General features: G+C 66.1%; 39 protein-coding genes (1 of these 39 running past the window's edge). 16 read left to right on the top strand and 23 right to left on the bottom strand.

The annotated features are described in order from the left end of the window. The 3 genes in view from LCI23_RS17510 to LCI23_RS17500 are tightly spaced (at most 11 nt apart) and all read right to left on the bottom strand, a layout consistent with a single transcriptional unit that may run on beyond the window. Positions 1-971 carry the 5' portion of a quinone oxidoreductase gene (locus LCI23_RS17510; protein ID WP_224947737.1) on the bottom strand. The gene continues 4 nt to the left of window position 1, outside the view, so 971 of the gene's 975 nt are visible here — the first part of the coding sequence; the start codon lies at positions 969-971; its stop codon lies beyond the left edge, outside the window. A gap of 11 nt (positions 972-982) precedes the next feature. Next, entirely contained in the window at positions 983-1,381 is a 399-nt protein-coding gene (locus LCI23_RS17505) for a methylglyoxal synthase (protein ID WP_224947736.1), read from the bottom strand. After that, entirely contained in the window at positions 1,378-2,298 is a 921-nt protein-coding gene (locus LCI23_RS17500; protein ID WP_224947735.1) for a DMT family transporter, read from the bottom strand. The genes LCI23_RS17505 and LCI23_RS17500 overlap by 4 nt, the downstream gene beginning before the upstream one ends. Before the next feature lie 160 nt (positions 2,299-2,458). On the opposite strand from LCI23_RS17500, the gene LCI23_RS17495 reads away from it, so the two are divergent. The 10 genes from LCI23_RS17495 (at position 2,459) to LCI23_RS17450 (ending at position 13,354) form a co-directional block, all read left to right on the top strand. Then, positions 2,459-3,184 (top strand): YebC/PmpR family DNA-binding transcriptional regulator, encoded by a 726-nt coding sequence (locus tag LCI23_RS17495; RefSeq protein WP_224947734.1) that lies wholly within the window; start codon positions 2,459-2,461, stop codon positions 3,182-3,184. A 13-nt stretch (positions 3,185-3,197) separates the two neighbouring features. After that, positions 3,198-4,463, top strand: a complete 1,266-nt coding sequence (gene purD / locus LCI23_RS17490; RefSeq protein WP_224947733.1) for a phosphoribosylamine--glycine ligase — start codon at positions 3,198-3,200, stop codon at positions 4,461-4,463. A 90-nt stretch (positions 4,464-4,553) separates the two neighbouring features. After that, positions 4,554-5,465 carry an oxygen-dependent coproporphyrinogen oxidase gene (hemF, locus tag LCI23_RS17485; protein ID WP_224947732.1) on the top strand — a complete coding sequence of 304 codons (912 nt, stop codon included), beginning with the start codon at positions 4,554-4,556 and terminating at the stop codon, positions 5,463-5,465. Beyond that, complete coding sequence (locus LCI23_RS17480) at positions 5,462-6,133, top strand: nicotinate-nucleotide adenylyltransferase (RefSeq protein ID WP_224947731.1); 672 nt, start codon at positions 5,462-5,464, stop codon at positions 6,131-6,133. Before hemF ends, LCI23_RS17480 begins: the two co-directional genes overlap by 4 nt. After that, a complete protein-coding gene (rsfS, locus tag LCI23_RS17475; RefSeq protein WP_224947730.1) occupies positions 6,133-6,819 on the top strand; it encodes a ribosome silencing factor in 687 nt (228 codons plus the stop codon). Before LCI23_RS17480 ends, rsfS begins: the two co-directional genes overlap by 1 nt. A gap of 16 nt (positions 6,820-6,835) precedes the next feature. Further along, positions 6,836-7,306, top strand: coding sequence for a 23S rRNA (pseudouridine(1915)-N(3))-methyltransferase RlmH (gene rlmH, locus LCI23_RS17470; protein WP_224947729.1), 471 nt, complete (start codon positions 6,836-6,838; stop codon positions 7,304-7,306). Positions 7,307-7,316: 10 nt separating this feature from the next. After that, a complete protein-coding gene (locus LCI23_RS17465; protein ID WP_224947728.1) occupies positions 7,317-7,934 on the top strand; it encodes a nucleoside triphosphate pyrophosphatase in 618 nt (205 codons plus the stop codon). A 170-nt stretch (positions 7,935-8,104) separates the two neighbouring features. Then, positions 8,105-9,577 (top strand): ribonuclease G, encoded by a 1,473-nt coding sequence (gene rng, locus LCI23_RS17460; protein ID WP_224947727.1) that lies wholly within the window; start codon positions 8,105-8,107, stop codon positions 9,575-9,577. A 131-nt stretch (positions 9,578-9,708) separates the two neighbouring features. Further along, the gene (locus LCI23_RS17455; RefSeq protein WP_224947726.1) at positions 9,709-10,872 is read left to right on the top strand and encodes an acyl-CoA dehydrogenase family protein; all 1,164 of its coding nucleotides are present in this window, start codon (positions 9,709-9,711) and stop codon (positions 10,870-10,872) included. Positions 10,873-10,879: 7 nt separating this feature from the next. Continuing rightward, the gene (locus tag LCI23_RS17450) at positions 10,880-13,354 is read left to right on the top strand and encodes a response regulator (protein ID WP_224947725.1); all 2,475 of its coding nucleotides are present in this window, start codon (positions 10,880-10,882) and stop codon (positions 13,352-13,354) included. A gap of 20 nt (positions 13,355-13,374) precedes the next feature. Here LCI23_RS17450 and LCI23_RS17445 read toward each other — a convergent pair whose 3' ends face one another. The 8 genes from LCI23_RS17445 to LCI23_RS17410 all read right to left on the bottom strand — a co-directional run bounded on the left by LCI23_RS17445 (position 13,375) and on the right by LCI23_RS17410 (position 27,802). Next, on the bottom strand, positions 13,375-17,049 hold the full coding sequence (locus LCI23_RS17445) for a PAS domain-containing protein (RefSeq protein ID WP_224947724.1): 3,675 nt from the start codon (positions 17,047-17,049) through the stop codon (positions 13,375-13,377). A gap of 87 nt (positions 17,050-17,136) precedes the next feature. Continuing rightward, positions 17,137-19,227 (bottom strand): bifunctional diguanylate cyclase/phosphodiesterase, encoded by a 2,091-nt coding sequence (locus LCI23_RS17440; protein ID WP_224947723.1) that lies wholly within the window; start codon positions 19,225-19,227, stop codon positions 17,137-17,139. Positions 19,228-19,324: 97 nt separating this feature from the next. Next, complete coding sequence (locus LCI23_RS17435) at positions 19,325-19,951, bottom strand: energy-coupling factor ABC transporter ATP-binding protein (RefSeq protein ID WP_224947742.1); 627 nt, start codon at positions 19,949-19,951, stop codon at positions 19,325-19,327. A gap of 35 nt (positions 19,952-19,986) precedes the next feature. Next, the gene (locus tag LCI23_RS17430) at positions 19,987-20,694 is read right to left on the bottom strand and encodes an ABC transporter permease (protein ID WP_224947722.1); all 708 of its coding nucleotides are present in this window, start codon (positions 20,692-20,694) and stop codon (positions 19,987-19,989) included. After that, complete coding sequence (locus LCI23_RS17425) at positions 20,694-21,575, bottom strand: formate dehydrogenase accessory sulfurtransferase FdhD (RefSeq protein WP_224947721.1); 882 nt, start codon at positions 21,573-21,575, stop codon at positions 20,694-20,696. The genes LCI23_RS17430 and LCI23_RS17425 overlap by 1 nt, the downstream gene beginning before the upstream one ends. After that, positions 21,572-24,364, bottom strand: a complete 2,793-nt coding sequence (gene fdhF / locus LCI23_RS17420) for a formate dehydrogenase subunit alpha (RefSeq protein ID WP_224947741.1) — start codon at positions 24,362-24,364, stop codon at positions 21,572-21,574. Before fdhF ends, LCI23_RS17425 begins: the two co-directional genes overlap by 4 nt. 5 nt (positions 24,365-24,369) lie before the next feature. Further along, complete coding sequence (locus LCI23_RS17415) at positions 24,370-26,085, bottom strand: NAD(P)H-dependent oxidoreductase subunit E (RefSeq protein WP_224947720.1); 1,716 nt, start codon at positions 26,083-26,085, stop codon at positions 24,370-24,372. 73 nt (positions 26,086-26,158) lie between these two features. Next, entirely contained in the window at positions 26,159-27,802 is a 1,644-nt protein-coding gene (locus LCI23_RS17410; protein WP_224947719.1) for an OFA family MFS transporter, read from the bottom strand. A gap of 154 nt (positions 27,803-27,956) precedes the next feature. Between LCI23_RS17410 and LCI23_RS17405 the strand changes: the two genes are divergently transcribed. After that, positions 27,957-29,411, top strand: coding sequence for a class I adenylate-forming enzyme family protein (locus LCI23_RS17405; protein WP_224947718.1), 1,455 nt, complete (start codon positions 27,957-27,959; stop codon positions 29,409-29,411). 9 nt (positions 29,412-29,420) lie between these two features. On the opposite strand, the gene LCI23_RS17400 is transcribed toward LCI23_RS17405, so the two are convergent. Further along, positions 29,421-29,660 carry a hypothetical protein gene (locus LCI23_RS17400; protein ID WP_224947717.1) on the bottom strand — a complete coding sequence of 80 codons (240 nt, stop codon included), beginning with the start codon at positions 29,658-29,660 and terminating at the stop codon, positions 29,421-29,423. A 243-nt stretch (positions 29,661-29,903) separates the two neighbouring features. Here LCI23_RS17400 and LCI23_RS17395 point away from each other — a divergent pair, with 243 nt between their 5' ends. Next, positions 29,904-32,156, top strand: coding sequence for a family 1 glycosylhydrolase (locus LCI23_RS17395; RefSeq protein ID WP_224947716.1), 2,253 nt, complete (start codon positions 29,904-29,906; stop codon positions 32,154-32,156). A gap of 122 nt (positions 32,157-32,278) precedes the next feature. Here the strand turns inward: LCI23_RS17395 and msbA are convergent, their stop codons facing one another. Together msbA and LCI23_RS17385 are read right to left on the bottom strand one after the other, a co-directional pair. Next, positions 32,279-34,009, bottom strand: coding sequence for a lipid A export permease/ATP-binding protein MsbA (gene msbA / locus LCI23_RS17390; protein WP_224947715.1), 1,731 nt, complete (start codon positions 34,007-34,009; stop codon positions 32,279-32,281). Beyond that, positions 33,999-35,243, bottom strand: coding sequence for an O-antigen ligase (locus tag LCI23_RS17385; RefSeq protein ID WP_224947714.1), 1,245 nt, complete (start codon positions 35,241-35,243; stop codon positions 33,999-34,001). Before LCI23_RS17385 ends, msbA begins: the two co-directional genes overlap by 11 nt. A gap of 84 nt (positions 35,244-35,327) precedes the next feature. On the opposite strand from LCI23_RS17385, the gene LCI23_RS17380 reads away from it, so the two are divergent. Beyond that, a complete protein-coding gene (locus tag LCI23_RS17380) occupies positions 35,328-36,191 on the top strand; it encodes a glycosyltransferase family 2 protein (RefSeq protein WP_224947713.1) in 864 nt (287 codons plus the stop codon). A gap of 15 nt (positions 36,192-36,206) precedes the next feature. Here LCI23_RS17380 and LCI23_RS17375 read toward each other — a convergent pair whose 3' ends face one another. Then, complete coding sequence (locus LCI23_RS17375) at positions 36,207-36,779, bottom strand: hypothetical protein (RefSeq protein WP_224947712.1); 573 nt, start codon at positions 36,777-36,779, stop codon at positions 36,207-36,209. 174 nt (positions 36,780-36,953) lie between these two features. On the opposite strand from LCI23_RS17375, the gene LCI23_RS17370 reads away from it, so the two are divergent. Further along, entirely contained in the window at positions 36,954-38,027 is a 1,074-nt protein-coding gene (locus LCI23_RS17370; protein WP_224947711.1) for a DUF5694 domain-containing protein, read from the top strand. A 96-nt stretch (positions 38,028-38,123) separates the two neighbouring features. Further along, positions 38,124-39,389 carry an amidohydrolase family protein gene (locus LCI23_RS17365; RefSeq protein ID WP_224947710.1) on the top strand — a complete coding sequence of 422 codons (1,266 nt, stop codon included), beginning with the start codon at positions 38,124-38,126 and terminating at the stop codon, positions 39,387-39,389. On the opposite strand, the gene dnaE is transcribed toward LCI23_RS17365, so the two are convergent. The 3 genes from dnaE to LCI23_RS17350 form a co-directional block, all read right to left on the bottom strand. Further along, positions 39,386-42,883, bottom strand: coding sequence for a DNA polymerase III subunit alpha (dnaE, locus tag LCI23_RS17360; protein ID WP_224947709.1), 3,498 nt, complete (start codon positions 42,881-42,883; stop codon positions 39,386-39,388). The genes LCI23_RS17365 and dnaE overlap by 4 nt on opposite strands. Positions 42,884-42,947: 64 nt before the next feature. Next, a complete protein-coding gene (locus LCI23_RS17355; RefSeq protein WP_224947708.1) occupies positions 42,948-43,769 on the bottom strand; it encodes a sterol desaturase family protein in 822 nt (273 codons plus the stop codon). A 146-nt stretch (positions 43,770-43,915) separates the two neighbouring features. Beyond that, positions 43,916-45,037, bottom strand: a complete 1,122-nt coding sequence (locus LCI23_RS17350) for an acyltransferase (protein ID WP_224947707.1) — start codon at positions 45,035-45,037, stop codon at positions 43,916-43,918. A gap of 101 nt (positions 45,038-45,138) precedes the next feature. Between LCI23_RS17350 and LCI23_RS17345 the strand changes: the two genes are divergently transcribed. Then, the gene (locus tag LCI23_RS17345; RefSeq protein WP_224947706.1) at positions 45,139-46,071 is read left to right on the top strand and encodes a sulfurtransferase; all 933 of its coding nucleotides are present in this window, start codon (positions 45,139-45,141) and stop codon (positions 46,069-46,071) included. A 120-nt stretch (positions 46,072-46,191) separates the two neighbouring features. On the opposite strand, the gene LCI23_RS17340 is transcribed toward LCI23_RS17345, so the two are convergent. From LCI23_RS17340 to LCI23_RS17320, 5 genes are all read right to left on the bottom strand, one after another. Next, positions 46,192-46,767: a DUF4214 domain-containing protein gene (locus LCI23_RS17340; protein WP_224947705.1), complete on the bottom strand. Its 576-nt coding sequence runs from the start codon at positions 46,765-46,767 to the stop codon at positions 46,192-46,194. A gap of 196 nt (positions 46,768-46,963) precedes the next feature. Next, positions 46,964-48,334 (bottom strand): TolC family outer membrane protein, encoded by a 1,371-nt coding sequence (locus LCI23_RS17335; RefSeq protein ID WP_224947704.1) that lies wholly within the window; start codon positions 48,332-48,334, stop codon positions 46,964-46,966. 2 nt (positions 48,335-48,336) lie between these two features. Continuing rightward, complete coding sequence (locus tag LCI23_RS17330; protein ID WP_224947703.1) at positions 48,337-49,689, bottom strand: HlyD family type I secretion periplasmic adaptor subunit; 1,353 nt, start codon at positions 49,687-49,689, stop codon at positions 48,337-48,339. Then, on the bottom strand, positions 49,689-51,497 hold the full coding sequence (locus LCI23_RS17325) for a type I secretion system permease/ATPase (RefSeq protein ID WP_224947702.1): 1,809 nt from the start codon (positions 51,495-51,497) through the stop codon (positions 49,689-49,691). The genes LCI23_RS17330 and LCI23_RS17325 overlap by 1 nt, the downstream gene beginning before the upstream one ends. A gap of 294 nt (positions 51,498-51,791) precedes the next feature. After that, positions 51,792-57,581, bottom strand: coding sequence for a DUF4214 domain-containing protein (locus tag LCI23_RS17320; protein ID WP_224947701.1), 5,790 nt, complete (start codon positions 57,579-57,581; stop codon positions 51,792-51,794). Positions 57,582-57,671 lie beyond the last annotated feature (90 nt).

The raw sequence follows: 57,671 nt of genomic DNA, 5'->3' as shown, positions 1-57,671 counted from the left end.
GGCAGCAGCACCGTCGAACCGGTGGTGCGGCGGCCTTCGAGCGCGCGGTGCGCTTCGGCGGCGTCGCGCAGGGCGAAGCGTTGCTTGACCTCGATCTTCACCTTGCCGCTTTCCACCATCTCGAACAGTTCGGCCGCCATCGCTTCCAGCGCCGGGCGCGTGGCCGCATACGAGAACAGGGTCGGCCGCGTGATGTAGAGCGAGCCGCGCGAAGCCAGCTCGCTCAGCGCGAACGGCGGCACCGCGCCGGAGGCATTGCCGAAGCTGACCATCAGCCCGCGCGGCTGCAGGCAGTCGAGCGAGCGGATGAAGGTATCCTTGCCAACCGAGTCGTAGACCACCGGCACCTTGGCGCCACCCGTGATCTCCAGCACGCGCTGCACCACGTCTTCGGTGTTGTAGTTGATGACGTGGGCTGCGCCATGCGCCCGCGCCAGTGCCGCCTTTTCTTCCGAACCGACCGTGCCGATCAGGTTCACGCCCAGCGCCCTGGCCCATTGGCAGGCGATCAGCCCGACGCCGCCCGCGGCCGCATGGAACAGGATGGTCTGGCCGGGCTGCAGGGCATAGGTCTGGCGGAACAGGTACTGCACCGTCAGGCCCTGCAGCATCATCGCGGCCCCGGTTTCGAAGGAAACCGATTCCGGCAGGCGCACCAGGTAATGGGCCGGCATCACGCGCGCCTCGCTGTAGGCGCCGGACGGGCCGCCGGCATAGGCGACGCGGTCGCCGGGCGCGACGTGGGTCACGCCCTCGCCCACCGCTTCCACCACGCCCGCGCCTTCCTGGCCCAGGCCGGAGGGCAGGTCCAGCTTGTATAGGCCGCTGCGGAAATAGGTGTCGATGTAGTTCACGCCGATCGCGTGGTGGCGCACGCGCGCCTCGCCGGGCCCGGGCGTGCCGGGCTCGGTGTCCACGTAGTCGAGTACCTCGGGGCCGCCGGTGGCGGCGATGCGGATTGCCTTGACCATGCGGTCCTCCTTCAGGCCTGGGTGCCGCTGCGCATCAGCTGCGACAGTACCAGGCGCGCGGTCGAGACGTTGGTGGCGCAGGCGATGTCGTGCACGTCGCAGGCGCGCACCAGCGCGTTGATGTCGGGTTCATGGGGCTGCGGGGTCATCGGATCGCGCAGGAACACGACGCAATCGATCCCGCCACTGACCAGGCGGGCGCCGATCTGCAGGTCACCGCCCACCGGGCCGGAATGCATGCGTTCGACCGCCAGCCCCAGTTCCTTCGCCAGGCGCCCGCCGGTGGTGCCGGTGGCGCACAGGCTGCACGCCTGCAGGAAGCCCAGGTATTCGCGGGCCAGGGCGATCATCTCGTCTTTTTTCTTGTCGTGCGCGATCAGCGCGATCCTTGGTCTGGCAGTCATGGTCATTGTTTTATCGAGAGCGTATAAATACCCAGCAGGACCAGGCCGGTGCCGGCCAGCTGCACGCCGGTGACCGGTTCGCCCAGGATCAGCGCGCCGAGGAAGAGCGTGGATACCGGCCCGATCATCCCGGCCTGCGAGGCGGTGGCGGCGCCGATGCGCTGTACCGCGGCCATGGTCATGAACACGGGGAAGATCGTACAGAATACCCCATTCACCAGCGACAGCCAGTAAACGCCGGCCGGCTGCACCAGCATGCCCGCCGGACGCAGCAGGAAGAACTGGCCGATGCAGGCCACGCTCGAGACGCACATGGCATAGGCCACCAGGCGCAGCGAGCCGATGCGGCGCACCATCTCGCCGGTGCCGATCAGGTAGACGGCATAGGCCAGGGCCGAGCCCAGCACCAGCAGCGCGCCCAGCGCCGTATTGCCGGCGCCACCCGCCAGGTCGTGCACGAACACCAGCACGATGCCGGCATAGGCCAGGCCCAGCGCCGCCCAGGCGGCCGCGCCGATACGGCGCTTGAAGACCAGCATGTTGGCCAGCAGGACGAAGGTCGGGGTCAGGAACAGGATCAGGCGCTCCAGCCCGACCGAGATGTGCTGCAGGCCGAGGAAGTCCAGGTAGCTCGACAGGTAGTAGCCGAGCAGGCCCAGCCCGACGATGCGCCAGCGGTCGCGCACTGCCAGCGGCGGCTGGGTGCGCATCTTCCACAGCGCCACGGCGGCAAACACCGGCAGCGAAAACAGCATCCGGAACGCGATCAGCGTCACCGCATCGATCTGGTAGCGGTACAGCAGCTTGGCCACGATGGCCTTGGTGGAAAACAGGACGGCGCCGGCGACGGCGATCGCCAGGCCGGACACCAGGGCGGCGCGCGGCAGGGGCGCGCTGGTATTGACGGGAGTGCTTCGCTTCATCCATGGATTGTACGGGCGATCGGCCGGCTTCGCTGGCGCCAGGCCGGCTTCGCTTCCGGCCGCCATGCTGTTGTTTCCGCGACTGCCGGCGCCGATTTGGCGGGTAGGGCCTATGCTAGAATGTCGCCCACTCTTGCATACCGTCTAAGGAATTCTCGACATGGCTGGACACAGCAAATGGGCCAACATCAAGCATAAGAAAGCCGCCACCGACGCCAAGCGCGGCAAGATCTGGACGCGCCTGATCAAGGAGATCACCGTGGCCGCGCGCATGGGCGGCAGCGACATCAACTCGAACCCGCGCCTGCGTCTGGCGGTCGAGAAGGCGGCCGACGCGAACATGCCGAAGGATAACGTCACGCGCGCGATCCAGCGCGGCGCGGGCGAACTCGAAGGCGTGAACTACGAAGAGATCCGCTACGAAGGCTACGGCATCGGCGGCGCGGCGATCATCGTCGACTGCCTGACCGACAACCGCGTGCGGACCGTGGCCGAAGTGCGCCACGCCTTCAACAAGTACGGCGGTAACATGGGCACCGAGGGTTCGGTGGCCTTCATGTTCAAGCACGTCGGCCAGTTCCAGTTCGCGCCGGGCGTCGATGAAGACAAGCTGATGGAAGCCGCGCTGGAAGCCGGCGCCGACGACGTGGTGCAGGACGAGGAAGGCGGCTTCGAAGTGCTGTGCGCCCCGTTCTCCTACGCCGGCGTGAAGGAAGCGCTGGAAAAGGCCGGCTTCAAGGCCGAGGTGTCGGAAGTGATCATGAAGCCGGACAACGAGACCGTGCTGACTGGCGACGACGCCGCCAGGATGCAGAAGATCCTCGACGCGCTGGAGAACCTGGACGACGTCCAGGATGTCTACACCAACGCGGTCATCGAAGAGTAACGAAAGACATCGTATGAAAATCCTCGTCGTCGGCTCCGGTGGCCGTGAACATGCCCTGTCCTGGAAACTGGCGCAGTCCGAGCGCGTCCAGGCTGTCTTCGTCGCCCCCGGCAACGGCGGCACCGCGCGCGACGCGCGCCTGGTGAACGTCGAGATCACCGATCCGGCGGCGCTGGCCGACTTCGTGGTGGCCGAAAACATCGCCCTGACCCTGGTGGGCCCGGAGGCGCCGCTGGCCGCCGGCATCGTCAACCTGTTCCGCGCGCGCGGCCTGAAGATCTTCGGCCCGACGAAGGAAGCGGCGCAGCTGGAGAGCTCGAAGGACTTCGCCAAGGCCTTCATGCAGCGCCATGGCATCCCGACCGCGAAGTACCAGAGCTTCTCGGATGCGGCCGCGGCCCACGCCTACGTGGACGCCAACGGCGCCCCGATCGTCATCAAGGCTGACGGCCTGGCGGCCGGCAAGGGCGTGGTGGTCGCGATGACACCGGACGAAGCGCACGCCGCGGTCGACCACATGCTGTCCGATAACGCCTTCGGCGACGCCGGCGCCCGCATCGTGGTCGAGGAATTCCTGCTAGGGGAGGAAGCCAGCTTCATCGTCATGTGCGACGGCAGGAACGTGCTGCCGCTGGCCACCAGCCAGGACCACAAGCGCCTGAAGGACAAGGACGAAGGCCCGAACACCGGCGGCATGGGCGCCTACTCCCCGGCCCCGATCGTGACCCCGTCGATGCACGCGCGCGTAATGCGCGAAATCATCAACCCGACCATCCAGGGCATGGCCAGGGACGGCATCGTGTTCACCGGCTTCCTGTACGCCGGCCTGATGATCGATAGCGAAGGCAATCCGCGCACGCTGGAATTCAACTGCCGCATGGGCGACCCGGAAACCCAGCCGATCATGGCGCGCCTGAAGAGCGATTTCCTGAACGTGCTGGAACACGCCTGCAACGGCACGCTGGACGCGGTCGAACTGGAATGGGACCGCCGTACCGCGGTCGGTGTCGTGATGGCGGCCGCCGGCTACCCGGACAGCCCGCGCAAGGGCGATGTCATCGACGGCATCCCCGCCGAGACGGCGGAATGCGTCACCTTCCACGCCGGCACCCAGCTGGTGGGCGGCAGCCTGCAGACCAGCGGCGGACGCGTGCTGTGCGTGGTCGGCCTGGGCGATAGCGTCAAGATGGCCCAGAAGCAGGCCTACGAGACGGTGGAACGCATCCACTTCAACGGCGCCCAGTACCGCCGCGACATCGGCTGGCGCGGCCTGAAGTAAGCCGCGCAAGCATACGAGTACCAGACCGCCACCTGGGCAGGTGTACAATCTGCCCACTTTCAGCCATCCCGCCCAGTACGTCCAGCCTACATGTCCAGCCCCGACCCATCCGCCATCAAGACCTGGCTGCTCGCCCTGCAGTCGCGCATCGTCGCGGCCCTGGAAGACATCGACGGCAAGCCCTTCCTGGCCGACAGCTGGGAGCGTCCGGAAGGCGGCGGCGGCTTGTCGCGCCTGATCGAGGAAGGCAATGTGTTCGAGCGCGGCGGCGTGAACTTCTCGCACGTGACAGGTTCAAGCCTGCCGCCTTCGGCCATGGCCGCGCGTCCGGAACTGGCGGGCCGCGCGTGGGAGGCGATGGGCGTGTCGCTGGTGCTGCATCCACGTAATCCCCATGTGCCGACGGTGCACATGAACGTGCGCTTCTTCGAAGCGACGGCCGAAGGAAAAGATCCGGTATGGTGGTTCGGCGGCGGCATGGACCTGACGCCCTACTACGGCAACATGATTGATGCTCGCCACTTCCACCAGGTCTGCCACGACGCGCTGGCGCCGTATGGAGACGACCTGCACCCGCGCTTCAAGAAGTGGTGCGACGACTACTTCTACCTGAAGCACCGCAAGGAAGCGCGCGGCGTGGGCGGCATCTTCTTCGACGACTTCAACGAGACCGGCTTCGACGCCGCCTTCGCCATGGTGCGCGAGGTGGGCGACGGCTTCCTCGACGCCTACCTGCCGATCGTGAAGGCGCGCATGGACACGCCCTACGGCGAGCGTGAACGCGGCTTCCAGGCCTACCGGCGCGGACGCTACGTCGAATTCAACCTGGTGTGGGACCGCGGCACCCTGTTCGGCCTGCAGTCGGGCGGACGCACCGAGGCGATCCTGATGTCGATGCCGCCGATCGTGACATGGCGCTACGACTGGCACCCGGAACCGGGTTCGCCTGAAGCGGCGCTGTACACCGATTTCCTCCCGCACCGGGACTGGCTCGCCCCGTGACGGCCTGCGTTGCCCTGCTGGGTGGCAGCTTCGACCCGGTGCACCACGGCCACGTCGCGCTGGCCGCCCTGTTTGCCGACCTGCTCCAGCCCGACCAGCTGCGTATCCTGCCGGCCCGGCCGTGGCAGAAGAGCGCCCTGCAGGCCAGCGATGCGCAGCGCATCGCGATGCTGGAACTGGCCTTCGCCGGGCAGCCCTACCCGGTGGCGATCGACCCGCGCGAAATCGAACGGGCCAGCCCGACCTATACGGTCGAGACCCTGCGCGGCCTGCGCGCCGAGCTGGGCGAGGCCGCCTCGATCGTGTTCCTGATGGGCGCCGACCAGCTGATGAAGCTCGACAGCTGGCGCGACTGGCAGGACCTGTTCGCGCTTGCCAACCTGGGCGTGGCGGCGCGCCCGGGTTACACGCTGTCCCAGGACGGACTGCCGCCGGCCGTGGCGCAGGCACTCGCGGGACGGCTGGCGACGCCCGCGCAGGTGCGTGCCACGCCGTTTGGCAAAGTATGCCTGGCGCATACACTGGCGGTGGATATTTCCGCCACTCAAATTAGAAACGCCTTGCATGCGGGCGCCGGCAGCGCCGCCAACACCGGGCTTGACCTACGCGCGCTCGTTCCGCAGCAAGTGCTAGACTATATTCAACAACACAACTTATACAAAAACTAATGGATATCAAGAAACTGCAGACCCTCGTCGTGGACGCCCTCGAAGACGTCAAGGGCCAGGAAATCGTCCTGTTCGACACGACGCACCTGACCAGCCTGTTCGACCGCATCGCCGTCGTCTCGGGCACCTCGAACCGCCAGACCAAGGCGCTGGCCGCGTCGGTGCGCGACAAGGTCAAGGCCGCCGGCGGCGACGTGGTCGGCATGGAAGGCGAGGACACCGGCGAATGGGTGCTGGTCGACCTGGGCGACATGATCGTGCACATCATGCAGCCGGCCATCCGCCAGTACTACCGCCTGGAAGAGATCTGGGGCGAGAAGCCGGTGAAGCTGGGCGCGGCCAAGCGCAAGTCGACGCCGGAAGCGGCGGAGGCGGCCGAATCGAAGGTCAAGTCGAAGCACCTGGCCGCCAACAAGGACGAGCCGGAAGCCCAGCCGGTCAAGGAACGCAAGCCGGCCGCGCGCAAGACCACCGCCAAGACCGCCACCGGCACCGCCGCCGCCAAGAAGCCGGCCGCCAAGAAGGTCCCGACCGGCAAGACCGTGAAGGTTGGCCCGAGCAAGACCGAGATCGCCGCCGTCGAAGCGACCAAGGCCAAGCCGCCGAAGCGCACGCCGAAGGCGGCAGCGGCCGATGCCGAGCCGGTGAAAAAAGTCATCCGCCGCGTGAAGAAGGCCGCCGAGTAAGCGTCGTCCCTGATTTATGCAGCTGATCATTGCCGCTGTCGGGCACAAGATGCCGGCCTGGATCGAATCCGGGTTCGGCGAGTACACGAAGCGCATGCCGCCCGAGCTGCGCATCGTGCTCAAGGAAATCAAGCCGGTCGAGCGCTCCGGCAGCAAGACCGCCGCCACCGCGATGGCGCTCGAGCGCGAGCGCATCGAAGCCGTGCTGCCGAAAGGCGTGCGCATCATCGCGCTCGACGAGCGCGGCAAGGACCTGACCAGCGTCGGATTGTCGCGCATGCTGGAACAATGGCAGCAGGACGGGCGCGACACCGCCTTCCTGATCGGCGGCGCCGACGGGCTCGACCCTGAACTCAAGGCGCGCGCCGAAGGCCTGATCCGCATCTCCAGCATGACCCTGCCGCACGGCATCGTGCGCGTGATGCTGGCGGAACAGCTGTACCGTGCCTGGTCGATCACCCAGAACCATCCGTATCACCGCGTCTGACGCCTGCCCCATGAAATACACCGACAAGAAGATCTACCTCGCCTCGAAGAGCCCGCGCAGGCGCGAACTGCTGCGCCAGGTGGGCGTGGAATTCGAGCTGCTGATGCTGCGCAGCGACCCGGCACGCGGGATCGACGTCAGCGAAGAGGTGCTGCCGGGCGAAGACCCGCAGGCCTACGTGGCGCGGGTGGCGCGCGAAAAGGGCGCGTTCGCGTGGAAGGTGCTGCAGATGCGGCGCCAGCCGCTGCGCCCGGTGCTCACCGCCGACACCACCGTCACCATCGACGGCGAGATCCTCGGCAAGCCGGCCAACCGCGAGGAGGCGCTCGCCATGCTCGGGCGCCTGTCCGGCCGCACCCACCAGGTGCTGACCTCGGTGGCGATCCACGCCGAGCGGGTGGCCGAGCAGGTTACCCAGGTGTCGGACGTGCGCTTCGCGACCTTGACCCCGGCCCAGATCCAGGCCTATTGCGCCACCACCGAGCCCTATGACAAGGCGGGCGGCTACGGCATCCAGGGACTGGCCGCGCTGTTCGTCGAGCACATCGAAGGCAGCCATTCGGGAATCATGGGCCTGCCGCTGTTCGAGACGGCCCGGCTCCTGCGCAAGGCCGGTTATCCCGTGTAGGGTGGGCGGGTATCCCGCCCACGCGGTGATCGTTTGCAGCAAGATCATCCGGCAAGAACGCGGAGCGGATAGCAATCACCGCGTGGGCGAGGAACTCGCCCGCCCTGCGTCAGCCCCGCCGTGCAAGCACCGTGTATCATGTCGCTCTGAACAATACTGCACGGCCGGCCATGAACGAAGACATCCTCATCAACATCACCCCGCAGGAAACGCGCGTGGCGCTGATCCTGCAGGGCGCTGTGCAGGAGCTGCACATCGAGCGCACCCTCACGCGCGGGTTGGCAGGGAACATCTATCTCGGCAAGGTCGTGCGCGTGCTGCCGGGCATGCAGTCGGCCTTCATCGACATCGGCCTGGAGCGCGCCGCGTTCCTGCACGTGGCCGACATCTGGGAAGCGCGCAACCACGAGGGCGCCAACGGCGCGCTGGCGGCGCCCACGCCCATCGAAAAGCTGCTGTTCGACGGCCAGGTACTGACCGTGCAGGTCATCAAGGACCCGATCGGCACCAAGGGTGCGCGCCTGTCGACCCAGATCTCGATCGCCGGCCGCATGCTGGTCTACCTGCCGCAGGACCAGCACATCGGCATTTCGCAAAAAATCGAAAAGGAGGCCGACCGCGAGCACCTGCGCGCGCGCCTGCAGAACCTGCTGCCGAAGGAAGAAAAAGGCGGCTACATCGTGCGCACCCAGGCCGAGGAAGCCCTTGATTCCGACCTCGCCGCCGACGTCGACTACCTCCGCAAGACCTGGAGCACCATCGTCCAGGGCGCGCGCACCAGGCCGCCCACCACCCTGCTCTACCAGGACCTGAACCTGGCCCAGCGCGTGCTGCGCGACTTCGTGCACGAGGAGACCGCCACCATCCAGGTCGACTCGCGCGAGAACTACAACATGCTGGTCGAGTTCGCGCAGGTCTATACCCCGAGCGTGCTGGCGCGCCTGACCCACTACACCGGCGAGCGTCCGCTGTTCGACCTGTACGGCGTCGAGGAAGAGATCCTGCGCGCGCTGGGCCGGCGCGTGGACCTGAAAAGCGGCGGCTACCTGATCGTCGACCAGACCGAGGCGATGACCACCATCGACGTCAACACCGGCGGCTATGTCGGCGGGCGCAACTTCGCCGATACCATCTTCAAGACCAACCTGGAAGCGGCGCATGCCATCGCGCGCCAGCTGCGCCTGCGCAACCTGGGCGGCATCATCATCCTCGACTTCATCGACATGGAGAACAACGAGCACCGCAACGCCGTGCTCGCGGAACTGAAAAAGACCCTGGCGCGCGACCGCACCAAGGTCTCGGTGAGCGGCTTCTCGGCGCTCGGCCTGGTCGAGATGACCCGCAAGCGCACGCGCGAATCGCTGGCCCACATCCTGTGCGAGCCCTGCCCCGCCTGCTCCGGCAAGGGTCAGGTGAAAACCTCGCGCACGATCTGCTACGAGATCCTGCGCGAACTGCTGCGTGAAGCCAAGCAGTTCAACCCGCGCGAGTTCCGCATCGTCGCCTCGCAGGAGGTGATCGACCTGTTCCTGGAGGAGGAATCGCAGCACCTGGCCATGCTGGGCGACTTCATCGGCAAGCGCATTTCGCTGCAGGTCGAAAAGGGCTATCACCAGGAACAGTACGATGTGATCCTGATGTAAGGTGCCCGGTAAGCTCGGCCAGGCCGACAAGTGCGCGGCCAATCCATATCGATAGTTATAATGGGCATGTTTGCCCTTATTCATCCTTTGTTTCGCCCCTGCCAGGCTGACTACGCAGCGCCTCTTCGACTATGGATCATTTCCTTTCCCCCAAGTTAGTTTCGCTGAGGAGCACAGTCGAGGAACTGACTGCGCGCGTGATCATGCCGAATGCCGACCGGGTCGACCGTGAATACATCTGGCCTGCGCACTCGATGCAGGCCCTGGCCAAGGCTGGCTTGATGGGTTTGCAGGTACCGGAGCATCTTGGTGGCCATGGGCAGGGCTTGCTTGCACTGAGCGTCATTGCCGAGACGATCGGCAATGCCTGTCCCTCCTCCGCGCTTTGCTTCGGCATGCATTGCGTCGGCAGCGCCGTGATTGCGGCAAAGGCCACGGTCGACCAGCAGGAAAAGTACCTGCGCGCCATTGCCCGAGGCGAACACATCACCACGCTGGCTCTGTCGGAAAGTGGGTCGGGTTCCCATTTTTACCTGCCGGAAACCACCGTGACCCTGGATGGCGACCACTACCGGATCAATGGAACCAAGCACTTCATCACGAATGGCGGCTTCGCCGATTCGTACGTGGTTTCCGCGGTAGCCGACGATGGCATGGCGCAGACAGGCGACTTCAGTTGCGTTGTGGTGGACAAGGACACGCGTGGCATGGAATGGCTCCAGCCATGGCGAGGCTTCGGCATGCACGGCAACTCGTCGCGTGGCTTGCGGCTGCAGGATGCAGCCGTACCCCGCACCCAGCTGCTCGGAGAAGAAGGCGACCAGGTATGGTATGTGTTCGAGGTCGTCGCGCCATTCTTCCTGATGGCCATGGCCGGCACCTATCTGGGGATCGCGCAGGCTGCGCTCGATGCGGCCGGCGAACACCTGCGTTCACGAAAATTCAGCCACTCCGGCGAAGCGCTACGCGACGTCGAGACCCTTCAGACACGCTATGCGGAAATGTGGACCAGTGTCGAGAAGACCCGCAGCCTGGTACGCGAGGCCGCGCGCCGCGGCGACATGGGCGACCCCGAGGCACTACCGTTCATTCTGGCTTGCAAGGCCGATGCGGGGGACACCGCCGTGAAGCTGGCAAACGATGCGATGACGATCTGTGGCGGCATGGCGTACGGCGAAAACAGCCGTGTGAGCCAGATGCTGCGCGATGCGCGCGCCAGCCACGTCATGTCGCCGACCACGGACCTCCTCAAGGTCTGGACCGGGCGTTCCCTGCTCGGCCTTCCTCTCCTGTGAACGCATTGTGAACCGCCCCATCCTGCTGGTGAGCGGCGGCGAGGCGTGCGCTACCTACCTCCTCGCGCTCGGCGATCGCCTCCGCTCGGCCGGCTTCCCCGTCGAGCCGGCGACGCCAGCCGACGCCGTCGATATCGTGCGCGGGAAGGCGCAAGCGGGCGAAGCGCCGGAGCTCGTCCTGATCGACGCCGCCACGGGCCACGTGGGCGTACTGGCGCGCATGCTGCGTGCCGCATGCGCCAGCGCCCACCTGATGTTCGTGTGCAGGGACGCGCAGATTTCTTCGCTGCGCCTCGAACTGCAGCGCACGCCCATGATCGGCGCGTACTGGTCGATCGGCGCCGTTGGCGATCCGGCGCTGGAACGGCTGATCCGCGAGGCCGTGCACGGCACGCGGCGGCGCCTGAAGCTGCGCACGACGCTGGACAAGGCGAATTCCCTGCTCCAGGCGCCCCGGCCTGCCGATGGCCTCGCATACCGGCGTCTCTTGATGTCCGAGCACTACCTCGAGAGCTTCCTGTCCCAGAGCAGCGACGCCATCGTGGCGCTCGACCACCGGTCCACCATTCTGTATTCCAACGCCAGCGCCGCAGCGCTGTTCGCCATGGAAGGGGCGGCCATGCCGGGGCTGCATGCCTCGGCGCTTCCATGCTGGACACCCGGGTTCGCACAGTACCTGGACCAGGTGGCAGGCGGCGCGCGCTTCCAGAGCGCCGAATTCGACTGCGACATCGGCGGGCGCACGCTGCCCATCGAGATCGTGTTCTCGCGCGTTGCTGACGAAACCGGCAGTTTCCTTGGAACTACACTTGTCGTCAGAGATATTACCACCCGACGCATTGCGCAGAACCGCCTCATCGCTCACCAGGCCGACCTGGAACAACTCGTCACCGAGCGTACCGAGGCACTGCGCGCAACCGAGGTGGCGTTGCGCCAGTCCCAGAAACTGGAAGCGATCGGCAAGCTGACCGGCGGCGTGGCGCACGATTTTAATAACATCTTGCAAGTAATAGCGAGTAATCTCGAAATGCTGCAAGCAGAGTCGCGCGATAATCCTCTTACCTTGTCCAGGCTGCAGAAGGCCATCGCCTCCGTTGACCGGGGAGCAAAACTGTCTTCGCAACTCCTGTCCTTCGCCCGGCGCCAGCCATTGCAGCCCGTGCCCACCAATCTGGGACGGATCGTGCGCGACATGGACGACCTGCTCAGGCGGGCGCTGGGCGAATCGATCGATGTCGAGACCATCGTGGGTGGTGGCTTGTGGATCACCATGGTCGACCGCAACCAGCTCGAGAATGTCATCCTGAACATGGCCATCAATGCGCGCGATGCCATGCAATCCGAGGGACGCCTGACGATCGAACTCGGGAACGCGATGCTCGACGATGCGTATGTCGATGCACTGGCCGATGTGCCGGCCGGGCAATATGTGCTGCTGGCGATTTCCGACACCGGTTCCGGAATGACCTCCGAAACGATGGAACGGGTATTCGAGCCCTTCTTCACGACCAAACCCGAAGGCGAAGGTACCGGGCTTGGCCTGAGCATGGTGTACGGTTTTGTCAAGCAGAGTGGCGGGCATATCCGTATCTACAGCGAAGTCGGCCATGGCACGACCTTCAAGATCTACCTGCCCCGGGTCCACGCGAATGAGGCGCTCATCGACGATGTGCGGCGCGCTCCGGTCAGCGGCGGAAGCGAAACGGTTCTGGTCGTCGAAGACGATCTGACGCTGCAGGGCACCGTGGTCGAGATGCTGAACGGGCTTGGATACAAGACGCTGAAAGCCAGCGATGGCGAAAGCGCCCTGACGATCCTGAACAGCGGACTGCACATCGACCTGCTGTTCACCGACGTGGTCATGCCCGGCAAGGTAAAAAGCACCGAGCTGGCGCGCCAGGCGAAACTGATTCAGCCTGGCATCGAGATATTATTCACGTCAGGGTATACGCAAAATGCGATTGTCCACGGCGGGCGGCTCGACCCCGGAGTCGAGCTGATCAGCAAACCCTACCGCCGCGACGACCTTGCACGCAAGATCGGGCACCTGCTGGCGAACAAGCGGCAGGCCGCCACACTCCAGCGCGTCCTGGAAGGCAAGCCTGTCCTGTCCGTGGAAGCGCATGCCGCCCCGGCGCGCCGCATCCTGGTGGTCGAGGACAATCCCGATGCGCTCGACATGCTCTGCGAATTGCTCAGGATGCTCGGACAGGATGTGCATGGCGCTTCCAGCGGAGAACAAGCCATCCGCTTGCTGGCGACCGAGACCTTCCACGTGTTGCTGACGGATGTCGGTTTGCCGGGGATGTCCGGCATCGACCTGGCAATCCAGGCCAGGCACAGCCAGCCGGCCCTGAAAGTGATTTTCGCTTCTGGATATGGCGCCATCGACGAGCTCGACTTCGAGACGGCCTCCCTGCCCAAGCCCTACGATCTGGCAGACCTCCAGCGCGTGCTGGAGATCGGCGAACGCCCGACGTAGCGAAAGGCATGCAGGAGGCGCTACCCTGCCCGCCGACGCCGTGAAGCAGGAAGCGAACGAATGATCGCCTCGAGATGCGCCAGATTGACCGGCTTGACCAGGTGATGATCGAAGCCGGCGCTGAGCGAAAGCACCTTGTCGTGTGCCTGGCCGTAGCCCGTCAGCGCAACGAACACTCCCCCCGCATTTTCAGCCCGGCTCCGCAGTCGGCGCACCAGTTCATAGCCATCGAAATCGGGCAGGCCGATATCAAGTATGTACAGATCGCTCGGAACCTCGCCAGCTACCTTCATGGCGGCCTGCGAGGTGTATTCCACCCGCACGGAATGACCTTGAACGCGTAGCACCCCGGCCAGCATGTCGGCCGCATCCGAATTGTCATCGACGATCAGGATCGACAAGCTGCTCGCATAGTCCGAAGGAAACGCCCAATTGGCCGTGGACCGATCGTTTGCCGCGTTGTCCTTGGTGACCACCAGGGGCAGGGTGACGGAAAACCTGCTTCCCTTGCCTGTCCCGGCACTGAAGGCGCGAACGCTGCCGCCATGCATGCCGACCAGGCTGTGAACGAGCGATAAACCGAGGCCGAGTCCGCCCTGGCTACGGTCCGGTGTGCGGGTTGCCTGCGTGAACAACTCGAAGACATGCGGCAGCAACGCACGGTCGATGCCGATTCCATTGTCTTCGATGACGATGTGCACATGCCCCGCATCGACTGCGATATCGAGTCCGATCTTGCCGCCTTGAGGCGTGTACTTGGCCGCATTGTTCAGGAGGTTGACCAGGATCTGGCACAGCCGCACCCGGTCGCCGAGCACGACCGCCGGCCGGGAATCGACGTGCAGCGAGAGCTGGTGCTTGCGCACTTCGATAAGCGGCCGCGCCTGCTCGATCGCATTGCTGACAACATCCTTGATGGGAACGGGCGCCATTTCCAGTTCCACCAGACCGCGGGTGACCCGGGACACATCCAGCAAATCATCGATGAGTCGGGTCATGTGGCCTACCTGGCGCGCGATGATTTCCGAGCTGCTGCGCACGCGCTGCGCGTCCGCATTGCTGATCGTCAGCAACTGGGCCGCAGTGGCAATCGGTGCCAGCGGATTGCGCAGCTCGTGCGCCAGCATGGCCAGGAATTCGTCCTTGCGGTTGTTCGCTTCTTCAAGGGAATGCTCGCGCAGAACCTGCTCGGTGATGTCAACCAGAATACCCCGGATACCAACGGCATCGCCGCTCTGGTCGGCGAATACGCTGCCTTTCATCCGGACCCATATCGTCGCGCCATTGTCCGGACGAATCCTGCGGGTGACCTGGTCGACCGTGCCGACATCCGAGACGGCGCGCTCGATTGCCGTGACATGGGCCGCACGGTCGGCGTCGACAATGGTGTCGAGCTCGCGCGCATACGTTCCGGGACCATGTCCCAATACGATGGCAACGTTGTCGGAGTAGCGTACTTCACCACGACGGCAGTCGCACTCCCACGCCACCATGCTGCCGGCGTCCAGCCCTTCCTGCAGCCACGCCTGCGTCTTCTTGAGGTCTTCCTGCACCTGCTGCAGTGCCGAGACGTCGGTGCAGGTACCAAACCATTGCTGTACATGTCCTTCGAGGTCCTTCAGGGGCTCGGCCAGCACGTAGAAAGGCCGGAAGCGCCCGTCCTTGCCCTTGATGGGAAAGGTCATTTCGAAGGCCTCGCCGGTCGCGAGCGAGCGCTTCCAGCGTTCGACGACCTGCGGAAGCACGGCGGGATCATGTACGCAAGCCCAATTCCAGCCAGTCATTTCACTTTCGTCCAGGCCGGTATAGTTGAGCCAGCGCTCGTTATACCAATGCACCAGACCTTCCTGGTCCGCCATCCAGGCCAGCTGCGGGATGGTGTTCGCCAGTTGCTGGATCCGGTGATGTCCCTCGACAACGGCCCGCTTGACCTGGACAAAATCAGTCAGGTCCATCATGGCGGTGACTGCTCCCAGCATAGCGCCTTCGTCGTTCTGGACCGGTACGGATCGATGCAGGACCGTGCGGCGCGTGCCGCGCATGTCGAACGGCTCGATCTCGATCACGGTGTCGTGGACACGCTCGCCACGCAATGCCCTCGCTGTCGGCCATTCGTGCACGGTGACAGGGCGGCCGTGGCGTTCGGACTGGTCCGCCCACCAGCCCGAGTAGGCCGCATACGCGTCCACGTTCTCGGTCGCGGGAGGATTTCCCCAGATACGCTTGCACTCGTTGTTCATCACCAGGATTTCCCCGCCGGCATTTGCATACGTAAGACCGACCGGCGTGGCTTCGAGGAGCGCCTTGATGCGGCGCTCGTTCTCGGCGGCGGCATCCTGTGCATGGCGCCGGTCCGTCACGTCGCGAAAATAGACGGACAAGCCCTCCGATGAAGGATAACAGTGACATTCGAGCCATACGTTCAGCGGCGCGGGGTAGTATTCCTCGAAATGGGTCGCGACACCCATGTCGACTGCGCGCCGATACTCCCGCCCGAACAACAGGTGTTCTGCATGTGGAAACAGATCCCATAGACAGCGGCCGATGAGGTCTTCGCTGCGCACGCCGAGCATCCTGGCACCCGTTTCGCTGAAATAGGTGTAGCGCCAGTCCTTGTCCAGAATGGCAAGACCGTCCGTGATGCTGTCGAGCACCCGCTGCAATGAATCGTGCGCAGCCTGGATCTTGTCCGCGGCGTCCTTGCGCTCGGTGATATCCCTGGATACGCCGAGCAGACCGGTAACTTTCCCGTCCTGGTCGCGGAAAGGGCGTTTCTGCGACAGCCAGATGCGCCGTGTCCCATCAGGCATGGGCACGGTTTCTTCGACTTCCTCGGCCTTTCCGGTGTCCATGATGCGCCGGTCGTTTTCCATGACCAGTCGGGCCACATCTTTGTTAACAAGGAGTTCGATGTCCGTCTTCCCTTGCACCTCATGAAAGGGCTTGCCGATCAGGGCAAGTGCTGCCGGATTGGCGTAGCGCATCCGCCCATCGCGGTCCTTGGCAAACATGACGTCCGCCGAGTTGTCGCCAATGGCCCGCAGCAGCGCGAGTTCGGTACGCAGCGACGACTCGACATGCGCGGAGGCCGTGACGTCCCGGATCCAGATGACGACTGCGGGAAGCGTCGCCGAAGTCAATGGCAAGCGCTCGATCCGCCCCTCCCACACCGTCTCGCCGAGACCCGCTACCTGCGCGTGGAAATTCTTGACCTCCCACGATTCGCCGGTCTGCAGCACCCGCAATATGCCGCTCTCCATGCCATCGCCGGCCGCTTGGGGAAACACCTCGCGCAGCCGCATTCCGACGATATCGCGGTCGCCCGTCAAACTCCGGTGCGATGCATTCGCATAGCGGTAGCGCAGCGTTTCCCCCTCCAGGACGGCAATGCAGACTTCCATCTGTTCGAGCACTGTGACACGCAGATCAGCGGCCGCGTTCGCCGCAGGCGGGGAGTAGAGCGAGCTTGCCTTCCGTTCCAGCTCCCTGCGCCAGGCTTCTACTTCGCTCGCTACAACGCAATAACGATGCGCGATGCCCTCTACATCATGCGGATGCGCACAAGCCTCTAACGCGACCTTGGCAATGAATTCGGCAGTATAGGGAAAAGGGAAAACAGTCGTCGGCATGAATTGGGCAATGACATGAAAACCCGATTTTGCCGTGTTTTTGCATCCGACGCCTGAATTCTGCAATCAAATCGCCACGTTGCTGTGCGCGGCCCCGGCTGTCTAGCGGACACTGACATCGTCTTCAGCGGCGGCGTCGCGATTCAGGGGTGGTCATCCGCGCGCCAGCGCCATGGCCTCGAATTCCTCCACCGGCATCGGTACGCCGAGCAGGTAGCCCTGGAAGGCGCGGCAGCCGAGCGCCTTCAGCTGTTCCAGCTGCGCGGCCGTCTCCACCCCTTCCGCGATGTGCCCGAGCCCCAGCCTGTCCGCCAGGCCAATGACGATCTCGACGATGCCGGCCGAGCGCGGATTGTCCACGCAGGTCGCCACGAACGACTGGTCGATCTTCAGGCTGCTCAGCGGGAAGCGCTGGATGTAGCTGAGCGAGGAAAACCCGGTACCGAAATCGTCGACCGAGAAGCGTATCCCTTCCCGCCGCAGGCTGTGCATCTTCTCGATGGTGGCCTCGATGTCGGTGGCCAGCAGGGATTCGGTCAGTTCCATCGACAGCCGGGACGGATCGGCCCCTGCGACGCGCATGATCCCCAGTGAGCGCGCGACGAAATCCTCGTCGTGCATCTGGCGCGCGCTGACGTTGACCGCGATGCCGAGCCTGGCCAGCGCCGGCACCCTGGACCAGGCCGCGAGGCGTTCGCTCGCCTGGCGCAGCACGATGTCGCCCAGCCTGACGATCAGGTCCGAGGTTTCCGCCAGCGGGATGAAACTGCCCGGCGCCAGGAGGCCGCGTAGCGGATGCTGCCAGCGCAGCAGCGCTTCGGCGCCGACGATCTTCTGTTCGGCATCGAACTGGGGCTGGTAGTACAGGACGAATTCGCCGCGCTCCACCGCGTGCGCCAGCTCGTCCTGGAGCCGGGCGCGCTCGTCGATCATGCGCTGCATGGCGGGATCGAAGAAGCGGATGGCGTTGCGCCCGGCCGACTTGGCCGCATACAGGGCGATGTCGGCCTGCTGCAGCAGCAGGTCGGCACTGCCCTCGCCGCGCTCGACCAGCACGGCGCCGATGCTGGGAGTGATCGAGAAGTGGCGCTCGCCGATCGGAAACGGACGGCCCAGCAGATGGCACAGGTCGCGGGCGCGCTGCTGCGCCAGCACGGCGCATGAGACCTCGGTGTGCGCCCCACAGTCGAGCAGCACGACGAATTCGTCGCCACCGAGCCTGCCGACGAAATCGCCCCGCTCCAGTGCTCCCAGCAGGCGCCGGCCAACTTCCTGCAACAGGCGGTCGCCGAAGGGGTGTCCCTCGGTGTCGTTGAGCAGCTTGAAGTTGTCGAGGTCGATCAGCAGGACCGCGCTGGCCTGGCCGTCCGCCACGGCGCGCATGCGCCGGCGCTCGAGTTCGCGCAGCAGGTAGCGCCGGTTCGGCAGGCCGGTGAGGTAGTCATGGTCGGCGCTCAGCTGCAGCTGGCGTTCCAGCTGCTTGCGCTCGGTGAGGTCGGTGTTGGCGCCGGAGATGCGCACCGCGCGTCCGGTGGCCTCGCGCAGCACGAAGCCGCGGCTGAGCACCGGGACCGCATGGCCATCGCGGTGCCAGAGCCGGAATTCGATCGCATAGCTCACCTCCGCTCCAGCCAGCAGCTCGGCCAGGAAGCGGTTGACGCGCTCGCGGTCTTCCGGATGCAGCAGCCGCTGCCAGGCCTCGATGTCGGTCGGGTGGGTCCCGGGCGCATAACCGAGCATGTCCCACCAGCGCTCGGAATAGAACAGCGTCTGCTGGTCCAGGTCCCAGTCCCAGTAACCCTCGTTCAGCGCGCGCAGGACCAGCTGCAGGCGCTGCTGCGAATGCTCCAGCGCCTGCTGGGTGGCCACCAGTTCGCTGCAATCGGTGAAGCAGACCACCGCCGATGCGATCTGGCCGCCGCTGTCGAAGACCGGATAGGCGTTGCAGATCAACCAGATGATGTGCGCTCCCGGACGCCGCACCCCCACCACCACGTCGGTGACCGGCAGCTTCTCGCGCAATACCCGGCTGGCCGGCAGGTCGTCGACGTCGATCGCGCTGCCGTCCGGCGCGACGAAGGACCAGCCGGGATGGTCCGCCGGGCGTCCCCGGATGTCGGGCAGGTCCTCGCCGAGCAGGCGCTGGGCCATGGCATTGGCGGCGATCACCGCCGACTGGGAGTCGTGGATGACGATGCCCGCCGGTACCTTGTCGATCAGATTTTTATCGAGATGAAATCCCATAGCAAGCTTCAGCCTATCATAGGGTCGTCAATACGTCACGGGATCACTCTAGCAAGCCAGCGGAACGCGCGGCGCAGGCATGCGCGCCGGCGCACCCTCAGCGTACTTCCAGCCGGCCCTCGCGCAGCTTCAGGCGCTGGATACCGGGCAGGCCGATCAGGTCGCGGTCGTGGCAGGCCATCACGACACTGCCGCCGCGTTCGAGCAAGGTGGGAATCAGGGCGATCACCTGTTCGCGCGCCGGGCCGTCCAGGTTGGCCGTGGGCTCGTCCAGCAGGAGCAGGCGCGGCTGCAGCACGCGGGCGCGTGCCAGCGCCACGCGCTGCTTCTCGCCGCCGGAAAGGCGCGCGGGATGGGTATCGCGCAGGTGCGCCACGCCGGCCCAGCACATTGCTTCTTCCACGGCCGGCGCCACCGTCTGCCGCCGCTCGCCGCGCGCCAGCAAGCCGTAGGCGATGTTGTGGGCCACGCTGGTGGAAAACATGATCGGGTGCTGGTGCACGAAGCCGATCGCGCGCCGCAGCGCCGCCGGATACGGATGCAGCGGCATGCTGCGTCCCTCGAATGCGATGCGGCAGGCATCGCAGCGTTCCAGCCCGGCCAGCATGCGCAGCAAGGTGGACTTGCCGGCCCCGTTCACGCCGGTCAGCACATAGGCGCTGGCGGCCGCGATGTCGAGCCGCTCGATCTCGAACAGCAGGCGCTCGCCGTGGCGCTTGCGCATGCCTTGCACGCTGAGCAGGGGCGTGGCCGGCGGTGTCACCAGCGCCCTCCCGCCGTATGGGCCTCGCCCTGCAGCAGCACCAGGGCGCCGTTCATCACGAGCGCCAGCGACACCAGCACGATGCCCAGCGCGATGCCCTGTGCGAACTCGCCCTTGCTGGTCTCCAGCGCGATGGCGGTGGTGATGGTGCGGGTCTGGCCTTCGATGTTCCCGCCCACCATCAGCGCGCAGCCTACTTCCGAGATCACCCGGCCGAAGCCGCTGATGACCGCCGCCATCACACCGTAGCGCGCTTCGTGCAGGACGGTGCGCATCACGCGCCAGCGCGAGGCGCCCAGCGAGAGCGCCGTTTCCGCGTAACGGGGATCGGCCGCCTGCACCGCTGCCAGGGTGAAGGCCAGCAGCACCGGCAGGCCGATCACCATCTGGCCGAGGATCACGCCTTCCTGGGTGAACAGCCATTCCAGCCCGCCCATCGGCCCGCGCCGCGACAGCAGCAGGTACAGCAGCAGGCCGATCAGCACGGTCGGCAGCGACAATGCCGCCTGGGCCAGCCAGATGGCCAGGCGCCGCCCCGGGAAGCGGTGCATGGCGATGGCGTAGCCGAGGAAGATGGCCGGCGGCGCCGCCAGCAGCAGTCCGAGGATGCTGGTCTTGAGCGACACCCAGACGATGCGCCACAACGCCTCGTCGCCGCTGAACAGCAGCGCGAAGGCGTGCGTCGTTGCATCCAGCAGGGACATCAGGCCGGCCGTGCAGTATGGAAGGGCGCGTTCAAGGGTTCCAGCAGATCCGGCTCGAACAGCAGGCGCTCGTGCCCGGCCAGCAGCAGGAAATGCTTGCCAGAGCAGCGCGCCAGCAGCGACATGCCGACTTTCTCCGCCACCATGTGCCCCATCTGGGTGGTGCCGGAACGCGACAGCAGGAAGGGAATGCCCATCTGCGCGCCTTTGATGACCATCTCGGACGTCAGGCGGCCGGTGGTATAGAACACCTTGTCGCTGCCCTCCAGGCCGTCGAGCCACATCAACCCGGCGATGGCGTCCACCGCGTTGTGGCGGCCGACGTCCTCGACGAAATACAACAGCTCGCCCTCGTGCGAGAACAGCGCGCAGCCATGCACCGAGCCAGCCAGCTTGTAGATCGACTGCTGGGTGCGGATGGTCTCGACGATGCGGTACACGACCGACTGCGGCAGGCGCGCGTCGGCGGGCAGGGTGATCTGGTCGACCTCGTCCATCAGCCCGCCGAACACCGAGCCCTGCCCGCAGCCGGTGGTGACCACCTTCTTCGCGGTGCGCTCCTCGACGTCGGCAATGCCGCTGCGGGTGACGACAGCCACCGCATCGACCGACCAGTCGACCTGGATCGAGACGATATCGTCGATCGCGCGCACCAGGCGCTGGTTGCGCAGGTAGCCGAGCGTCAGCGCCTCGGGCGCGCCGCCCAGCGTCATCAGGGTAACGATCTCGCGCTTGTCCACGTAGACGGTAAGCGGACGCTCGGCGGGGATCGCGATGCTCGCGCGGCGGCCGCGCTCGTCCACGGCCGTGACTTCGTGCGTCAGGCCGGCGTGCGCCTCGGACAGCAAGGGACGGTAACGGGCTAGATCAGGGCAGTTCATGTTGCCAATTGTGCCATGCCTTCCAGGATTTGGCCGCCACCGTAGCTGCCGGGCGCCGCCACCTCCCCACCCGGCGTGACGTTGACGGCGCAATACTTGAACTCCGGAATCTTCGCGAAGGGGTCGAGCGCCGCATTGGTCAGGCGGTTGATCGCCGCCTCGTAGCAGCAGAAAGGCGCGAACACCGCCCCCACCGGCGAGCTGTCGTCGGCCCGGGCGTAGAGCACGACCTCGCCGCGGCGCGAGGCGAGCGTGATGGCCTCGCCCGGTTTCACGCCCAGCCGCTGCAGGTCGAGCGGGTGCAGCAGCGCCACCGGATCGGGCTCGATCGCGTCCAGCACCGCGGTGCGCCGCGTCATGCTGCCGGTATGCCAGTGCTCGAGCTGGCGGCCGGTGATCAGGACCATCGGATAGTCGGCATCGGGCCGCTCGGCGGCCGGGATGATGTCGGCCGGGACGAAGCGCGCCCTGCCCCCTTCTCGTGGGAAGCGCTCGGTGAACACCACCGGCTGCCCGGCGTCGCCCTCGTGCAGGCACGGGTAGACGGCGGCGCCGTCGCGCTCCAGGCGTTCCCAGGTAATGCCGCCGATGCTCGCCATCAGGCGGCGCATCTCGTCGAACACTTCCGACACGTGGCCGTAGCGCCAGGGAAGGCCGAGGCGGTTCGCCATCTGCTGGATGATCCACAGGTCCTGCTTCGCCTCGCCCGGCGGATCGATCGCCTGGCGGCCCATCTGCACCAGGCGGTCGGTATTGGTGAAGGTGCCGGTCTTTTCCGGGAAGCTTGACGCCGGCAGGATCACGTCGGCCAGGTAGGCCGTCTCGGTCAGGAAGATGTCCTGCACCACCAGGTGCTCGAGCCGGGCCAGCGCGGCGCGCGCATGGTTGGCGTCCGGATCCGACATGGCCGGGTTCTCGCCCATGATGTACATGCCGCGAATCTGTCCGGCGTCGATCGCGTCCATGATCTCGACCACCGTCAGGCCCGGCTCCGGATCGAGGGTGGCGCCCCAGGCCGCCTCGAAACGGGCGCGCGCCTCCGGGTTGTCGACGCGCTGGTAGTCGGGCAGCATCATCGGGATCAGGCCGGCGTCGGAGGCGCCCTGCACGTTGTTCTGGCCGCGCAGCGGATGCAGGCCGGTGCCGGGACGGCCGATCTGGCCGGTCATCAGGGACAGGGCGATCAGGCAGCGCGCATTGTCGGTGCCGTGCACGTGCTGCGAGATGCCCATGCCCCACAGGATCATCGATGCCCTGGAAGTTGCATACAGGCGCGCCACCGCGCGGATGGTGTCGGCATCGATGCCGCAAATCGGCGCCATCGCTTCCGGGCTGTAGCCGGAGACGTTCTTTTCCAGCTCCGCGTAGCCGACCGTGCGGCTGGCGATGAAGCCTGCGTCGACCAGGCCTTCGCTGACGATCACGTGCATCATGGCGTTGAGCAGGGCGACGTCGGTGTCCGGCTTGAACTGCAGGTAGTGGTGCGCGTGGCGCGCCAGCTCGGAGCGGCGCGGGTCCATCACGACCAGCCTGGCCCCGTCCTTGACCGCGTTCTTGATCCAGGTCGCGGCGACCGGATGGTTGACGGTCGGGTTGGCGCCGATGACGACGATCACCTCGGCGCGCGTGACGTCCATGACCGGGTTCGACACCGCGCCCGACCCGATCCCTTCCAGCAGGGCCGTCACCGAGGAGGCATGGCACAGCCGGGTGCAGTGGTCGACGTTGTTGGTCCCGAAACCGGTGCGCACCAGCTTCTGGAACAGGTAGGCTTCCTCGTTGCTGCCCTTGGCCGAGCCGAAGCCGGCCAGGGCCGCCCCGCCGTGGGCGTCGCGGATCTGCGCCAGCGTGCCGCCGGCCAGCGCCAGCGCCTCGTCCCAGCTCGCTTCGCGGAAGACCTCGAGCACGCGCCCCGGGTCCATGCTGAAATCGCCGCTCTTGGGCATGCCCGCGCGGCGGATCAGGGGCCTGGTCAGGCGCTGCGGATGGTGCGCGTAGTCGAAGCCGTAGCGCCCCTTGACGCACAGGCGCCCGTGGTTGGCCGGGCCGTCGCGTCCCTCGACGAACAGGATGGTGTTGTCCTTGACGTGATACGTGAGCTGGCAGCCGACGCCGCAATAGGGACAGACCGAATCGACCTGCCTGTCGGGGATCTGCAGCGCCGCCCCGCGCGCCGGCATCAGGGCGCCGGTCGGGCAGGCCTGCACGCATTCGCCGCAGGCCACGCAGGTGGAAGCCCCCATCGGGTCGTCCTGGTCGAACACGATCTTCGTCTCCTGCCCGCGGAAGGCCAGGCCGATCACGTCGTTGACCTGCACGTCGCGGCAGGCACGTACGCAGCGCGTGCACTGGATGCAGGCGTCGAGGTTGACGGTGATCGCGGCGTGGCTGGCGTCGCGCCGCGGCTGGGCGCGGGTCGGCGCGAAACGGGGCTTGCCCAGGCCGAGCTTTCCTGCCCAGAGCCCGAGCTCGTTCACGCGGGTGTAGGCGGCTGCGGGCATGTCGGCCATCAGCAGCTCGAGCACCATCTTTTGTGCGGCGACCGCGCGCGCGCCGTCGGTCCTGACCTTCATGCCGGGCACGGGATAGCGGCAGCACGACGGCGCCAGCACGCGCTCGCCCTCGATCTCGACCATGCACGAGCGGCAGTTGCCGGCGGGCGCCATGCCCTCCTTGTAGCACAGGCGCGGGATCTCGATGCCTTCGCGCGCGGCGACCTCGATCAGGGTTTCATGCGGCAGCGCCTCGACGGCACGCCCGTTGATCTCGAATGAAACGCTTGGCGTCATGGCGTTCACGCTCCCTCCAGCTCGTGCGGAAAGTACTTGATGACGCAGTCGACCGGATTCGGCGCGGCCTGCCCGAGGCCGCAGATCGAGGCGTCGCGCATCACCTGCGACAGCTCGCCCAGCAGCCCGGTGTTCCATTGCGGCCGGCGGATCAGGTCGAGCGCCTTGGCGGTGCCGTTGCGGCAGGGCGTGCACTGACCGCAGGACTCGTCCTTGAAGAAGGCCAGCGCGTTGCGCGCGGCGGCGACGGCGCTGTCGTGGTTCGACAGCACGACGATCGCGGCCGAACCGATGAAGCAGCCGTAGGGCTGCAGCGTGTCGAAGTCGAGCGGGACGTCGCCCAGGCTCGCCGGCAGGATGCCGCCCGAGGCGCCGCCCGGCAGGTAGCCATAGAAGGCGTGCCCCTCCTGCATGCCGCCGCAGTATTCGGCGATCAGCTCGCGGACGGTGATGCCGGCCGGGGCCAGCTTCACGCCGGGTTCGCGCACCCGGCCCGAGACCGAGAACGAGCGCAGGCCGCGCCGGCCATGGCGCCCGTGGCCGGCAAACCAGCCGGCGCCGCGCTCGAGGATCTCGCGCACCCAGTGCAGCGATTCGAAGTTGTGCTCCAGCGTCGGGCGCCCGAACAGGCCGACCTGGGCCACATAAGGCGGGCGCAGGCGGGGCATGCCGCGCCTGCCTTCGATCGACTCGATCATCGCGGATTCCTCGCCGCAGACATAGGCGCCGGCGCCACGCCGGAGGTGGATCGGCGGCATGCCCGGCGCCGGCGGGTCGCGCCGCAGCGCCTCCAGCTCGGCCTCCAGCATGGCGCGGCAGCCGTGGTATTCGTCGCGCAGGTAGATGTAGATGGCGTCGATGCCGACCGCCCAGGCGGCGACCAGGGCGCCTTCCAGGAAGCGGTGCGGGTCGCGCTCGAGGTAGACGCGGTCCTTGAAGGTGCCCGGCTCGCCTTCGTCGATGTTGACCGCCATCAGGCGCGGGCCGGCCTCGGCGCGCACGATGCGCCACTTGCGGCCGAGCGGGAATCCGGCGCCGCCCAGGCCGCGCAGGCCGGCGTCTTCCAGCGTGCGGATGACCGCTTCTGCCTGGTGGCGCCCGGCAAGGCAGTCGCGCAGCAGCGCGTAGCCGCCCGCGGCGCGGTAGGCGGCGTAATCGACATGTTCAGGGACCGGCTCGCGCGTATCGCCGGCGGCGACCCGGCCCAGCACCTGTTCGGCGCTCGCCTGCGGAACCGCGCGCTGGCCGGCCACCGCCACCGGCGCCTGCTCGCAGCGGCCGACGCACGGTGCTTCGAGCACCCGTACCTCGCGTCCCAGCAGCGCCGGCAGCTTCGCCAGCAATGCTTGCGCGCCGGCCATCTCGCACGACAGGCCGGCGCAGACGCGCACGGTCAACGCGGCAGGCGGGGCCTCGCCCTCCTTCACCACGTCGAAGTGGTGGTAGAAGCTGGCCACCTCGTAGACCTCGGCCTGGGCCAGGCGCATCTCCTGGGCGAGCGCGGCCAGGTGGCCGGCCGGCAGGCAGCCGAAGCGATCCTGGATCGTGTGCAGGTGCTCGATCAGCAGGTCGCGCCGGCGCGGCGCGGCGCCCAGCAGTGCCTGGACCTCCGCGAGCGCCTGCGGGTCGATGCGGCGGCCCTTCGGGGCTTCGCGCTTGCGCTGGCGGCTAGGGCCGTCGCCGTCGCCGATACGGGCGATCGGAATGATGGGGTGGTTCATGGCAGGTCCCGTTCGAATCTTGTGCAATGTGTCGGAAAGCGCATCCAGGCCACAGCTTACGCCGGACGGCCCATTATTTGAATAGCACCGCCGCCTTCTGCAGCGTGATCCACATGCCCAGCAGGAGCGGAATGCCTACCGCCGCCCAGGCGAAGGCGGTCGCGGCCGGGCAGGTGGCGAGCGCCCCTCCCCTGCCACCCCTGGCGTGCGCGCCGGCGGCGGCCGCGCTGTCCCGCTCCTGCGCCAGGTTCCGCTCGGCGGCCAGCTCGGCATCGGTCATGAAGTACTTGTCGGCCACCGGGCCGATCAGCGCATTCAGGACGATGCCCGCCATGACCAGCCCGGCCAGCAGGTACATGGTGAGGTCGTAGGCGTGCGCCCGCGGCACGCCGCCGGCGATCTGGTATTCGCGCAGGTAGTTGATCAGGATCGGTCCGAGCACGCCGGCCGCGGACCAGGCCGTCAGCAGGCGGCCATGGATCGCGCCCACCATCTGGGTGCCGAACAGGTCGGCCAGGTAGGCGGGCACGGTCGCGAAGGCGCCGCCATACATCGACAGGATGATGCAGACGACGCCTGCGAACAGGGCCAGCCGGCCGCCGTGCGCCAGCGAGGGCACCGAGGCGTACAGGACGAAGCCGAGGCCCAGGAAAATGAAATAGGTGGCCTTGCGGCCGATATAGTCGGAGAGCGACGCCCAGGCGAAGCGCCCGATGATGTTGAACAGGGAAAGCAGCCCGGTGAAGCCGGCAGCGACGGCCGCGACCTGCCCCTTCTGCGCCGCGTCGAGCGCGTTGAAGCCGGCATCGATACCGATCAGGCGTCCGCCGAACACTTCCTGCAGCAAGGGCGAGGCCATGCCCAGGATGCCGATGCCCGCCGAGACGTTCAGGAACAGCACGCCCCAGACCAGCCAGAACTGGGGAATTCCCCAGACCCGGCCGGCATGCACGTGGCGCTGGGTCATCATCGTGCGTGCCGCACCGGACGGCGGGGTCCAGCCCGCCGGCTTCCAGCCGGCCGGCGGCACGCGGTAGGTCATGGCGCCGGCCAGCATGAAGACGGCATAGATCGCGGCCAGCGCCAGGAAGCTTTCCCAGACGCCCACCGAGGACGGGGTGGCGAAGTGCCGCATCAGCCTGTCGGCCAGCGGCGCACCGATCATGGCGCCGCCGCCGAAGCCCATGATGGCCATGCCGGTCGCCATGCCGCGCCAGTCGGGGAACCATTTGATGAGCGTCGACACCGGCGAGATGTAGCCGAGGCCGAGGCCGATGCCGCCGATGACGCCGGAGCCGAGCCACATCAGCCAGATCTGGTGGGTATGGATGCCGAGGGCCGAGATCACCAGCCCCCCGCACCAGCACAGCGCCGACACCACGCCGGCCTTGCGCGGCCCCGCATGCTCGAGCCAGGCGCCGAACAGCCAGGCGGCCAGGCCAAGGAACACGAAGAACAGCGTGTACATCCAGCCCAGCATCGAAATCTTCCAGTCGCAGGTGGTGGCGAAGACCCGGGCCGCGAAGGACATCCCGGCCGGGCAGGCCACCGGTTCGGTGATGCCGACCGCCTTCGACAGCGGCAACCAGAACACCGAGAAGCCGTAGGCCATGCCGATGCACAGGTGGATCGCGAGCGCCGCCGGCGGCACCAGCCAGCGGTTGAAGCCGGGCGCCGCGATCGTGTGCTCCTTGTCGAGAAAACCGAGGATTGCCATGCCGCCTCCCTCACGTCGTCGCCTATCGCATCAGGATACGCCCTGTGCGGCGTCCCGCATCATCGATTTTTCATTATTTCCCGGGATTGGCATGGTGCTCCCGACCGGCCCCGGGCTTGCCGCGGCACCGGCGAGCCGGTATAAAGCATGCCCCATGATCGATCCCGCCACCCTGCCCCGCCGCATCTCCGACATCGTCCGCCTTGGGGCCGCGCGTGCGCCGGGGGCGCCTGCCCTCGCCGAGGCCGGCCGGACCTGGACCTATGCCGAGCTGGAGCGGGAAACCAGGCGCCATGCCGCCCTGCTGCGCGAGCTGGGCGTGCGTCCCGGCGACCGCGTCATGCTGGTGAGCGAGAACTGCGCGGCCCAGGTGGCCCTGCTGTTCGCCGTCGCCAGCCTGGACGCCTGGAGCGTGAACGTCAACGCGCGCCTGAGCGAGGGCGAGATGGCCGCCATCCGCACCCATTGCACGCCGCGCGTGGTCCTTTACACCACGGCGGCATCGAAGGATGCGCTGGCCCACGCCCGGCGCGCGGGCGCGGTCGTTCTCGGCGAACTGATGGCCGGGCCGCTCGACCCCGACACCCTGCCGGAGCCGGTGCGGCGGGACGGCGCCCAGGTCGCCGCGCTGGTCTACACCAGCGGCACCACCGGCCAGCCCAAGGGCGTCATGCTGAGCCATGCGAACCTGCTGTTCGTGGCCGCCACCTCGAGCACGCTGCGCGGCCTGCTGCCGTCCGACCGGGCGAGCGGCGTGCTGCCCATCTCGCATGTCTACGGCCTGGCCTCGGTCATGCTCGGCACCCTGTACGCGGGCGCCTGCCTGCAGCTGATGCCGCGATTCTCGGCCGAGGCGCTGCTGGCGCAGATCCGCGCGGGTATCCTGACCATCGTGCAAGGCGTGCCGGCCATGTACGCGCGCCTGCTGGCGTTTGCGGGAAGCGAACCGGTCGCGTCGTGCCTGCGCTTCTGCTACGCCGGCGGTTCGCCGCTCGACCCGGCGCTCAAGCGCGCGGTCGAGCGCATGTTCGGACTGCCCCTGCACAACGGCTACGGCCTGACCGAGAGCGGCCCGACCGTGTCCCAGACCCGGCTGGACGCGCCGCGCGGCGACACTTCGGTGGGCCAAGCGATTCCGGGCGTCGAGGTGCGCATCGTCGAGCCGACGGGCGAGCTGTGGGTGCGCGGCCCGAACGTGATGGCGGGCTACTACCGCGACCCGGTACAGACGGCCGCCGCGCTGCGCCCCGGCGGCTGGCTGGCCACCGGCGACGTCGCGACGCTGGGCGCGGACGGCGCGCTGTTCATTGCCGGGCGCCTGAAGGAACTGATCATCCGCTCGGGCTTCAAGATCTATCCGCTGGAGGTGGAGTCGGCGCTCAACAGCCATCCCGCGGTGCTGCAGTCGGCGGTCGTCGGGCGGCCGGCGGCGGACGGTGAGGAAGAGGTGGCGGCCTTCGTGGAGATATCCGCGGAGGTCGATCCTGCGGCGCTACAGGAATGGCTGCGGACGCGGCTGGCGCCCTACAAGCGGCCCTCGCGCATCGTGTTCATGGACGCCCTGCCGGCCGCGCCGAGCGGGAAGATATTGAAGAGCCGGCTCGCGTAGCGAGAAAGCTCAGCGGCGCCGCTTCTTCCAGTTGTATTCCGGCCCCGTCACGTCGACGCCCGGATGGCCGACCAGGTCCGGATGCTCCGAGCACATGGTGATGAAGCGCACGCCCTCCCCTTCGCGCTGGCGCTTGCGCAGCGTCTCCATGTACTGCATCGCCGCCACCATTTCCGTGGTCTCGAACAGCTTCTCGTGCGGCGTGCAGCGTTCGCCCTCGACCATCGTCCAGTACACCATGTACATCATGCCCTCCCGTTTCAGCGCATTGTCGCCCGAACCCGCGCTGCCCGGCGCACCGGTCCGCGCCGGCTCGGCAATAAAGATTTCTTGTTAGAAGAAGTTAGGCATAGAAACAAGGAAAATGCTTACAAAAAGTAGGAATTGTCCGAAATGGTCCTTTTATGTGGGCCAGTTCACACAACCTGTCGCAGTGGACAATTAGGCTGGAGCCTGTTTTCACAAACAGCGGGTCAGAACATGAACACAAACATGCATTCCCAGCCGGAGCAGGTCCCGGAGCTTGAACTCTGGGGCGGACTCGAATGCACCGTCAACCGCGTGCGCGACAATTACTTCAGCCAGATGGAGCGCAACGGCCACGCCGAGCGCCTGCAGGACATCGACCGTTTTGCCTCGCTCGGCATCAAGGCGATCCGCTACCCGGTGCTGTGGGAACGCACGGCGCCGGACGGCATCGAGTCGGCCGACTGGTCATGGTCGGACGAACGCCTGCCAGTCCTGCAGCAGCTGGGCGTGACCCCGATTGTCGGCCTGCTGCACCATGGCAGCGGCCCGCGCGACACCAGCCTGGTCGATCCCGCCTTCCCCGACAAGCTGGCCGAGTATGCCGGCGCGGTGGCGCGGCGCTATCCCTGGGCCGAGTACTACACCCCGGTCAACGAACCGCTGACCACGGCGCGCTTCTCGGGCCTGGCGGGTGTCTGGTACCCGCATGGCAGCGACGAGGCGACCTTCGTACGCGCCCTGCTCAACGAGTGCCGCGCCACGGTGCTGGCCATGCGCGCCATCCGCGCCGTGAACCCGGACGCCAAGCTGGTCGCGACCGACGACCTGTCGAAGACCTACGGCACTCCCGAGATGCAGGAAGTGGTCGGCTTCTTCAACGAGCGCCGCTGGCTGGGCTGGGACCTGCTGTGCGGGAAGGTGGACCAGGAGCATGCATTGTGGTCCTACCTGCTCGACGCGCAGGCCAGCGAGCAGGAGCTGCTCTGGCTGCGCGACAATCCCTGCCCGCCCGACATCATCGGTGTCAACTACTATGCGACCAGCGAGCGCTGGCTCGACCACCGGCCGGAGCGCTATCCGCCCGACCGCCGCCACGTCTACCGCGGCATCCCCCACGCGGACATCGAGACGCCGCGCGCGCTGGCCACGCCGACGCCCGGCATCGGCCCGCTGCTCATGGAAACCTGGGAGCGCTACGGCCTGCCGATCGCGATCACAGAGGCCCATATCGACGCCAACCGCGAAGACCAGATGCGCTGGCTGCTGGAAATCTGGAACGCGGCGCGCAGCGCGCGCCAGCAGGGTGCCGATGTGCGCGCGGTGACGGTCTGGGCCCTGCTCGGTTCCTACGACTGGAACTGCCTGGTCACCGAATGCCGCGGCTACTACGAGCCAGGCCCGTTCGACGTGCGCGGCGGCGAACCGCGCCCGACCGCGGTCGCGACCCTGATGCGCGAGCTGTCCACCGGCCGCCCGCTCTCCAACCCGGTGCTGCAGGGCGAAGGCTGGTGGCGCCGGCCCGGCCGCTTCCTGTGCAAGCCGGTGGCGACCAGCACCGCGGTGGCGGACATCGCGATCCGCAGCCAGTACAAGTCGAGCGTGGTGCAGCCGATCCTGATCACTGGCGCAACCGGCACCCTGGGTTCGGCCTTCGCCCGCATCTGCAAGAGCCGCAACCTGGCCTTCCACGTGCTGACCCGCCAGGAAATGGACATCACCGACCCGGCGTCGGTGGAAGCGGCGATCGCACGTTACAAGCCCTGGGCGGTCATCAACGCCGGCGGCTACGTGCGGGTGGACGACGCCGAGGCCGACCATGAGCGCTGCATGCGCGAGAACACCCTGGGCCCGACGGTGCTGGCGCTGGCCTGCATCCGCCACCAGCTGCGCTTCATGACCTTCTCCACCGACCTGGTGTTCGACGGCACCAAGGGCACGCCCTACGTCGAGTCGGACCCGGTCAACCCGCTTGGCGTGTATGGCCGCAGCAAGGCGGAGGCCGAGCGGCGCGTGCTCGACGCCGATCCGCAGGCCGTGGTTATCCGCACCAGCGCCTTCTTCGGCCCCTGGGACCGGCACAACTTCGTGACCCAGGCCCTGAACGCGCTGGAAGCCGGGCTGCCGTTCCAGGCGGCGGACGACATGGTGGTCTCGCCCACCTACGTGCCCGACCTGGTCAACGTCTCGCTCGACCTCCTGATCGACCGCGAGAAAGGCGTCTGGCACCTGACCAATGCCGAAGCCCTGAGCTGGGCCGAGCTGGCGCGGCGCGCCTGCGCGGCGGCGGGGGTGGATGCGGCGAAGCTCGAGGTGGTCGCGGCCGAACGCTGCGATCTGGTGGCGCGCCGGCCGGAATACAGCGCGCTGTCGAGCGAACGGGCGCTGATGCTGCCGTCGCTGGACGATGCGCTGCGGCGCTATATGGAAGCGGTGCAGGACCGCGCGCATGGGCGCGATGCGCAGCTGCCGGGCGAAGCGGCACACTACGCCAGCTGATCCGGGACGCTTGCGCGTTCGCAGGGTGGGCGGGTCTCCGCCCACGCGGTCAGCTCCCGCTTGAACCGACGTTCTGGCAACTCGCAGACGGGTTGAACGCGTGGGCAGGAAACCTGTCCACCCTACGCCTGCTCGTCGGCCGCCACGAACTGCAGGCGGTACAGGTTCGCATACATCCCGTTCGCATCGAGCAGCTCGGCATGGGTGCCCTGCTCGACGATGCGGCCGTGCTCCATCACCACGATGCTGTCGGCCCGCTCGATGGTCGACAGCCGGTGCGCGATCACGATCGTGGTGCGGCCCGCCATCAGGGTTTCCAGCGCCGCCTGCACCGCGCGTTCGGACTCGTTGTCCAGCGCCGAGGTGGCTTCGTCCAGCAGCAGGATCGGCGCATCCTTGTAGATCGCGCGCGCGATCGCCACGCGCTGGCGCTGGCCGCCCGACAGGCGCATGCCGTTCTCGCCGATGCGCGTCTCCACGCCCTGCTCCAGCTTGGCCACCACATCGGTCAGGTGCGCCGCCTTCACCGCCGCCGCCAGGCGCTCGCCATCGATCTTTTCCACGCCATACGCGATGTTGGAAGCCAGCGTGTCGTCGAACAGCACCACGTTCTGGCTCACCATCGCCAGCTGGGCGCGCAGGCTGGCCAGCCTGACGTCCTGGTAGGGAATGCCGTCGATCAGGAGGCGTCCTTCCTGCGGATCGTAGAAGCGCGTCACCAGGTTGACAAACGTGGACTTGCCGCCGCCCGAGACGCCCACCAGGGCCACGGTCTGCCCCGGCAGCACGTCCAGCGTCACGCCGGTCAGCGCCGGGTTGTGCGCTTCCGGATAGCGGAAGCTGACGTTCTCGAAGCGCAGGTGGCCCTGCACGCGTCCCAGCTCGCGGGTGCCGGGGTCGGCTTCCGGCGGCGAGTCGATCATGTTGAACACCGTCTCGGCGGCCGTCATCCCGCGCTGCATCGGGCCGTTGACCTCGGCCAGCGATTTCAGGGGCGTGAGCAGCATCAGCATGTAGGTGACGAACTGCACGAACTCGCCCTGGGTCAGGTCGGCCTGGATCGCCAGCACGATCACCAGCGACAGCGCCAGCGAGGTGGCGATCTGGGTCACCGGGGTGGTGGCCGCGAAGGCCACCGTCATGCGCTGCGAGAAGCCGCGCAGCGCTTCGCTGCGGGCGTGGAAGCGCGCGCGCTCGTAGCGCTCGCCCGAGAACACGCGGATCACCTGGTGCCCGCGGGTCGCTTCCTCCACCACCTGGGTCATCTCGGCCGTGACGCGCTGGTTCTCGCGGTTCAGGCGGCGCAGGCGGCCGGTGGTGGTGCGCACGATCACGGCGGTGAGGGGCACGACCACGATCGCCACCAGGGTCAGCTTCCAGTTCATGTACAGCAGCGCGGCCAGCAGGCCGACCACGACCAGGGTATCGCGCACGCAGGCCACGAACACCGACTGCAGCATGTCCACCACCTGGCGCACTTCGGCCACCACGGTGTTGATGATCTTGCCGGTCGATTCGGCATGGAAACGCGCCACCGGCAGCTGCAGCACACGCTCGAACACCATCGCGCGCAGGTCGTTCAGCACGCGGCTGGTGACCCAGTTGTTCAGGTAGGCGGTGGAAAAGGTGCCGATCCCGCGCAGCACGAAGATCGAGACCAGCACGCCCGGAATCCACCACAGGCTGAACGGCACCTTTTCCTTGAAGCCGAGGTCGATCAAGAGCTTGAGCGCCCAGCCCAGCAGCGGCTGGGTGGCGGCGGTGAGCGCCATCGACAGCAGGGCCAGCCAGGAACGCGTCTGGTAGGGTTTGACGACCGCCAGCAGGCGTTTGACGATGATTTTATTGTCCACTCTGTGTTTCCATATTGGGGTCGGCCTGCGCGCTCAGGCAGAAGCCCATCAGCAGGGCCACCATGAGCACGTAGAACATGCTGCCTTTCAGCGACCAGAAGATCACCTCGGTCAGGCCGAAGCCGAAATAGGCCAGCACCACCAGCATGCCGGCCATGGCGGGCGCGAACTGCGGCATGCTGCGCCGCGCACTGCGTCCGATCGAGCGCGCGAAGAACAGGAAGGGCGCCAGCAGGATGCCGGCATAGGCGAGCAGGCCGAACACGCCGCCGGTGGCCTGGGCCTGCAGCACGTCGTTGTGCAGGTGCTCGAACGGCAGCACCACGTCCTGGATCACGCCCTGCTGCGCCAGCTCCTTCAGCTCGGCGCGTACGCTCAGCGGATCGAGCCCGAACAGCGGGTGTTGCGCGATGATGTAGCGCGCGCCCGTCCACAGTTCGAGCCGGATCCCGATGTTCGACAGGGCGCTGCCGCCATCGAGCCAGGTGCGCACGTCGTGCATGCCCTGCCCGACCCGTTCCTGCACCCCGAAGGCGGGGATGAAGAAGGTGGAAGCGAACAGGGTGAAGCTGCCGATCAGGAGCAGGCGCACCGGCCGACTGTGCAGCAGTCGCGCATAGGTGAGGAACAGGATCGCGGCCAGCACCAGCGCGATCCAGCCGCCCCGGGTGCCGCTCAGGAGCGTGGCGCCAAGCCCCGCCAGCGCGCCCAGCGCCGGCCAGAGCGCCTTGCGGGCGCTATGGCGGTAGTCGATGGCGGCGGCCATCGCCACCAGCGCCAGGGCCAGCGCGATGTCGCCGAAGGTAATCGGATTCAGGAAGCCGCCCGGGCGATAGATGTCGAGCACGATGCGCTGCCAGGCGATGAAGGGCAGCGCCGCCAGTGCGCCGCCGATCACGCCCCACCACAGCACGGCGCGCGGTGGGCGCGCCAGCACCACAAGCATGGCCGCGCTCAGCCCGAGGAACATGCGCGAGGGCTTGTCGAGATAGTCCCAGCGGGTCTCCGGACGCACCAGCACGCACAGCAGCGCGAACGCGAAATAAAAGCCGAAGGCCGCCACTACCCAGCGGATCTCGCGCCAGTGCGGCGCCATCGCCGCCCAGGCCTTGCGCGGCACGCACAGCAGGGCCAGCACGAACGCGATGCTGGAAAAGCCGATGCCGGAGGGAGTGATGAGGCTAAGGAAAGGGAACAGGAAAACCAGGAAGCCGATCCCACGCTGCATCGGCATCCCGATTTTCGTCTGATTATTGTTCATTCATGTTCTTGTGGGATATTCTTGCAGACCCTGACGCCTTCCCCATGAGCAGAGCCCATGCAGCAAACGATGCATCCCGGTCCGACCATCTCTGTCGTGATCACCACATACAACCGCCCGGACGCGCTGGCAGCGGTCGTGGAAGCCTGTTTCATGCAGGATGACAAGAATTTTGAAATCATTATCGCTGATGACGGCTCGACTGCCAACACGCGGGAAACCATCGACCGCCTGCGCGAACGGGCGCCGATGCCGCTCAAGCACGTGTGGCAGCCGGACCAGGGCTTCCGCGCCGCGATGGCGCGCAACCGCGGCACCCTGGCCGCAGCCGGCAACTATATCATCTTCCTCGACGGCGACTGCGTGCCGCAGCGCGACTTCATCGCCCGCCACCGCGCGCTGGCGCAGCCGGGCTGCCTGGTCTCGGGCAGCCGCATCCTGCTGAGCCAGGCGTTGACCGAGCGCGCCCTGCGCGAGCATATCGACCTGGCCGGCCTGGGCCTGCCCGAACGCCTGCGCTACCGCCTGCGCGGCGACATGAACAAGGTGCTGCAGACGGTGCTGCGCTGGCCCGACCTCGGCCGCATGCGGCGCAGCTTCAGCTGGCGCCGTATCAAGAGCTGCAACCTGGCCGTATGGCGCAGCGACCTCGAACGGGTCAATGGCTTCGACGAGAGTTTCGTGGGTTGGGGCCACGAGGATTCCGACCTGGTGCTGCGCCTGTTCCATGCCGGCGTGGCGCGCAAGGACGGCGCCCTGGCCACCGAGGTGCTGCACCTGTGGCACCGGGAAGCGCAGCGCGACGAGGAATCGAGCAACCGCAAGGTGGTGCTGGAGCGGGCGGCAAACAAGACCATCCAGGCCGTGCGCGGGCTGCGCGAGCATCGGGGCGAGGCGCCCTTCCCGGCGCCAACGTCCTGATGTTCCGGCAGGCCGTCAGGTGCGCATGGTATCGAGCTTGGCCGCCGGGGTGGCGAGCGCGCTGCGGCGCATGCGCATTTCGACGATCGTGATCGCGTACGCCATGACGACGACCGCCGCCGATGCGGTCACGGGATGTGCCGGAAATGCAAACCAGACCGCGACCAGGCCGGCCGTGCGCAGGATCGCATGGCGATAGCCGAGTGGATGGCCGATGATCCAGGAATAGACCATCCAGTGCAGCCCGAGCGCGATGCCCAGGCTGAGCGGGACGAACTCGGGCGCCCGCATCAGCAAAGGGATGTGTACGGCCCACAATAGGTTGACCATCAGCACGCAGACGCCCATCAGCTTGGCTAGCGGATTGGCATTTTCCAGCAACTGTTCACTACGCAGCTTGGCAATTGCCATCGCCAGCGGAAAGATCGCGCCGGTCGCGAACACCAACGCCAGGACGGCGGCCTTCGGTGGCAGGATGATCCCCAGGCCCCCGACGATGCACCAGACCAGAAGGCCGGCAATCGGCAAGGACAGCGAGCCCTTGGACCGCTCGTCGAAATCCGCGCGAAGTTGAGTCAGTGTTTGCATGGCGAGGGTCCCCTTCCTATTGTTGTACAGACATGAAAATGTAGCATGACATATGCTCGGGTGGAAAGCATGCCGGATGATGCGTCCTGCATGTTCGAGACATGCATAGATTGATCTTGCGGAATTGGCATGCCATGATCGTTCGATGTTCCCATTCCCGGAAAGGAAATCGACATGCGCCGAATGTATGCATTTTTCCTTGCAGCAGTATTTTCCGGCGCCGCTGGCGCGCAGGCTTACCAGCCCGATTTCGCTCCCGCCACCATGAAAGGCCCGGCCAGGGGACCTGCGAACGAAGTGATGGTGCTCGGGTCGCCCCACCTGTCCTATTTCCCGAAGACCTTCGACCCGGCCACCCTGCGCGGCCTCGAGGACCGACTGGCCGCGTGGAAGCCGCACGCGATCAGCATCGAGGCGTTGCCGGGCGCGCAGTGTGACCACCTGCGCCGCTATCCGGGCCGCTACAAGGACACGATCGCAAGCTACTGCTGGGATCCGGCGCCGGCCCGCCGCGCGACCGGCCTGGACGTACCGGGCGCGACTGCGCAGGCCGAACAGTTGCTGGCATCCTGGCCCGCCAACCCGTCAAGCAGCCAGCGCCGCCGCCTGGCAGCCCTGTTTCTCGCGGGCGGCGAGCGCGCCTCGGCGCTCGTCCAATGGCTGCGCCTGCCGGAGGCCGAGCGGCGCGCGGGCGACGGCCTCGACGACACGCTGGTGACGCTGCTCGATCAACTGAAGGCCCGGCGCGACGAAAGCTATCTGATCGCCGCCCGCCTGGCCGCGCGCCTCGGGCACGAACAGGTGTTCGCGATGGACGACCACACGGCCGACCGCATGGTCGCGGATGAGAAAGCCTGGGGCGCGGCCATCATGAAGGCCTGGGACAATCCGGCGGTGGCGCAGCGCCGCAAGACCGACGAAGCACTGCAGGCAAATCTGGCCACGCCGGACGACCTGCTGGCGCTGTACCGCGCCTATAACAGGCCGGAAGAAATGCGCCTCGCGTTCGCCGGAGACTTCGGCGCGGCGCTCGAAGAGCCGTCGGCGCAGCGTTTCGGGCGCCAATATGTCGGCTACTGGGAGACGCGCAACCTGCGCATGGCGGCGAATATCCGCGACGCGCTGACGCCGCGGCCCGGGAGCAGGATGCTGGTGGTCGTGGGGGCGTCGCACAAGGGCTACCTGGAGGCCTATCTGCACCAGATGCATGATGTGCGCGTGGTGGACGCGCGGGGCGTGTTGCGCTGAGGACGGCGGCGCCCGGGCGAAAACATTCGACGAGGCCTGGCAAGACTGGCAAACTGCTGACTATTCCCACTGTCGACCCGTCCGGTCTTTCCGTCCATGCCATCGATCGTCCAAGCAGCAAGCCTTGCAGCCCTTCTTTGCATCAGCCAGAGCGCATCCGCAGAACCGGTACGCTACATCAACGGCCACTGGTTCGACGGCAGCGCATTCACCAGCAGGCCGGAGGTGGTCGTCAGCGACGGCAGGATCGGTGGCAAGGCCGCCGGCGCCAGGACCGTCGACCTGCGCGGCGGCTACGTGCTCGCCGGCCTGGCCGAGGCGCACAACCACAATCTCCAGAATTGCTACCTGGCGCCGCAAATGGCGCAAGCGTATCTAGCGCGTGGAGTCCTGTATTCGGCGCAGCTGTTTGCGACCGACCCCGCGCTCACACAGTGCGAGGCGCTGTTCAAGGGCAGCAAGGCGCCAGCCACCGCCTTCGCGCGCGTCGGCGTCACCAGCAGCACCGGGCATCCGATCGGCATCGCGCGCACCGGCGCCAAGGAGGCCGGGATGACACTCAGCTTCGCGGAGCTCACCGCCGGCATGCTGGTGGCCGACACGGTGGCCGACCTGCAGCGCGACTGGCCCCGCTTCAAGGCTACCGCGACCGATTTCGTGAAAGTCGTCCTGATCGATGCGGTCAACAGCGCCGCCAACTTCAAGCGGGCCGAACTCGACGGCTACAACGGTGTCACGCCCGAGGTCCTCGCGGCGCTGATGCCGCTGGCGCGCCGGGACGGGCTGCGGGTGGTCGCCCACGTCGACACCGCCGAGGATTTCCGGCTGGCGGTGGAGGCAGGAGTCGACACGATTGCTCATCTCCCCGGCTACCGCATCGACAAGAACAAGACGGCTGGCGACTATCGCCTCACCGACGAGATGGCGCGCGCCGCGGCGGCGCAAGGCACCTGGGTCATCCCGACCATGGCGGCCTCCAGCTATTACGTCGCCGCCAAGCCGGCCAATGCCGCCGCGATCGGCGCGCTGTACGCGCACAACCTCGACCTGCTGCGCAAGAATAAGGTACGGCTCTTGAGTGGATCGGACCGTTTCGAAGGCAGCGTACTGGACGAAATCAATGCCCTCTCAAGCAGCGGCCGGTTCCGTCCCGCCGAACTGCTTGCCATGGCATCCATGCAGACGCCGCGCTGGATGTACCCGCAGCGTCGGGTGGGCTGCCTGGAAGCGGGCTGCGAAGCCAGTTTCAACGTGTATGCCGGCAATCCGGTCAACGACCTCAAGCACCTGGCGGCGCCGACACTGGTGGTGAAGGACGGCGCCGTCGTCGCCCGCGACGGTAAGGCGGTCCGGCAGGATTAGTACTCGACCGCCACGTCCTTCGCCCCCAGCGTCAGCTCCAGCTGCTGCTTGAGCGTATCCGACGGCGCCACGCGCCAGTCGTCGCCCAGCTGCAGCGTGGCTTCCACGCCCTGTGGCCTGATGCGCAGGCTGACCGGCAGGCCATCCTGCTGGCGGTAGGGCTGCAGCACCTCGGCCAGCTTGGCCGGATTGAGGTCGCAGGACACATCCATCTCCAGCTTGAAGCCGTACTGGATGCGCGCTTGCGCGATGTCATAGGCCTTCTCGGCCGTGATGCGCAGGCCGCCGTTGAAGCGGTCTTCCGACACCTTGCCGACCACCAGCAGGAATTCGTCTTCCTTGAAGATGTTCTTGTTCTGCTCCAGCAGCTCGCTGTAGACCGTCACCTCGACCACGCCGGTCTTGTCGTCCAGCGCCACGATCAGGATCTTGCCGCGCTGGGTCATCTGGGTGCGCACGCCGGTGATCACGCCGCACAGCATGCGCGGGTCGCGCGAGGGTTCCAGGTCCTTCAGCTTGGTCTTGGCGAAGCGCCGCACCTCTTGCGCGTACGAGTCGAACATGTGGCCCGACAGGTAGTAGCCGAGCGCGATCTTCTCTTCGGCCAGCTTCTGGCGGTCGGTCCAGGGCGTCGCCTTGACGTATTCCGGCGGGGCCACCAGGTCGGAGTCAATACCGCCGAACAGGCTGACCTGGTTGGCGGCGGCCGCCGCCTGGCCGGCCGCTTCCATGGCGAAGCCGACCGAAGCCAGCAGCACAGAACGATCAACCCCGAATGAGTCCATCGCGCCCGCTCGAATGAGCGATTCGATGGTGCGGCGGTTGATCTGCTTGCGGTCCACCCGCATGCAGAAGTCGAACAGGTCCTTGAACTTGCCGCCGTCAAGGCGCGCCGCGATGATCGCCTCGATCGCGCCCTGCCCCGCGCCCTTCACGCCGCCCAGGCCGTAGCGGATGTTCGAGACCTGCTTGCCGGTCACGGAACGCGGCTGACCTTCCGGCGTGAAGCGGAAGTGGGATTCGTTGACGTCCGGCGGCAGGATCTGGAGCTTGCACACATCCTTCGCGTCCTCGACCAGGATCTTGATCTTCTCGGTGTCTTCCATCGCCAGCGACATGTTGGCTGCCATGAACGCGGCGGTGTGGTGCACCTTGAGGTAGGCCGTGTGGTACGAGAGCAGCGCATAGGCGGCCGCGTGCGACTTGTTGAAGCCGTAGCCCGCGAACTTCTCCATCAGGTCGAAGATCTCGTCGGCCTTTTCCTGGCTCAGGCCATCCTTGGCGGCGCCGGCGCGGAAGATCGCGCGGTGCTCGGCCATCTCTTCGGCCTTCTTCTTGCCCATCGCGCGGCGCAGCATGTCCGCGCCGCCCAGCGAGTAGCCGCCGACAATCTGCGCCATCTGCATCACCTGCTCCTGGTAGACCATGATGCCGTAGGTCTCGGACAGGATCGATTCGGTGCGCGGATCGGGATAGTCGAACTTCTCGCCGTGCTTGCGCTTGCAGAAGTCGGGGATCAGGTCCATCGGGCCCGGACGGTACAGGGCGACGAGCGCGATGATGTCCTCGAAGCGGTCGGGACGCGCGTCCTTCAGCATGCCCTGCATGCCGCGCGATTCCAGCTGGAAGATCGCGACGGTCTTCGCTTCGGACAGCAGCTTGTAGGACGGCCGGTCGTTCAGCGGCAGGGTTTCGAGATTGAACCCGGCGTCCTGCGGGTCGAGCGCGCGGATGTAGTTCACCGCCCGGTCGAGGATGGTGAGCGTGGTCAGGCCCAGGAAGTCGAACTTCACCAGACCCACGGCCTCCACGTCGTCCTTGTCGTACTGCGAGACCACGCCGGCGTCGCCGCCCTGGGTGTACAGCGGGCAGAAGTCGGTGAGTTTACCCGGCGCGATCAGCACGCCCCCGGCGTGCATGCCGATGCCGCGCGTGATGCCCTCGACCTGCTGGGCCAGCTCTAACAGCTGCTTGACCTCTTCCTCGTTCTCCAGGCGCTCCTTGAGCAGCGGTTCCTCCTCGATGGCCTCGGCGATCGAGACGGGTTTGCCCGGCTTGAACGGAATCAGCTTGGAGATGCCGTCGCAGAAGTTGTAGCCGAAGTCGAGCACGCGGCCGACGTCGCGGATCGCGCCTTTCGCTGCCATGGTGCCGAAGGTGGCGATCTGCGATACTGCATCACGTCCGTACAAATCCTTGACGTGCTGGATCACCAGCTCGCGCTTTTCCTGGCAGAAGTCGATGTCGAAGTCGGGCATCGAGACGCGTTCCGGGTTCAGGAAGCGCTCGAACAGCAGGTTGTACTTCAGCGGATCGAGGTCCGTGATCTTCAGCGCATACGCCACCAGCGAGCCCGCACCGGAACCGCGGCCCGGGCCGATCGGCACGCCGTTGTTCTTGCCCCACTGGATGAACTCCGCCACGATCAGGAAGTAGCCCGGGAACTTCATCTTGATGATGGTCTGGTTCTCGAATTCCAGGCGTGCCTCGTAGCGCGGGCGTTCCTTTTCGCGCTGCTCCTCGTTCGGATACAGCTGCACCAGGCGCTCTTCCAGGCCTTTCTTCGTCTCGAGCACCAGGAAGTCGTCGATGCTCATGCCGTCGGGAGTCGGGAAGTCCGGCAGCTGTGGCTTACCCAGCGTCAGGGTGACGTTGCAGCGCTTGGCGATTTCCACCGAGTTGGCGAGCGCGCCCGGCAGGTCGGCGAAGAGGATCGCCATCTCTTCCTGGGTCTTGAAGCACATGTTCTCGTTGAAGCGGCGCACGCGCTTGGCGTTGGCCAGCATCTCGCCCTCGGCGATGCAGACGCGCGCTTCGTGGGCGATAAACTCGTCCTTGTCCAGGAACTGGACCGGATGCGTGGCCACCACCGGCAGCTTCAGGCGCGCAGCCAGCGCCACCGCATGGCGCACGCCCTGCTCCTGGTTGGGCTGGCCGGCGCGCTGGATCTCGATGTAGAAGTGGCCGGGGAAGATGCGCGCCCAGCGCTCGGCCGCGCGTTCGGCGCGCTCGATGTCGCCCTGGTCGATGGCCTGGCCGACGTCGCCAAACGCCGCGCCCGACAGCACGATCAGGGCATTCGCCTGGTCGGCCTCCGGTTCCAGCGTCGAGGTGGACGTGGCCAGCGCTTCCAGCCATTCGACGCGGATCTCGGCGCGGCCCTTGTATTGATTGGTGAGCCAGGCTTTCGACAGCAGGTCGCACAGCTGCAGGTAGCCGGTGCGGTTCTTGGCCAGGATCAGCAGGCGCGCAGGCTTGTCGCGGTTGTCGTCGTTGGTGATCCAGGCATCGACCCCGACGATCGGCTTGATCCCCTTGCCGCGCGCCGCCTTGTAGAAGCGCACCAGGCAGAACATGTTGGCCAGGTCGGTCACGGCCAGCGCCGGCTGGCGGTCCTTGGCGGCGGCCCCCACGATGTCGTCGATGCGCACGAGGCCATCGACGATCGAGTATTCGGAGTGGACGCGAAGGTGGGTGAAAGTCGGGGAAGTCATCCCCGCATTTTACCCCGGACGGAGAAATCCGATGTTGTCAAAAGGCACGCAGCACCGGCCGCGCTCAGCGCCTGGACAGTACCTTGCGGAACGGGCGGAACAGGTATTCACGCACGCTCCGCGCTTCGTCGTGCTCGTCCAGTCCGGTGTCCGGCCACTCGTTCTTCTTCGGAAAATAGGCGGTGCGGAACAGCGTATCCCAGACCGAGGAGAAGGAACCGAAGTTGCGGTTCCAGTGCGGCTGCTCGACGGAATGGTGGATGCGGTGGAAGCGGTTGTCGGCCACGATGTAGCGCAACGGCCCCAGCGACAGCTTGGTGTGCGAGTGGATGTACTGGCCCTGAGCGCCGATCAGGAGCCAGGCGATCAGGGGCACGAAGCCCGGGTCGACCCGGATCAGGAGACTCATCGGGATGATGATGAAGGGAATGCGGAAGATTTCTTCCGTCCAGTGGTGGTTGCTGTTCCAGGCGCTCATCTCGCGGATCGCGTGGTGTTCGGCATGGAAGGCCCACAGGAAGGCCCAGGTGTGCTGGGCGCGGTGGAACCAGTAGTAGAAGAAGTCGCTGGCGAGGACGGCCAGGATGGGCGTGACGATCCAGCCCAGCACGGTCACGAACTTGTTGTCGGATGCAAAATACTCGCCCAGGCTGATCACCACCAGCGGTTGCACGCCCAGCATGTTCCAGAGGGCGTTGAAGGCGGTGAGGAAGGCGACCGTGATCACGATGTACACGGACCACAGCAGCGCGCCGCGCAGCCGCGATTTCATCGAATACTTGTTCCAGCCGAAAACGAGCTCGAGCACGAGCAAGACCATGGATGCGGTAAGGATGCGCCATCCATAGTCGAGCATGCCCTTGCCGGCCAGTGTCAGATACTCCATCGCGTGCGTCGATTGTTCAATAAATGGCGGACATCATAGCCGAAAGCGGGCTTGTAGGGTGGGTCTTCCCGTCCACGCGGTCAGCCAGTATATGCCTTGTGGCGATTCATCCCTTGTTGAACGCGTGGGCAAGAAACTTGCCCACCCTACGCCACCGCGGCCGGTACGGCCAGGCGCCCCGCACCATAACTGCGGCGCATGCGCAGGAAGGGTTCCTCGACGATGTGGTAGCTCAGCGTGGCCAGCGCCCAGGTGGCGCCATAGGCCACGGCCAGCATGATCAGGCCGTCGATCCAGGGCGTGCCGGTCGGCGCGACCAGGCCAACCCGGGTGGCGAAGATGTGGAGCAGGCCCATGTGCAGCAGGTAGAACGAGAAACTGACCTTGCCGCCCTGGCTCAGCGCCCGCTCGAGCACGCCAGGCAGGCGCGGCGCAAAGGCGACCCAGGCTAGGATCAGGGCGGCCCAGCCGGCGCTTTCCAGCAGCGACCACCAGATCCAGAACGCCGACCTGGGGGTGGCGCCGAACGGCGCGACGCGATGCATCAGCGCCGTGTCCCACAGTACCAGGGCCACGCTGGCCAGCAGCAGCAGCGGCGCCAGGCGCGCCAGCTGGACGCGCCAGCGCTGGTGCAGCACGGCCGCGGCCATGCCGATCAGGAACTGGTCGAAGCGGCCGACCCAGGTACTGAAATACATCAGGGTGCTGTTGTCGTTGACGGTATAGGCGGCCAGCTTGAAGAAGGCCATCAGCACCAGCCAGCCGCCCAGGTAGGCGATGCTGCGCTCGAGCGTGAAGCGGGCCAGGAAGGGAAAGACCAGGTAGAACAGGAATTCCAGCGAGATGGTCCAGGCAGCGCCGGTCACCACCGTGCCCGAGGTCGGCGCCAGGCCGAGATTGGAGGCGAACAGGTACAGCAGGTCGGCGGGCGCGAACTTGTCGCGGCCGATCGAGGTCGCCACCAGGAACACGACCAGGTACAGGGGCACGATGCGCAGCACCCGGTTGCGCAGGAAGTCGCGGTAGACGATCTCGCGTCCGGCCGCGTGCTGGTGCAGCGCGATCTGCATGAACAGGAAGCCGGACAAGGTGAAGAACAGCCCTACCCCGGTATGGCCTTCGGTGATGAGGGCGCTCCAGGGTCCGTCCAGCCGGATGCCGCCATTGCCGGCGTATTCGAGGTGGAAATGGAACAGGAAGACCAGGGTGGCGGCCAGCCAGCGCAGCTGGTCGAGGCGGGGATTGTAGTGGATGTTCAGCGAATGCATGGCAGGTCGGCCTGTTGTTATGTGGTATGGCCTGTTGTTCTCGTTCATCCATTCTACTGCGAAACAAGGCCCTTTCCTCTCTTCCTGGGCCCAATACGCACATGCTGTCTTATAATAACCGGCTGTCCCACCCGTTTTGTCTCTTCGCCGCCATGCATGTCAATATCGCCGCCTACAAATTCGTCACCCTCGACAATCTCGAAGAAATGCGCCCGCAGTACCAGGCGCTGTGCAACGAACTCGGCCTGAAGGGCACCATCCTGCTGACGCCGGAAGGCATCAACATGTTCGTGTCCGGCCCGCGTGAAAAGATCGACCAGTACCTGGCCTGGGTGCGCAGCGACGCGCGCCTGGCCGACCTGGAATGGAAGGAAAGCCTGTCGAACGAGCAGTCGCACAAGCGCATGCTGGTGAAGATCAAGAAAGAGATCATCACCATGCGCATGCCCCTCATCAAGCCGGAACTCGGCCGCGCGCCTTCGGTCGATCCGAAGACCCTCAAGCGCTGGCTCGACCAGGGTCATGACGACGAGGGCGTGCCGGTGGTGATGATGGAGACCCGCAATGCCTTCGAAGTGGACGTCGGCACCTTCGAGAACACGCTCGACTACCGGATCGACAAGTTCACGGAATTCCCGGCAGTGGCCGCCCAGCACAAGGATGAGCTGGCCGGCAAGACCGTGGTCACCTTCTGCACCGGCGGCATCCGCTGCGAAAAAGCGGCGATTCACATGAAGAACATCGGCTACGAGCGCGTGTACCAGCTCGAGGGCGGCATCCTGAAATATTTCGAGGACGTGGGCGGCGAGCACTACCAGGGCGACTGCTTCGTGTTCGACTACCGCACCGCGCTCAATCCGAAGCTGGAACCGACCGAGACCACCCAATGCTTCGCCTGCCGCGCCGTGGTCACGCCGCGCCAGCAGCTGGCGCCCGAGTATGTGCCGGGCGTGTCCTGCCCGCACTGCGCCGGCACTCGCCAAACGGACGTGGCTGCGCAGGAAGCAGCGGCCGGCGTCGCTCCAGGCAATTAAGCTCGGTACCCGTAGGGTGGGCAGGTTTCTGCCCACGCGTTCAAACCGGGTAGCGTGGCCGGCGCCGGGGCGTTCAGGCGCGCGTTGACCGCGTGGGCGGAATCCGCCCGCCCTACAAAATCAGGCAAGTACGGGATCGAGGGCTTCCGCCATGGTCTGCGTACCGACGATCTTCAGGATCGTCTCATCGATCTTCACCGGATCGATATACAGCAATCGGCTTTCCGCATCCTTGACCCCGGCAATGTAGTCCACCGCAATCCTGACCGCATCGCCCTGGTAGGCCAGCACTTCGCCCGCGGTGTCGATATGGTCGGTGAACAGCATCGCCACGTCCACCTTGGCGTTGAACGCGACACGGTCCGCGTTCTGCGCGCCGGCCGCGATCCCCAGCACCACATTGTCGATACCCAGCGCGCCGGTGTCGAGCGCCCTGGCCCAGAAGTCGATCCCCGCCCCCTCGGCGGCACGGCCGAACAGGTTGTCGTAGATCTCGGCAATCATGGCGCGGTTGTCCAGGCCGCCATACACGCTGCGGTACTCGGCCGAGCTGGCGAAGGCACGCGCAATGTCCTGGATGGCGTCCGGGCGGTCCTGCAGGTAGCGGTTCCAGAAAGCGAGCCCGCCCGGGTCCGCCGGACGGCTGAAATAGGCGACGTACAGGCTCTGCACTTCATTGATGTAATCGACGTTCATCACGGCTCCTCGGATTCGATGTCAAAAATATACCGTAATCAACAGCCCGCGTGTATGTTTTCCGTACCAGCCTGCGCCAGATTTATCCAATAAATCAACTAGATAGGCAATAGTTATTGCTGCCTGGAACAACCGACATCCATGAAGCAAAACGGGCGGCACAAGGCCGCCCGTCATGCTCCAGCAGGGACTCTCTTTAACGGAAATAGGCGGCAATCTCCCGGATCTCCTGGGGACCAATATTCCCGGCAAGCGCCCGCAGGCGCAGCAGCGCCACCAGGTAGGAATAGCGTGCCTGGGCCAGGTCGCGCTGGCTGGTAAACAGCTGTTCCTGGGCCGTCAGCAGGTCGAGGTTGATGCGCACCCCGCCCTTGATGCTCTGCTCGGTCGCCTTCATCAGGAGCTGGGCCGCATCGACCGCCTTGACCAGCGCATCGATCTTGCGCACGCTGCTCTGGGCCAGGCTGTGCGCGCGGCGCAGCTCGATCGTCACCTTGTCGCTGCGCGCATCGAGGTCGGCGCGCGCGCGTTCGTAGGTGGCGGCCGCCTGGCGCACCTGGGCATTCACCGCTCCGCCCTGGTACAGCGGGATATTCACCTGCACGCCCAGCGCGCGGTTGGTGTTCTGCTCGCCAATCGTGTTGATGGTCTCGTTGTCGCCCTTGCTGTAGCTGGCGACGAAGTCGACACGCGGGAAGTGCCCCGCCTTCATGCGGCCAATGTCCAGGCGCGCGTTCTCGACCCCGAGGCGGGCCGCGGCCAGCTCGTTGTTGTTGGCCAGGGCCAGCTTCTGCCATTCCTCGAACGAGGCCGGCTCCAAGGCGGCCGGACGGAAGCCGTCGACCAGCTTATCCAGCTGGCCGGCCGGGCCGCCGATGATGCCTTCCAGGGTTTCGCGCATGACGCGGGCATTGTCCTGGGCCTCGATCAGCATCGCTTCCGCCACTTCCAGCCGGGCCTGGGTCTCCAGCATGTCGGTGCGGGTACCCTCGCCCTTGCTGAACAGGCGCGCGTTCATCTTCTGCTGCTCGGCATACATGTCGCGCTGCACGCGCGCCAGGGCCACCTGGTCCTCGGCGAACAGGGCGTCCATGTAGGCGCTGGTCATGCGCACCGCGACCTCGTTGGTGTCGGCCTCGAACTGCTTGGCGCCCTGCGCGGTCTGCACCTTGCCCTGTTCGTAGCGCTGGATCGCTTCGATGTTGAACAGCGGCTGGCGCAGCTGCACGACCGAGGAGTGGCTGCTGTATTTCGGATGCGTCACCGACCTGAACGGCTTGCCGGCGATGGTCTGGGTGCTTTCGCGGTCCATCACATTGCGGGTGTTGCTGTAGCTGGCCGACACCGTCGGCAGCAGCGTGGAACGGCCCAGGATGCGGTTTTCCTTGGTCGCCTCGTTCGCATAGTAGTTCATGCGATAGGTGGGGTCGTTCTTCAGGGCGGCCTCGTAGGCCTGCTGCAGGGTGACGGCGCCGGCCTGGCCGGCGCAGGCCGCCGTGGCGGCCAGGGCCGCCGCCAGCGCGCAGGCTCGCAGGCGCAGCGATGGGCGAATGAACTGTCGGCTCACGCTCAGTCTCCGGTCACTGCCGCCGGGGCGCGGTCGAAGATCGGACGCAGCAGGTAGTTCATCATGGTGCGTTCGCCGGTCTTGACGAACAGGTCCACCGGCATGCCCGGGATGATGTTCATCTTGTGCGCGGCAACCTGCTTGGCGCCTTCCGGCGTCACCTTCACCCGCACCACATAGTAGGGAGCGCCGGTGTGCTCGTCGATCGAGCGGTCGGCCGCCACCTGCACCACTTCGCCCTGGATGTGCGGGGTCGTATTGGTGTTAAAGGCCGAGAACATCAGTTCCACCGGCAGGCCCGGATGCACCTTGTCCACCAGGTTGACCGGCAGCTGGCCTTCGACCACCAGCGGGTCGCCGGTCGGTACGATGTCCATCATCTTGTGGCCCGGCGGTACCACGCCGCCATTCGTGAAGATGGTCGAGCCAACCACGATGCCGTCCGCCGGCGCCTTCACCTCGACGCTTTGCAGCTCGAACTTCTGGGCCGCCAGGCGCGCGGCCAGGGCTTCGGCTTCCTTCTGGGTCTCGGCCAGCTGGGTCCGCACTTCCTTCTGGTAGTCGGCGCTGCGCTGGGTGCGGCGCAGGCCCAGTTCCATCACCTGGCGCTGGGCGCGGCCCAGGTTACCGATGTCTTCCGAGATCTGGCCGCCCAGCTGGGCATAGGTACGCTCCAGCTCGAGCAGGCGGTTGCGCGCCACGAAGCCGTCCTTGGCCAGGTCGCGCATGCCTTCCAGCTGTTCCTTCAGGAAGTTCATCTGTTCCTTCTTGCTGTCGCGCGATTCCTGCAGGCCCTGGATCTGCATCTTGAGGCCGGCAATGCTTTCGTCCACGCTCGACACTTCGCTCTGCAGCGCCGACTGGCGCGACTGCAGCAGCTGTCCCTGCAGGCGCAGGATCTCGGCCACGCGCGGCTCGCCGGCGCGCTGCTTGAGCTCGTCCGGGAAAGCGATGCTGCTGCGGTTCGCCATCTCGGCCATCAGGCGCGCCTCGGTGGCGCGCGCGGTCAGGTACTGGGCTTCGCTCATCTCGAAGGCGGAGCGGGCCACGATCGGGTTCATGCGCACCAGCACCTGCCCCTGCTTGACCACGTCGCCGTTCTTGACGAGGATTTCCTGCACCGTGCCGCCGGCCTGGTACTGCACGGACTGGCGGTTCGATTCCTTCGACACCGTGCCCGACAGCGGCACGCCCTTGTCCAGCGGTGCGGTCGAGGCCCACAGCACGAAGCCGCAGAAGCCGAGAATCACCACGATCCAGCCGAGGCGGGCGTAGCGGCCGGCGTCGGTATTCACTTCCAGCGGCGCCACCTCGTGCGAGACGACGTCCGCTGCATCACGCTTGAGCAGTTTCATCAGTTGGTTTCTCCGGTTGCCGCCGCGGCGCTGTCCTGCGCCTGTGGTCGCTGCTGGTTGGCCTGCTGGGCCTGGGCTTGTGCCTGGGCCTGGGCCTGCTGTTGCGCCAGCATCGCCTTCTTGCCCATTTCCTGCAGGGCGGCCAGTACTTCGTTGGTGGCGCCGAACATCTGCACCGCGCCTTCGCGCATCAGGAGCAGCTTGTTGGTGACGCCGAGTACGGTGGTGCGGTGGGTGACCAGAACGATGGTCTTGCCGCGCTGGCGCAGGTCGCGCACGGCCTGCACCAAAGCCTGTTCGCCGATGTCGTCCAGGTTCGAGTTCGGTTCATCGAGCACGAGCAGGGCCGGATCGTCGTACATGGCGCGGGCCAGGCCGATGCGCTGCTTCTGGCCGCCGGACAGGCCGGCGCCGCCGTCGCCCAGCAGGGTGTCGTAGCCGGCCGGCATGTGCAGGATCATCTCGTGCACGCCGGCGCGCTTGGCCGCCAGCACCACCTTGTCCGCATCGACCTCGCCGAAGCGCGCGATGTTCTCGCTGATGGTGCCGCTGAACAGCTCGATGTCCTGCGGCAGGTAGCCGATGTGCGGACCGAGCTCGCCCTTGTTCCACTGGTAGATGTCGGCGCCGTCGAGACGCACCTTGCCCACCGCCGCCGGCCATACGCCGACCAGCAGGCGCGCCAGGGTCGACTTGCCGGAGCCGCTCGGCCCGATTACGCCCAGCACGTCGCCCGGCGCGATGCCGAAGCTGACATTGGCCACCACCGGGGTCTTGGCGCCCGGCGGACCGGCGGTCACGCTCTCGACCGTCAGGCGGCCCTGCGGCTTGGGCAGCGGCATGCCGGCTTCGCGCGCCGGGTTCAGGGTCAGCAGCGCGGTCAGGCGTTCGTAGGCACTACGGGTCGAGCCCCAGGATTTCCATACCGTGATCACCTGCTGCACCGGCGCCAGGGCGCGGCCAACCAGGATCGAGGCGGCGATCATCATGCCCGGGGTCATCTTGTTTTCCAGGACCAGCAGCGCGCCGAAGCCCAGCACCAGCGACTGCAGCGAAACCTGCACGAACTTGGTGGCGGCGGCCACCTTGGCCGCGTTCTCGCTGGCCTCGGCCTGCAGCTGCAGGAAGCGGCCATGGGTCGCGAACCAGCGCTGGATCAGGTTTGGCAACATGCCCATCGATTCGATGACTTCGGCGTTGCGCAGGCTGTTGGTGGTCATGGTGCTGGAGGCGACCGCCAGCTTGTTGGCTTCGCTCAGCGGCGTCCTGGTGACGCGCTCGTTGACGTAGGCCAGCACCACCAGCACCAGGGTGCCGCCCAGCGCGAACCAGCCCAGCGCCGGCTCGAAGAAGAAGATCACGATCAGGTAGATCGGGAACCAGGGCGCGTCGAAGAAGGCGAACAGGCCGTTCCCGGTGAGGAACTGGCGGATCGTGGTCAGGTCGGTCAGCGCCTGGCCGGCGTTGCCGCCAGCCTGCTTCAGGTTCTGTTCGAAGGCCGCCGTGTAGACCCGCTTGTTCATGGCCATGTCGAAGCGCGCGCCGACCCGCACCAGCACATAGGAGCGCACCAGTTCGAGCCCGGACATCAGGAGGTAGGCGCCCAGCATCAGCACGGTCAGCATGACCAGCGTGAGCTCGTTGCGGCTGGCCAGCACGCGGTCGTAGACCTGGAGCATGTACAGCGAAGGGACCAGCATCAGGAGGTTGATGATGGCGCTGAACGTGCCGACAGTCCAGAACGTGCTCTTGAAAGCAAGCAGGGCCTGTTCGATTTCGTTTTTCTTGTTGAGAAGTTTGGTATTCATCGGGGCGTTTGACGTGGGAAGGTGCGCATCCAGTCAAGCGAACTCGACAGGAAATACGAGCGCACATTATCGCTCAATTCCCTAAAAAAATGTGACGTACATCACATTTTTACAACCGAATGTGTAGCCGTTCCACCATACGTGGGGGAACTGGCGTCATGAAAAAGCGGGAGCCTCTCATGTAAACGAAAACACCCTGCAAGTCCGGAGACTTGCAGGGTGGAGACTGACTATCCTGCCGACCCCATCCCGTGAGGAATGGAGCCGGTGGATCTTCTGCTTACCTTGCGTCGATTAGACGGTCGGCAGCCAGAAGTTGTCGGTGCCGACTGCGCCGTTGACCACACCGAGGATCTCGATGTTGCCAGCGTCGATGACATCATCCGCGCCGACGTCGGTGTAGTAGCCGACCACGGTTTCGGTGGTGCCGTTACCGTCGGTGTCGACCTGGATCGCGAAGATCACGCGGCCATCGGCCAGCGCGGTCATGTCGAAGGCAGCGCCCAGGGCAGCAGCCACGTTGGCGGTGGTCACGCCGCCGACGAAGGTGGTTGCACCGGTCACCATCAGCAGCTCGGTGCTTGCGCCCGAGATGAGTGCGTTGGCGTTGCCAGCTGCGGTCTGCTGCAGCAGCGAGGTCGGGATCAGGTCACGGTCAGCGAAGTCGGTGAACTGGATCTGGTCGGTGGTCATCATGTCGACAGCGGTCGACAGGAAGCCGGTCACGGTGTCGACGCCGTCGCCGCTTGCGAAGCGGACGATGTCGCGTGCCGTGTCAGCACCCAGGTCGATGATGTCGTTGCCGGTACCGCCAGCGACGATGTCAGCGCCCATGCCTGCCAGGATGGTGTCGATGCCAGCGCCACCGGTGATGGTGTCGTTGCCAGCGCCGCCTTCCAGACGGTTGTCCAGGCTGTTGCCAGTCAGGACATCGTTGTAGGCCGAACCGATGATCGCTTCGAAGTTGCTGATGACGTCGCCTTGTGCGTCGCCGCCGGAAGCGGTGTTCGCAGCGATGTCGACGGTCACGCCGCCCAGGCTCAGGCTGTAGTCCAGGGTGTCGACGCCAGCGCCGCCGTCCAGGGTGTCAGCGCCGGTCAGGCCCGAGATGGTGTCGTTGCCTGCGCCGCCCATGATGGTGTCAGCTGCGCCCAGCACGGTGCGTGCCTGGGTTTCGGTGACGACCAGCGGGTTGGCCTGGTCGTTGCCTGCATCGCCAGCGACGACGGTCAGTGCGACGGAGTCGGTCACCGGATCAGCAACGCTAGCCTGGGTCACCAGCGGGAATGCAGCGCCGGTGGTCGGGCCGGTCAGGACCAGGTTGTTCGGGCTCGTCGCGGTTGCGGTACCGCCAGCAGCGACCACGGCAGCAGCCAGGGCGCCGGCACGGCCGGTCCAGGTTGCACCGCTAGGACCGTTGATGTCGGTATTCGCGAAGGTGTACGAGGTACCGGCGAACACCACGGTCAGCGAGTAGGCGCCGTCGGTGGTGACATCGATGTTCTGCACCTGTGCGACGTTGTCGCCGGCGTTGTTGACGGCAGCGGTCACAGCGTAATCGACGCCAGCGGTGGTGCCGGTCAGGCGCAGCTGACGGGTTGCACCGTCAAAGGCAGCCGTTGCCGAACCCCATGCCTGGGCAGCGAAGAACGTTGCGACAGCAGCGCCGGTGGTGCCATCAGCCAGGACGTTGTACACGTGGGTGGTGCCGTTGTGGCTCACGGTGATCACGTCGCCAGCGTCGTAGGTTGCTGCGAAGGTCACAACTTCCAGTTCGTTCTGGATCACGACTTCGTCGCCGACGATGACGTCGTTACCTGCGCCGCCGTCGATGACGTCAGCACCGCGGCCGCCGGTGATGTTGTCGGCGTTGGCCGTACCCTTGATGTTCAGGGTCGCGGTGTCGCCGATAGCAGCACGGATGGTGGCGCCGCCGGTTGCCTGGTTGGCGTCGGTGTCAGCCACACCCGACATGTCCAGCTCGAATGCCGCGCCGGTCCACGATGCGTCGATGTTCACGGTCATCGCGCCTTCAGCGGCGGTGGTCACGGTCGCATCGGCGTGCGACACGGTCGAGACACCAGCCATGTCCGAGATGACGATCTTGTCGACGTTGCCAGCAGCAACCTGCAGGCCGACGTTGCCGTCGCCGCCACCAACGACTGCGCTGGTCAGGCTGAAGCCGTCATCTTCGTGGGCAGCGGTCAGGCGCAGTTCGACGCGTGCCGACGGGTCACCGGTGTTCACCAGGTTGACGTTGGCGCCGCCGACCGAGTTGGCGCGCAGGTCGAGGTTGACCAGTGCGACGTCGGTGTCGTCATCCTTGCTTTCGATGGCGATGCTGCTCATGCCGGTGTGCATCGAAGCGTCGACCACGAATGCGCTGGCAGCGGTGGTCAGCTGGCCGTTGGCATTGTCGCCGGTGTTGTTCGCCAGGACGAAGTTGTTGCCGATGACGATACGCTGGGTCTGGTTGCCAGCACCCACCAGGGCGATGGTGTCCACGCCGGTGGTGGTGGCTTGCTCGTCCAGGGTGATTTGCTGGACGCCAGCTGCGGAGTCGGAGTCGACCAGGATCTTCTCGATGCCGCGCAGGGTGGCGAACACGTCGTCATCAACCGTGGTGGTGATGGCCGGCAGGATGTTCTGACCCAGGTTGTCGGTACCGCTGACGATCATGGTGTCGCGGCCGGTGCCGGCGTCGATGCGGTCGGCGCGGTCCAGTGCGGTGGCGTTGTCGTCCGAACGGACGTCGTCAGCACGCATGTCGATCACGTCGGTGCCCGTACCGGTGCGGATGTCGTAGTTGTTGTTCGCGTTGACGCGGACGACCACGTTGGCGGCGGTCACGGCGGTGCCAGCAGCGTTGTTCACGCGGATGACGTCGGCGTTGACGTTGTCGATAGCGATGGTCGAGCCAGCTGCGGCAGCCGAGTTCACGGTGAACGAGGTTGCAGCGGTCGAGCTCACGTCGCCAGCGACGGCTGCCGGACGGTCGGTTGCACCGCGGAAGACCACGTCGCCGAAGCCGTTGGCGTTGATCGAGTGGCTGTTCGCGTCAGCGAAGTTGACCGTGAAGTTCTCGATGCGCATGGTGTCGTCATCGGTGGTCGAGGCTGCGTTCGCCACGGTTGCCGAGTTGCCGTCGCCATCGGTGTCCAGCACGTCGGTGACGGTTGCGCCGATACGCAGGTCGAGGTCGAATGCGCCGCTGGCTGCGTCGACGTTCAGGACTGCAGCGTCGTTCAGGCCACGTGCGTTGTCGTAGTTCAGGTTCAGGCGGACGTCCGCGGCAGCTGCGTTGGTGGTCACCAGGCCGGTGGTCGAGCTGATCACCAGTTGGCTGTCGTCACGCAGGGCGCCAGCGGCAACACCGGTTGCTTCGTTTGCACGCAGCGACAGGTTGATGCCCGAACGCATGTTGTCGAGGCTGAACTCGGTACGGGTACCGGCTTCGTACACTTCGGTGGCCGAACCGGTCTGCAGCGCGGCTTCCTGCGACACCAGGGCGATGTTCTGCAGTGCGCTGTCGAAACGCATCACGTCGGCGTAGATGTGGCCGTCGGTTGCGTTGTTGTCGTTGACGACTGCGCCATCGATGGTGGTGTGGGCCACGACAGCGTCATCGACGTTGTCTTCGATCTGGTTCAGGATCGTCAGGTTCAGGTTCTGGGTGCCGATCACGTTGGCGTTGATGTCGTTCTGCACGCCGGTGGTGACACCATCCTGGTCCACGGTGGTGGTGGTGGTGGTGACGTTCACGCGATCGAGGGCGGTCACGTTCACGGTCTCGGCGCCACGCAGTTCAGCATCCTGGCCAACGATCAGGGTGGTCGAATTGGTGGTTTCGGTCGGAGCAACGAGGGCGGTGTCGATAACGACGTCAACTTCGGTGAAGTTGGCGACGTCGGCGGTGCCTGCGCCCAGGTCGACGATCGCGCCCAGACGGTTCACGGTGCCGTCACGGTTGACTTCGTCGGTACGGCCGGTGCCCACGCCGTTGGTCGCGGTGACCAGGGTCGCACGGTTGGCCTGGCTGTCGCCTGCCAGCACGGTCGCTGCGCCACCCAGGGTGACGTTGACGGCGTCGTCGCCTTCGCCGGCTTGCACCATTGCGCCTTCAGCCACGCTGCGGAAGTTGATGGTGTCGTTGCCGGCACCGGTGTCGACCATGGCGCCAACGATGAACTGCTGGTCGTTGTTGTTGCCGTCGGTGATGGTGATGTTGTCCCAGTCGGACTGGTTGCCCAGGTCACGCACGGTCACGACGTCGTTGCCCGAGCCGGTGACGATGGTCGCAGCCTGGATGTCGTCGAAGCCGCCGTTGTTGGCCAGGTCGCGGTCGCTAGCAGCGGCGCCGAGCATGTCGACGGCGGTCACGACGTTGTTGCCTTCGCCGGCGTTGATGCTTGCGGTGCCCAGCATGTTGCCGCTGACGATGACGGTGTCGTTGCCGTCTTGGGTAGCGACGTCGCCGCCCAGGTTGCCGAAGGCGCGGATTTCATCGTTGCCCGAACCCGAGGTCAGTGCGAACAGGTCGTCGGCGCTGGTGCCGCCGGTGACGCCGACGCGCAGGTTGCCGGTCATGGTGCCAGCAGCCACGGTCAGGCCCTTGGTGTCGCCGAAGGCAGCGACTTGGCCTTCCAGGCCGTCGATGCGCACGTTGGCGGCGCCGTCGATGTTCAGGCGCTCGAGGTCGGCGGTGTTCAGGCCGTCGCCAGCGGACAGGGCGGCAGCCTTGTCAGCAGCGATGTCCACGCGGTGGTTGGCGTGGATGGTCATGGTGTCGACGCCGGTAGCGTTCAGCATGTTGACTTCGAACGAGCCAGCAGCGCCAGCAGCCGCGCCAGCGGTGATGGTCAGGGTCTGCTTGGTGGTGTCTGCAGCATTGCCTGCGACCAGGTCTTCACGGCCATTCGACTGGATGTTCAGGGTGTCGATGTCGTTGGTGCCGTTGGCAGCGATGCTGATGTTTTCGAAGTAGAAGCCGGTGTCAGCAACGCCGTCGCCGCCTTCCTGGAAGTTCACGGCGTGGTTACGCACGTTGGTCAGGGTGACGTCCAGGGCTTCGCTGGTGCCGGTCAGGACTTCTTCCTTGTGGGTGAAGGTGACGTTGCCGCTGTTGGTGGCATTGGCCAGCTTGATGGTGTTGACCGAAGCGTCCAGTTCGCGGAACTCGAACACCGGAGCGTTGCCGGTGATGCGCTCGACGTTGATGGTCTTCAGGCCCGAAGCGTCGGCCAGGTTCAGGGCGGTGACGGTGCCGCCGTCGGTGGCGCCAGCCGAACCGCTGATGCGGGCGTTGATGGTCTCGATGCCGCGCAGGGTCGGAGCGATTTCGGTCTCGGCGCCGTCGTTGGCGGTGCCCAGGGTCAGGTTCAGGGTCGGATTGACGCCAGCACCGATCAGGACGTCTTCATCCTGCAGGCTGTTGATGAACTCGTCGCCGCCCGGGGTGTAGGTCGGGACCGAGGTGAACACGTTGCCGGTCAGGACGTCGATGTTGTTGGTCAGCGAGACGGTGCGGGTAGCGTCGTCCAGGTTGGCGGCCTTGACGATCTGGGCGGTCAGCGCGTCGAGGGCTGCGGTGGTGGTCGACGAAGCCAGGGTGGCTGCGTCTTTCACGCCCGAGATGTAGGACTTGGCGATGGCTTGGCCAGCGGCGGTTTCATAGGCCAGCACTTCCTTGATGTCGTCCAGGGCGGCGGTGAATGCCACGGCAGCCTGGGTCTTCGACTCGAAAGCGATCTTGTCCTCGTTCTGTGCACCGGCAGCAACTTGCGCCACGACCTGGTCGATGGTGACCACGCCACGTGCCATCTGGGTGGTCCAGAATTCCAGGCCAGCCAGATCCGGCAGGCGGCCGAACAGGTTCATGTAGACCTGCGAGACGATCTGCGTGTTGGTCATGTTGGCGTATTCCGCCTTGTACTCGTCGGCGGTTGCAAATGCGGCGCGCACGTCGGCCAGGGTGGCGCGACCGCTTGCCAGAGCTGCTTCCCAGAACGCCATGCCCGAGGTATCGCCTGGGCGGTTGAAGTAGGCGATGTACAGGGATTGCAGATCGTTGGTGTAGATACTCATTTAAGCTCCTAGATTAGGAAGGACAAAACGTTTCAAGTTAACTTGGATTGCCAGGTACTCGGGTGCATTCCAGTGACGGCATCATGTCAG

Source organism: Massilia sp. MS-15, assembly GCF_020176695.1.
GTDB classification, from domain to species: domain Bacteria; phylum Pseudomonadota; class Gammaproteobacteria; order Burkholderiales; family Burkholderiaceae_D; genus Telluria; species Telluria hydrophila.
This window is presented reverse-complemented; position numbering and strand designations above follow the sequence as displayed.

What these genes read in the sequence shown, in the direction of transcription:
- LCI23_RS17505 (WP_224947736.1), bottom strand. Translation starts at nt 1,381, where the DNA reads ATGACCATGACTGCCAGACCAAGGATCGCGCTGATCGCGCACGACAAG.
- LCI23_RS17500 (WP_224947735.1), bottom strand. Translation starts at nt 2,298, where the DNA reads ATGAAGCGAAGCACTCCCGTCAATACCAGCGCGCCCCTGCCGCGCGCC.
- LCI23_RS17495 (WP_224947734.1), top strand. Translation starts at nt 2,459, where the DNA reads ATGGCTGGACACAGCAAATGGGCCAACATCAAGCATAAGAAAGCCGCC.
- purD (WP_224947733.1), top strand. Translation starts at nt 3,198, where the DNA reads ATGAAAATCCTCGTCGTCGGCTCCGGTGGCCGTGAACATGCCCTGTCC.
- hemF (WP_224947732.1), top strand. Translation starts at nt 4,554, where the DNA reads ATGTCCAGCCCCGACCCATCCGCCATCAAGACCTGGCTGCTCGCCCTG.
- rsfS (WP_224947730.1), top strand. Translation starts at nt 6,133, where the DNA reads ATGGATATCAAGAAACTGCAGACCCTCGTCGTGGACGCCCTCGAAGAC.
- rlmH (WP_224947729.1), top strand. Translation starts at nt 6,836, where the DNA reads ATGCAGCTGATCATTGCCGCTGTCGGGCACAAGATGCCGGCCTGGATC.
- LCI23_RS17465 (WP_224947728.1), top strand. Translation starts at nt 7,317, where the DNA reads ATGAAATACACCGACAAGAAGATCTACCTCGCCTCGAAGAGCCCGCGC.
- rng (WP_224947727.1), top strand. Translation starts at nt 8,105, where the DNA reads ATGAACGAAGACATCCTCATCAACATCACCCCGCAGGAAACGCGCGTG.
- LCI23_RS17455 (WP_224947726.1), top strand. Translation starts at nt 9,709, where the DNA reads ATGGATCATTTCCTTTCCCCCAAGTTAGTTTCGCTGAGGAGCACAGTC.
- LCI23_RS17440 (WP_224947723.1), bottom strand. Translation starts at nt 19,227, where the DNA reads ATGGGATTTCATCTCGATAAAAATCTGATCGACAAGGTACCGGCGGGC.
- LCI23_RS17435 (WP_224947742.1), bottom strand. Translation starts at nt 19,951, where the DNA reads ATGCGCAAGCGCCACGGCGAGCGCCTGCTGTTCGAGATCGAGCGGCTC.
- LCI23_RS17430 (WP_224947722.1), bottom strand. Translation starts at nt 20,694, where the DNA reads ATGTCCCTGCTGGATGCAACGACGCACGCCTTCGCGCTGCTGTTCAGC.
- LCI23_RS17425 (WP_224947721.1), bottom strand. Translation starts at nt 21,575, where the DNA reads ATGAACTGCCCTGATCTAGCCCGTTACCGTCCCTTGCTGTCCGAGGCG.
- fdhF (WP_224947741.1), bottom strand. Translation starts at nt 24,364, where the DNA reads ATGACGCCAAGCGTTTCATTCGAGATCAACGGGCGTGCCGTCGAGGCG.
- LCI23_RS17415 (WP_224947720.1), bottom strand. Translation starts at nt 26,085, where the DNA reads ATGAACCACCCCATCATTCCGATCGCCCGTATCGGCGACGGCGACGGC.
- LCI23_RS17410 (WP_224947719.1), bottom strand. Translation starts at nt 27,802, where the DNA reads ATGGCAATCCTCGGTTTTCTCGACAAGGAGCACACGATCGCGGCGCCC.
- LCI23_RS17405 (WP_224947718.1), top strand. Translation starts at nt 27,957, where the DNA reads ATGATCGATCCCGCCACCCTGCCCCGCCGCATCTCCGACATCGTCCGC.
- LCI23_RS17400 (WP_224947717.1), bottom strand. Translation starts at nt 29,660, where the DNA reads ATGATGTACATGGTGTACTGGACGATGGTCGAGGGCGAACGCTGCACG.
- LCI23_RS17395 (WP_224947716.1), top strand. Translation starts at nt 29,904, where the DNA reads ATGCATTCCCAGCCGGAGCAGGTCCCGGAGCTTGAACTCTGGGGCGGA.
- LCI23_RS17385 (WP_224947714.1), bottom strand. Translation starts at nt 35,243, where the DNA reads ATGCCGATGCAGCGTGGGATCGGCTTCCTGGTTTTCCTGTTCCCTTTC.
- LCI23_RS17380 (WP_224947713.1), top strand. Translation starts at nt 35,328, where the DNA reads ATGCAGCAAACGATGCATCCCGGTCCGACCATCTCTGTCGTGATCACC.
- LCI23_RS17375 (WP_224947712.1), bottom strand. Translation starts at nt 36,779, where the DNA reads ATGCAAACACTGACTCAACTTCGCGCGGATTTCGACGAGCGGTCCAAG.
- LCI23_RS17370 (WP_224947711.1), top strand. Translation starts at nt 36,954, where the DNA reads ATGCGCCGAATGTATGCATTTTTCCTTGCAGCAGTATTTTCCGGCGCC.
- LCI23_RS17365 (WP_224947710.1), top strand. Translation starts at nt 38,124, where the DNA reads ATGCCATCGATCGTCCAAGCAGCAAGCCTTGCAGCCCTTCTTTGCATC.
- dnaE (WP_224947709.1), bottom strand. Translation starts at nt 42,883, where the DNA reads ATGACTTCCCCGACTTTCACCCACCTTCGCGTCCACTCCGAATACTCG.
- LCI23_RS17355 (WP_224947708.1), bottom strand. Translation starts at nt 43,769, where the DNA reads ATGGAGTATCTGACACTGGCCGGCAAGGGCATGCTCGACTATGGATGG.
- LCI23_RS17350 (WP_224947707.1), bottom strand. Translation starts at nt 45,037, where the DNA reads ATGCATTCGCTGAACATCCACTACAATCCCCGCCTCGACCAGCTGCGC.
- LCI23_RS17345 (WP_224947706.1), top strand. Translation starts at nt 45,139, where the DNA reads ATGCTGTCTTATAATAACCGGCTGTCCCACCCGTTTTGTCTCTTCGCC.
- LCI23_RS17340 (WP_224947705.1), bottom strand. Translation starts at nt 46,767, where the DNA reads ATGAACGTCGATTACATCAATGAAGTGCAGAGCCTGTACGTCGCCTAT.
- LCI23_RS17330 (WP_224947703.1), bottom strand. Translation starts at nt 49,689, where the DNA reads ATGAAACTGCTCAAGCGTGATGCAGCGGACGTCGTCTCGCACGAGGTG.
- LCI23_RS17325 (WP_224947702.1), bottom strand. Translation starts at nt 51,497, where the DNA reads ATGAATACCAAACTTCTCAACAAGAAAAACGAAATCGAACAGGCCCTG.
- LCI23_RS17320 (WP_224947701.1), bottom strand. Translation starts at nt 57,581, where the DNA reads ATGAGTATCTACACCAACGATCTGCAATCCCTGTACATCGCCTACTTC.